Origin of the sequence: Massilia aquatica, from assembly GCF_011682045.1 — a bacterium.
Classification (GTDB): Bacteria; Pseudomonadota; Gammaproteobacteria; order Burkholderiales; family Burkholderiaceae_D; genus Telluria_A; species Telluria_A aquatica.
The window spans coordinates 170,136-225,737 of record NZ_VVIW01000008.1 but is presented as its reverse complement, the minus strand read 5'-3'; the positions used below and the strand labels follow the sequence as shown (position 1 = coordinate 225,737).

53 protein-coding genes and 1 pseudogene (1 of these 54 cut by a window edge) are annotated in these 55,602 nt (G+C 63.0%); 22 read left to right on the top strand and 32 right to left on the bottom strand.

Annotated features, from left to right (window positions below):
* Positions 1–19: 19 nt before the first annotated feature.
* Positions 20–589, bottom strand: coding sequence for a DUF302 domain-containing protein (locus F1609_RS16435; protein ID WP_167077509.1), 570 nt, complete (start codon positions 587–589; stop codon positions 20–22).
* 36 nt (positions 590–625) lie between these two features.
* Positions 626–1,291, bottom strand: coding sequence for an SEN1982 family lipoprotein (locus tag F1609_RS16430; protein ID WP_167077475.1), 666 nt, complete (start codon positions 1,289–1,291; stop codon positions 626–628).
* 172 nt (positions 1,292–1,463) lie between these two features.
* Here F1609_RS16430 and F1609_RS16425 point away from each other — a divergent pair, with 172 nt between their 5' ends.
* The 6 genes from F1609_RS16425 (at position 1,464) to F1609_RS34605 (ending at position 11,037) form a co-directional block, all read left to right on the top strand.
* Entirely contained in the window at positions 1,464–3,806 is a 2,343-nt protein-coding gene (locus F1609_RS16425) for a DNA polymerase II (protein ID WP_196785445.1), read from the top strand.
* Positions 3,807–3,914: 108 nt separating this feature from the next.
* Positions 3,915–6,017, top strand: a complete 2,103-nt coding sequence (locus tag F1609_RS16420; RefSeq protein ID WP_167077473.1) for a TonB-dependent receptor — start codon at positions 3,915–3,917, stop codon at positions 6,015–6,017.
* A 198-nt stretch (positions 6,018–6,215) separates the two neighbouring features.
* Positions 6,216–6,587: a hypothetical protein gene (locus F1609_RS16415; protein WP_167077472.1), complete on the top strand. Its 372-nt coding sequence runs from the start codon at positions 6,216–6,218 to the stop codon at positions 6,585–6,587.
* A 181-nt stretch (positions 6,588–6,768) separates the two neighbouring features.
* Positions 6,769–7,869 carry an HAF repeat-containing protein gene (locus F1609_RS16410; protein WP_167077471.1) on the top strand — a complete coding sequence of 367 codons (1,101 nt, stop codon included), beginning with the start codon at positions 6,769–6,771 and terminating at the stop codon, positions 7,867–7,869.
* A 91-nt stretch (positions 7,870–7,960) separates the two neighbouring features.
* Positions 7,961–9,115 (top strand): branched-chain amino acid ABC transporter substrate-binding protein, encoded by a 1,155-nt coding sequence (locus tag F1609_RS16405; protein WP_167077470.1) that lies wholly within the window; start codon positions 7,961–7,963, stop codon positions 9,113–9,115.
* A gap of 320 nt (positions 9,116–9,435) precedes the next feature.
* On the top strand, positions 9,436–11,037 hold the full coding sequence (locus tag F1609_RS34605) for a chitinase (protein ID WP_229421913.1): 1,602 nt from the start codon (positions 9,436–9,438) through the stop codon (positions 11,035–11,037).
* Between the two features lie 43 nt (positions 11,038–11,080).
* Here F1609_RS34605 and F1609_RS16390 read toward each other — a convergent pair whose 3' ends face one another.
* The 4 genes and pseudogenes from F1609_RS16390 to F1609_RS16375 all read right to left on the bottom strand — a co-directional run bounded on the left by F1609_RS16390 (position 11,081) and on the right by F1609_RS16375 (position 15,222).
* A complete protein-coding gene (locus F1609_RS16390; RefSeq protein WP_206752957.1) occupies positions 11,081–12,169 on the bottom strand; it encodes an energy transducer TonB in 1,089 nt (362 codons plus the stop codon).
* 116 nt (positions 12,170–12,285) lie between these two features.
* The gene (locus F1609_RS16385) at positions 12,286–13,083 is read right to left on the bottom strand and encodes a sulfite exporter TauE/SafE family protein (RefSeq protein WP_167077468.1); all 798 of its coding nucleotides are present in this window, start codon (positions 13,081–13,083) and stop codon (positions 12,286–12,288) included.
* Between the two features lie 10 nt (positions 13,084–13,093).
* Positions 13,094–14,320, bottom strand: a pseudogene (locus F1609_RS16380) (NAD(P)/FAD-dependent oxidoreductase); the annotation flags it as partial.
* A gap of 20 nt (positions 14,321–14,340) precedes the next feature.
* Positions 14,341–15,222, bottom strand: a complete 882-nt coding sequence (locus tag F1609_RS16375) for an MBL fold metallo-hydrolase (RefSeq protein ID WP_167077467.1) — start codon at positions 15,220–15,222, stop codon at positions 14,341–14,343.
* 210 nt (positions 15,223–15,432) lie between these two features.
* Between F1609_RS16375 and F1609_RS16370 the strand changes: the two genes are divergently transcribed.
* Both F1609_RS16370 and F1609_RS16365 read left to right on the top strand, forming a co-directional pair.
* Complete coding sequence (locus F1609_RS16370) at positions 15,433–16,731, top strand: sigma-54 interaction domain-containing protein (RefSeq protein ID WP_167077506.1); 1,299 nt, start codon at positions 15,433–15,435, stop codon at positions 16,729–16,731.
* Between the two features lie 101 nt (positions 16,732–16,832).
* Positions 16,833–17,285 (top strand): hypothetical protein, encoded by a 453-nt coding sequence (locus tag F1609_RS16365; protein ID WP_167077466.1) that lies wholly within the window; start codon positions 16,833–16,835, stop codon positions 17,283–17,285.
* 65 nt (positions 17,286–17,350) lie between these two features.
* On the opposite strand, the gene F1609_RS16360 is transcribed toward F1609_RS16365, so the two are convergent.
* Positions 17,351–19,204: a PAS domain-containing hybrid sensor histidine kinase/response regulator gene (locus F1609_RS16360; protein ID WP_167077465.1), complete on the bottom strand. Its 1,854-nt coding sequence runs from the start codon at positions 19,202–19,204 to the stop codon at positions 17,351–17,353.
* Between the two features lie 202 nt (positions 19,205–19,406).
* Here F1609_RS16360 and F1609_RS16355 point away from each other — a divergent pair, with 202 nt between their 5' ends.
* Positions 19,407–20,309 carry a LysR family transcriptional regulator gene (locus F1609_RS16355; protein ID WP_167077464.1) on the top strand — a complete coding sequence of 301 codons (903 nt, stop codon included), beginning with the start codon at positions 19,407–19,409 and terminating at the stop codon, positions 20,307–20,309.
* Here F1609_RS16355 and F1609_RS16350 read toward each other — a convergent pair.
* The 4 genes from F1609_RS16350 to F1609_RS16335 form a co-directional block, all read right to left on the bottom strand.
* Entirely contained in the window at positions 20,268–20,813 is a 546-nt protein-coding gene (locus F1609_RS16350) for an SRPBCC domain-containing protein (RefSeq protein WP_167077463.1), read from the bottom strand. The two genes, F1609_RS16355 and F1609_RS16350, sit on opposite strands and share 42 nt — an antisense overlap.
* Positions 20,814–20,983: 170 nt before the next feature.
* A complete protein-coding gene (locus F1609_RS16345; protein ID WP_167077462.1) occupies positions 20,984–21,325 on the bottom strand; it encodes a hypothetical protein in 342 nt (113 codons plus the stop codon).
* 9 nt (positions 21,326–21,334) lie between these two features.
* A complete protein-coding gene (gene rnk, locus F1609_RS16340; RefSeq protein ID WP_167077461.1) occupies positions 21,335–21,742 on the bottom strand; it encodes a nucleoside diphosphate kinase regulator in 408 nt (135 codons plus the stop codon).
* An 87-nt stretch (positions 21,743–21,829) separates the two neighbouring features.
* Positions 21,830–22,159: a hypothetical protein gene (locus tag F1609_RS16335; RefSeq protein WP_167077460.1), complete on the bottom strand. Its 330-nt coding sequence runs from the start codon at positions 22,157–22,159 to the stop codon at positions 21,830–21,832.
* Here F1609_RS16335 and F1609_RS16330 point away from each other — a divergent pair.
* On the top strand, positions 22,158–22,688 hold the full coding sequence (locus F1609_RS16330; protein WP_167077459.1) for a DUF6985 domain-containing protein: 531 nt from the start codon (positions 22,158–22,160) through the stop codon (positions 22,686–22,688). The two genes, F1609_RS16335 and F1609_RS16330, sit on opposite strands and share 2 nt — an antisense overlap.
* Positions 22,689–22,705: 17 nt before the next feature.
* Positions 22,706–23,017, top strand: a complete 312-nt coding sequence (locus tag F1609_RS16325; RefSeq protein WP_167077458.1) for a YdhR family protein — start codon at positions 22,706–22,708, stop codon at positions 23,015–23,017.
* A gap of 606 nt (positions 23,018–23,623) precedes the next feature.
* Here F1609_RS16325 and F1609_RS16320 read toward each other — a convergent pair.
* From F1609_RS16320 to F1609_RS16255, 14 genes are all read right to left on the bottom strand, one after another.
* A complete protein-coding gene (locus tag F1609_RS16320; protein ID WP_167077457.1) occupies positions 23,624–24,151 on the bottom strand; it encodes a hypothetical protein in 528 nt (175 codons plus the stop codon).
* A gap of 97 nt (positions 24,152–24,248) precedes the next feature.
* On the bottom strand, positions 24,249–24,977 hold the full coding sequence (locus tag F1609_RS16315; protein WP_167077456.1) for a hypothetical protein: 729 nt from the start codon (positions 24,975–24,977) through the stop codon (positions 24,249–24,251).
* An 878-nt stretch (positions 24,978–25,855) separates the two neighbouring features.
* Positions 25,856–26,233: a hypothetical protein gene (locus F1609_RS16310; RefSeq protein ID WP_167077455.1), complete on the bottom strand. Its 378-nt coding sequence runs from the start codon at positions 26,231–26,233 to the stop codon at positions 25,856–25,858.
* A 623-nt stretch (positions 26,234–26,856) separates the two neighbouring features.
* A complete protein-coding gene (locus tag F1609_RS16305; RefSeq protein ID WP_167077454.1) occupies positions 26,857–27,606 on the bottom strand; it encodes a class I SAM-dependent methyltransferase in 750 nt (249 codons plus the stop codon).
* Positions 27,607–27,767: 161 nt separating this feature from the next.
* A complete protein-coding gene (locus tag F1609_RS16300) occupies positions 27,768–30,854 on the bottom strand; it encodes a CHASE domain-containing protein (protein WP_167077453.1) in 3,087 nt (1,028 codons plus the stop codon).
* A 118-nt stretch (positions 30,855–30,972) separates the two neighbouring features.
* Positions 30,973–31,722, bottom strand: a complete 750-nt coding sequence (locus tag F1609_RS16295; protein ID WP_167077452.1) for a class I SAM-dependent methyltransferase — start codon at positions 31,720–31,722, stop codon at positions 30,973–30,975.
* 107 nt (positions 31,723–31,829) lie between these two features.
* A complete protein-coding gene (locus F1609_RS16290; protein WP_167077451.1) occupies positions 31,830–32,402 on the bottom strand; it encodes a hypothetical protein in 573 nt (190 codons plus the stop codon).
* 80 nt (positions 32,403–32,482) lie between these two features.
* A complete protein-coding gene (locus F1609_RS16285) occupies positions 32,483–33,439 on the bottom strand; it encodes a cupin-like domain-containing protein (RefSeq protein ID WP_167077450.1) in 957 nt (318 codons plus the stop codon).
* 138 nt (positions 33,440–33,577) lie between these two features.
* Positions 33,578–33,940, bottom strand: a complete 363-nt coding sequence (locus tag F1609_RS16280; RefSeq protein WP_167077449.1) for a hypothetical protein — start codon at positions 33,938–33,940, stop codon at positions 33,578–33,580.
* Positions 33,941–33,954: 14 nt separating this feature from the next.
* Positions 33,955–36,156, bottom strand: a complete 2,202-nt coding sequence (gene paoC, locus F1609_RS16275; RefSeq protein WP_167077448.1) for an aldehyde oxidoreductase molybdenum-binding subunit PaoC — start codon at positions 36,154–36,156, stop codon at positions 33,955–33,957.
* 2 nt (positions 36,157–36,158) lie between these two features.
* Positions 36,159–37,112, bottom strand: a complete 954-nt coding sequence (locus F1609_RS16270; protein WP_167077447.1) for an FAD binding domain-containing protein — start codon at positions 37,110–37,112, stop codon at positions 36,159–36,161.
* Positions 37,109–37,756 (bottom strand): aldehyde dehydrogenase iron-sulfur subunit PaoA, encoded by a 648-nt coding sequence (paoA, locus tag F1609_RS16265; RefSeq protein ID WP_167077446.1) that lies wholly within the window; start codon positions 37,754–37,756, stop codon positions 37,109–37,111. The genes F1609_RS16270 and paoA overlap by 4 nt, the downstream gene beginning before the upstream one ends.
* A gap of 292 nt (positions 37,757–38,048) precedes the next feature.
* A complete protein-coding gene (locus F1609_RS16260; protein ID WP_167077445.1) occupies positions 38,049–38,261 on the bottom strand; it encodes a hypothetical protein in 213 nt (70 codons plus the stop codon).
* A gap of 291 nt (positions 38,262–38,552) precedes the next feature.
* Positions 38,553–39,467 carry a M48 family metallopeptidase gene (locus tag F1609_RS16255; protein ID WP_196785444.1) on the bottom strand — a complete coding sequence of 305 codons (915 nt, stop codon included), beginning with the start codon at positions 39,465–39,467 and terminating at the stop codon, positions 38,553–38,555.
* Positions 39,468–39,783: 316 nt separating this feature from the next.
* On the opposite strand from F1609_RS16255, the gene F1609_RS16250 reads away from it, so the two are divergent.
* Both F1609_RS16250 and bcaP read left to right on the top strand, forming a co-directional pair.
* The gene (locus tag F1609_RS16250) at positions 39,784–41,136 is read left to right on the top strand and encodes a DUF4214 domain-containing protein (protein ID WP_167077444.1); all 1,353 of its coding nucleotides are present in this window, start codon (positions 39,784–39,786) and stop codon (positions 41,134–41,136) included.
* Between the two features lie 208 nt (positions 41,137–41,344).
* Positions 41,345–42,742: a branched-chain amino acid transporter BcaP gene (gene bcaP / locus F1609_RS16245; protein WP_167077443.1), complete on the top strand. Its 1,398-nt coding sequence runs from the start codon at positions 41,345–41,347 to the stop codon at positions 42,740–42,742.
* 790 nt (positions 42,743–43,532) lie between these two features.
* Here bcaP and F1609_RS16240 read toward each other — a convergent pair.
* On the bottom strand, positions 43,533–43,991 hold the full coding sequence (locus tag F1609_RS16240) for an acyl-CoA thioesterase (RefSeq protein WP_167077442.1): 459 nt from the start codon (positions 43,989–43,991) through the stop codon (positions 43,533–43,535).
* Positions 43,992–44,084: 93 nt separating this feature from the next.
* Here F1609_RS16240 and F1609_RS16235 point away from each other — a divergent pair, with 93 nt between their 5' ends.
* Both F1609_RS16235 and pstS read left to right on the top strand, forming a co-directional pair.
* Positions 44,085–45,203, top strand: a complete 1,119-nt coding sequence (locus F1609_RS16235) for an ATP-dependent DNA ligase (RefSeq protein ID WP_167077441.1) — start codon at positions 44,085–44,087, stop codon at positions 45,201–45,203.
* Between the two features lie 490 nt (positions 45,204–45,693).
* The gene (gene pstS, locus F1609_RS16230; protein WP_167077440.1) at positions 45,694–46,758 is read left to right on the top strand and encodes a phosphate ABC transporter substrate-binding protein PstS; all 1,065 of its coding nucleotides are present in this window, start codon (positions 45,694–45,696) and stop codon (positions 46,756–46,758) included.
* A gap of 11 nt (positions 46,759–46,769) precedes the next feature.
* Here the strand turns inward: pstS and uraH are convergent, their stop codons facing one another.
* Both uraH and F1609_RS16220 read right to left on the bottom strand, forming a co-directional pair.
* The gene (uraH, locus tag F1609_RS16225) at positions 46,770–47,174 is read right to left on the bottom strand and encodes a hydroxyisourate hydrolase (protein WP_167077439.1); all 405 of its coding nucleotides are present in this window, start codon (positions 47,172–47,174) and stop codon (positions 46,770–46,772) included.
* Positions 47,175–47,186: 12 nt separating this feature from the next.
* The gene (locus F1609_RS16220) at positions 47,187–47,687 is read right to left on the bottom strand and encodes a GlcG/HbpS family heme-binding protein (protein WP_167077438.1); all 501 of its coding nucleotides are present in this window, start codon (positions 47,685–47,687) and stop codon (positions 47,187–47,189) included.
* A gap of 138 nt (positions 47,688–47,825) precedes the next feature.
* Between F1609_RS16220 and F1609_RS16215 the strand changes: the two genes are divergently transcribed.
* Together F1609_RS16215 and F1609_RS16210 are read left to right on the top strand one after the other, a co-directional pair.
* Positions 47,826–48,497 (top strand): heavy metal response regulator transcription factor, encoded by a 672-nt coding sequence (locus F1609_RS16215; protein WP_167077437.1) that lies wholly within the window; start codon positions 47,826–47,828, stop codon positions 48,495–48,497.
* On the top strand, positions 48,497–49,876 hold the full coding sequence (locus tag F1609_RS16210; RefSeq protein WP_167077436.1) for a heavy metal sensor histidine kinase: 1,380 nt from the start codon (positions 48,497–48,499) through the stop codon (positions 49,874–49,876). Before F1609_RS16215 ends, F1609_RS16210 begins: the two co-directional genes overlap by 1 nt.
* 124 nt (positions 49,877–50,000) lie before the next feature.
* Here F1609_RS16210 and F1609_RS16205 read toward each other — a convergent pair whose 3' ends face one another.
* From F1609_RS16205 to F1609_RS16195, 3 genes are all read right to left on the bottom strand, one after another.
* Entirely contained in the window at positions 50,001–50,513 is a 513-nt protein-coding gene (locus F1609_RS16205; protein WP_167077435.1) for a hypothetical protein, read from the bottom strand.
* Between the two features lie 94 nt (positions 50,514–50,607).
* Positions 50,608–51,117: a hypothetical protein gene (locus F1609_RS16200; RefSeq protein WP_167077434.1), complete on the bottom strand. Its 510-nt coding sequence runs from the start codon at positions 51,115–51,117 to the stop codon at positions 50,608–50,610.
* A gap of 190 nt (positions 51,118–51,307) precedes the next feature.
* The gene (locus F1609_RS16195) at positions 51,308–52,108 is read right to left on the bottom strand and encodes a ferritin-like domain-containing protein (protein WP_167077433.1); all 801 of its coding nucleotides are present in this window, start codon (positions 52,106–52,108) and stop codon (positions 51,308–51,310) included.
* A gap of 479 nt (positions 52,109–52,587) precedes the next feature.
* On the opposite strand from F1609_RS16195, the gene F1609_RS16190 reads away from it, so the two are divergent.
* From F1609_RS16190 to F1609_RS16180, 3 genes are all read left to right on the top strand, one after another.
* On the top strand, positions 52,588–53,169 hold the full coding sequence (locus tag F1609_RS16190) for a peptidoglycan recognition protein family protein (RefSeq protein ID WP_167077432.1): 582 nt from the start codon (positions 52,588–52,590) through the stop codon (positions 53,167–53,169).
* A 74-nt stretch (positions 53,170–53,243) separates the two neighbouring features.
* Complete coding sequence (locus F1609_RS16185) at positions 53,244–53,594, top strand: hypothetical protein (RefSeq protein WP_167077431.1); 351 nt, start codon at positions 53,244–53,246, stop codon at positions 53,592–53,594.
* Positions 53,595–53,832: 238 nt separating this feature from the next.
* Entirely contained in the window at positions 53,833–54,030 is a 198-nt protein-coding gene (locus F1609_RS16180) for a hypothetical protein (protein WP_167077430.1), read from the top strand.
* 127 nt (positions 54,031–54,157) lie between these two features.
* On the opposite strand, the gene F1609_RS16175 is transcribed toward F1609_RS16180, so the two are convergent.
* Positions 54,158–54,898, bottom strand: coding sequence for a lipoprotein YafT (locus F1609_RS16175; RefSeq protein ID WP_167077429.1), 741 nt, complete (start codon positions 54,896–54,898; stop codon positions 54,158–54,160).
* A 270-nt stretch (positions 54,899–55,168) separates the two neighbouring features.
* Here F1609_RS16175 and F1609_RS16170 point away from each other — a divergent pair, with 270 nt between their 5' ends.
* Both F1609_RS16170 and F1609_RS16165 read left to right on the top strand, forming a co-directional pair.
* Positions 55,169–55,369 (top strand): hypothetical protein, encoded by a 201-nt coding sequence (locus F1609_RS16170; RefSeq protein WP_167077428.1) that lies wholly within the window; start codon positions 55,169–55,171, stop codon positions 55,367–55,369.
* Positions 55,370–55,495: 126 nt separating this feature from the next.
* Positions 55,496–55,602, top strand: the 5' portion of a protein-coding gene (locus F1609_RS16165) for a sensor histidine kinase (RefSeq protein ID WP_167077427.1). The gene runs 1,081 nt beyond the window's last position; only the first 107 of its 1,188 coding nucleotides appear in the window; it begins with the start codon at positions 55,496–55,498; its stop codon lies off the right edge, out of view.

Sequence of the window (55,602 nt, the reverse complement as noted above, 5' to 3'; positions counted from 1 at the left end):
GCGGCGTGGACCGCTTGCCTCAGAATTCGCCGCGTGCGCCGCGCTCGAGCATCTTCCAGATGGCGTCGCGCACACGCGTCACCCTTGGCTTGAGTTCGGGCGGCAGCTTGCGGCCCATTTTGGTCAGCATGTCCATGTTCATGGTGTAGATCCACAGGCCGTCGTCCTTTTCCAGCACCGTGATGCGGCACGGCAGGAAGGCCGCCATGTGCGGGCTGAAATCGACCATGGCGCGCGCGGTTTCGGGGTCGCAATAGGAGTACACCTTGAGGAACTTCTGCGGCTGGCTTGAGCGGGCCTGCAATTCCGCCGACAGCGGCAGGCTGCCGACCATCTTCAGGTTCTCTTCCGCCGCCACGCTGGCGAAGGCGTCTTCGATCTCGGCCACGGTGACGCCGGGCTGCACCTTGCGCTCCCAGGTGACGGCAACGGCAATGTCGCCGCCGGAGTCGGCCCAGCGGCCCCAGACATTGGCAAATTCGGCAGCGGCGCCTTGCTCCGCCTGCGCAGCCGCACCCAAGGTGCCGCAGGCGGACAGCAGCAAGGGCGCGGCCGCCATCAACAGGCGCAGCGGCAGGGCCGCCGACATCGTGCTCACCGCGTCGCCCGGCGCGGCACGCCCGGGTCAGTCGAACCCGAGGTCATACTCGTCCCAGCCCTCGTCGCTCAGTTTGAGGTAGACTTTCTGCTGCTTGCCCGCCAGGCGCAGGTTTTCCGCGATATCGGGAAATGCCTTTGAAAGTTTCGGATTCCTGGCCCAGGCGGCCACCGGGCCGACCTTGTACACATACGTCACGTGTATCCATTGGAAAAAGTCAGCCTGGACCGGCTTGGTCCAGGTGATGACTTTATCGAGCTTCTTTTGAGCGTAGCAAAGGTCGCCTTCCATGACCTGCTTCGTGGTTTTGCTACTGTAATCCTTGACGGTCACTTCCTTTTCCCGGTAAAGCTTCTTCCCGGCGTCGGTCAGCACGTAACGCTTGACCACCACATCCGGCTTGTACGGGTTGGTGTCGTTTGGGTCGTCTCCGCCAGGCGCCTCGGCAGTCAGTCCAAGCGCCGTCAACACCTCCATTTGTGTCACGATCGAATCCGGGAACTCGTCTTTCCTCTCCATGTTAATCGGCGAAATTAATATCGGCCACGTGGTCAAATCCAGGCAAAGTTCACCCTTCTGGTCGAGATAGTTGGCAACCGCCGTGCTGATCTCTTTTTTGTTCACCTGGGCCTTGCTGTCGCAGGCCATGAGGGAGAGAACGCCAGCGGCGACAAGGGCAAGGGTGCTTTTCATTGAGTAGGGGGTTGGTCAGGACGATGATGTTCGGGAGACCAATGATAGACGACCAACAAACATAACTCAACGCCGTTTCAACAGTTACAACATGTCATTCCAATCATCATGGCGCACATCGCTTAAAATACGCGGGCCGCACGTTTACTTACAGCGCTTCCGAGGTAGTCATTTGAATCAACCGCAGCAGGGGTTTATCCTGACCCGCCACTGGCGCGATACGCCCGCCGGCACAGAGGTCGACTTCTGGCTTGCCACCGACGACGGGCCGCGCCATATCCGCCTCGCCGGCCAGGTGTCGGTCGCCTTCATCCCCGAGGAATGGCGCACGCAGGTCGCGGCGCTGTTGAAGGGCGAACGCGGCTGCGAACTGCGCTCGCTCGATCTGCGCGACTTTCGCCAGCGGCCCGTGTTCGGCCTGTACTGCCAGCAGTACCGCCAGCTGACCCGCCAGGCCAAGCGCCTGCGCGAGTACGGCATCGACGTCTACGAGGCCGACATCCGCCCGCCCGAGCGCTACCTGATGGAGCGCTTCATCACCGCGCCGGTCCTGTTCCACGATGCGCCCGACAGCCCGTTAAAGCCGGCGCAAGGCTACCGCCCGCGCTTGAAACTCGCCTCGCTCGACATCGAAACCACCGCGCGCGGCGAGCTGTATTCGATCGCGCTCGAAGGTTGCGGCCAGCGCCAGGTGTACATGCTTGGGCCGCCCAACGGCACCGATGCGCCACGCGACTTCGCGCTCGATTACTGCGACAGCCACGCGCAGATGCTCGAACGCCTCAACACCTGGCTCGCCACCCACGACCCGGACGCCATCATCGGCTGGAACGTGGTGCAGTTCGACCTGCGCGTGCTGCAAAAGCATGCGGAGCGCTGCGGGGTGCCGCTGCGCCTCGGGCGCGACGGCAGCCCGATGGAGTGGCGCGAACACGGCTCGCAGCAGCACTTCTTCGCCGGCGCTTGCGGGCGCCTGATCATCGACGGCATCGACGCGCTCAAGTCGGCCACCTGGAGCTTTTCGTCGTTCAGTCTGGAAAACGTCAGCCGCACCTTGCTCGGCGAAGGCAAGGCGATCGACAATCCCTACCAGCGCATGGCCGAAATCGAGCGCCGCTTCAACGAAGACAAGCCGGCGCTGGCGCACTACAACCTGAAAGACTGCGAACTGGTCACCCGCATTTTCGGCAAGACCGAGGTGCTGCCCTTCCTGCTGGAGCGGGCCAGCGTGACCGGGCTGGCGGTGGACCGCAGCGGCGGCGGCTCGGTGGCCGCTTTTGAACACCTGTACCTGCCGCGCATGCACCGCCAGGGCTATGTGGCGCCCAACCAGGGCGACGTGGCCGGCGAAAACAGCCCTGGCGGCTACGTCATGGATTCGCGTTCGGGCCTGTACGATTCGGTGCTGGTACTCGATTACAAAAGCCTGTATCCGTCGATCATCCGCACCTTCCTGATCGACCCGGTCGGCCTGGTCGAAGGCTTGCAGGACGACAGCGGCGCCACGATAGCGGGCTTTCGCGGCGCGCGCTTCTCGCGCGAGAAGCACTGCCTGCCGGCCATCGTGAGCCAGATCGCCGAAGGCCGCGAGGCGGCCAAGCGCGAACAGAACAAGCCGCTGTCGCAGGCGCTCAAGATCATCATGAACTCCTTCTACGGCGTGCTGGGCGCGGACCACTGCCGCTTCTTCGACCCGCGCCTGGCGTCCTCGATCACCCTGCGCGGGCAGGAGATCATGCACCGCACGCGCGAACTGATCGAAGAACGCGGCCACCAGGTGATCTACGGCGACACCGATTCGACCTTTGTGTGGCTCGGAAGCGCGCACGGCGACGACGCGGCCGGCGAGATCGGCCGCGCCCTGGTGGCCCACGTCAACGCCTGGTGGAGCGAGCACCTGCGCCAGGAGTTCGGCCTGGCCAGCGCACTCGAACTCCAGTACGAAACGCACTACCGGCGTTTTTTGATGCCCAACATCCGCAATTCGGAAGAAGGCAGCAAGAAGCGCTACGCCGGCCTGACCGGCCTGGCCGGCGGCGGCGAAGAGATGATCTTCAAGGGCCTGGAAACGGTGCGCAGCGACTGGACCCCGCTGGCGCAGCAGTTCCAGCAGGCGCTGTACCTGCGCATCTTCAAGCGCGAACCGTACCGCGACTACGTGCGCGAGTACGTCGAGAGCACCGTGCGCGGCGACTTCGACGAGCTGCTGGTGTACCGCAAGCGCATCCGCCGTCCGCTGGCCGAGTACCAGGGCGCCGCGCCGCCGCCGGTGCGTGCGGCGCGCCTGGCCGACGACTTCAATCGCCTGCACGGCCGCCCCCTGCAATACCAGCGCGGAGGCTGGATCCGCTACGTCATGACCCTGTCTGGTCCGGAACCGCTGGAAACGCAGCGCTCGCGCATCGACTATGACCACTACGTCACGCGCCAGCTGCAACCGATCGCCGATGCCATCCTGCCCTTCCTGGGCGACGATTTCCACAGCCTGACGACCTTGCAGCAGACCCTGTTCTGACGCCAAGCTATGCGCTTCACATAAATTTGCCATATTTACGCTGCTCAGCAATAATATGAATGGGAATCATTATCATTCGCAGTAAAAGCACAAGAACAAGGACGTAACATGGCAATGCAACAGAAACACTTGGCGGTCATCATCGCGCTGGCCCTCCCCTATTTGTCCAGCCCCGCCCTCGCGCAGGCCCAGACCGAACTGAAAGAAATCACCGTCACCGCCACCCGCGACCAGGACGCCGGCTACAATCCGGCCACGTCGACCAGCGCCACCAAGATCGACGCCCCGCTGCGCGATATTCCGCAGACCGTGAACGTGGTGCCGCTGTCGGTGCTGCGCGACCAGGGCGCGCGTTCGCTGCAGGACGTGCTCAAGGCGGTGCCGGGGATCGGCCTGTCGCACGGCGACGGCCAGCGCGACCAGGTGACCATCCGCGGCTTTACCGCGATTGCCGACCAGTTCGTCGATGGCATGCGCGACGATGCGCTGTACTTCCGCGACCTGTCCAATACCGAGCAGGTGGAAATCATCAAGGGACCGGCCTCGGTGCTGTACGGGCGCGGCTCGTCCGGCGGGCTGATCAACCGGATCAGCAAGAAGCCCGGCATCAACAAGAATGAAGTCAGCCTGCAGGCCGGCAGCTGGAACCAGCGCCGCGCCGAAGTCGATGTGGCGCGCGCCGACGGCGCCAGCCCGGTGGCATTTCGCGTGACCGGCGCCATCGAACGCGCCGACAGCTACCGCGACCAGCAGTTCCTCGACCGCGAAGCGTTCGCGCCGTCGGTCGCGCTCAAGATCAGTGAGGCCACCAAACTGCTGTTGCAGGCCGAATACCTGAACGACAAGCGCGTGACCGATTTTGGCGTGCCCGCGTATCGCGGCAGGCCGGTCGATGTGCCGGCCGGGACCTACTACGGCGCCGCCAACGCCAGGCAGAACGATTATTCCGAAGCCGAAGTCAAAGCCTTCGGCTTTACCCTGGATCACCGTTTCAACGATGCGTTCACGCTGCGCAACGCTTTCCGTCACTACAACTACACCTTGGACCGCAACAACACGCTGGCCGGATCGGTCGACGACAAGGCGCTGACGGCGTCGCTCAACCGCAGCAATGTGCTGCGCGACGAGAGCGGCTACTTCAACCAGACCGAGCTCAAGCAAGTCGCCAACCTGGCCGGCATGCGCCACCAGTTGCTGTACGGCGTCGAGATCGGCAAGCAGGAAAAAGACCAGTTGTTCCGCACCCAGAACAATATCGCCAAGGTCAATCTGTTCAATCCGGTCGCCCCAAGCCTGCCGTTCACGGTGAGCGCCGCGCCGTCGACCGACAACCTGGGCGCGATGAAGGTGGCCAGCGCCTACGTGCAGGATATGGCCACCTTGTCGGCGCAGTGGAAGGCGCTGGCCGGGGTGCGCTTCGACCGCTTCGAGCAGAGCACGCTGGAACGGCGCGCCGGGCAGTCGAATCTGGCGCGCGTGGACCGCGCCTGGAGTCCGCGCGCCGGCCTGGTGTACCAGCCGGGCGAGACGCAGTCGTATTTCGGGTCATTCAGCAAGTCGTTCCAGCCATCGGGCGAATCGTTCGCGCTGGCCGCCAACAATGCCCAGATCGCGCCTGAGGAAACGACCAACAAGGAAGTCGGCGCCAAGTTCGACCTGTTCGACGGCAATGCGACCGCCTCGGTGTCGCTGTTCCGGCTGGAACGCACCAACATCAAGGCGACCGATCCGACCACCAACCGCCTCATTCCCATCGGGACCCAGCGCAGCGACGGCATCGAGCTGACCTTCGCCGGCAAGCTGGGCGACGGCTGGCAGTTGTGGTCCGGCTATGCGTACCTGGATGCGCGGGCGGTCTCGTCGGTCGCGATCGATGCGGGGCAGCCGGTGCAGGGCAAGCGTCCGACACTCACGCCGGTTCACAGCGGCAATGTGTGGCTGACCAAGGCGCTGGGCAATGGGTTTGGCGTGGGCGCCGGGGCGAATGCCGTGGGCCAGCGCTTTGCCAATCCCGGCAATACGGTGGCGCTGCCCGGATACGCGACGTTTGATGCCATGGCGTACTACCGCCAGGGCAAGGTCGATATCCAGGTCAATGCGATGAACCTGGCCGACCGCCAGTACACCGTTGCCGGGCACGGCAGTAACGGCAACCTGAACCTGCCAGGGGCGCCGCGCTCGGTGCAGGTGACGGCGCGTTACGCCTTCTGACAACACGGCGTTTCGCCGGCATGTCACCGTGCAGATCGACAAAAAACCCGCCGCGTGCGGGTTTTTTGTTGTGGATCATTGGGATGCCTGTCCGGGGGAACTCAGAGCTGTCAAAGCTGTCTTACCATGAGGAGCAAATGGTGCTCATTTGCGCGAAGCTCTCTACGATCCCTTGAATCGACAGGAAGGACCACGGATATGAGTGACGAATCACGTAGTCAGGACGGCATGGAAGCCCGGGTGGCAAATCTGGAGGCAAATGTCGCAGCCATGATGCTTGACGTATCGGTGCTAAAGACCGATGTGGCCGTATTGAGAACGGATGTTGGGGTGCTCAAGACCGATGTCGATGTGCTGAAGACAGATGTCGCAGTGCTGAAGACAGATGTCGCAGTGCTGAAGACAGATGTCGCAGCGCTGAAGCTGGACGTCGGGATATTGAAAAATACCAGCGCGACAAAAGGTGACGTTTCCGAGGCGAAGGCGGCAATCATCATGTGGGTGACCACTGCGGTTTTTCTCTCCCAGCTCATACCCGAACTCATTCGCTTGTCCCGCAGCTTGTTTTAGCCACGGCATCTACCCAATCATTCACAAGTGCAGCTAATCTTGCTTGCATTGCTAGAGCAAAATACCTGCCACTACATAGCAAAATATTTTTCTTGCAAGGCGCAATGATGGCGTATATTTATCGTTGACCGTTTCGCAACGGACAACGATCCTCCGCCCATCCCCGACAAAGGAATCCCGCATGCGCCCTGCCCTCCCAGCTTGCCTCGCCGTCCTGATCCTGCTGGGAGGCGAAGCCAGCGCCCGGCCCCTTTCGCTCGGGATCGCCGCCCTGCCGGGCGAATCGACCATCGCCTACGACATGAACGGGGCCGGCCAGGTCGCCGCCGTGCTGGAAGACGTTGACGGCAACACGCGCGGTGTCCTGTTCGAAAAAGGCAAAATCACCGACCTCGGCACCCGTGGCGGCAAACACAGCGACGCGCGCGGCATCAATGAGCGCGGCCAGATCATCGGCTCCGTGCGCAATAAGGACGGCACCTGGAACGCCTTTTTGTTCCACCGCGACAGCGGCATGCGCGTGATCGGCACCTTGGGTGGCCCCAGCAGTTACGGGATGGCCCTGAACCAGGATGGCGTCGCGGTCGGGTTTGCCGACATACCCGGCGGCGACTGGCACGCCTTCATCGACGATGGCGCCGGGCAGTTGCAGGATCTCGGCACGCTGGGCGGCAACATCAGCTATGCCAGCGCCGTCAACAAGCACCGCCATGTGGCCGGGACCGCCGCCAACGAGCACGGCCTGCGCCACGCTTTCCTGTACACGCCCGAGAACGGCATGGTCGACCTCGGCACCCTGGGCGGACGCCAGAGTTCGGCGTTGGCGGTCAACGACGCCGGCGTCGTCGTCGGCGCCTCCGAGACCGCCGACCGCCGCTGGCGCGCCTTCATGCACGATGGCAAGCGCATGGTCGACCTGGGCGCACTGATCGGCAACTACAACAGCTTCGCGACCGACATCAACAACGCCGGCCACGTGGTCGGGACGGTCTTGGTGGGCAGCGAGCGCATGTCCTTCGTGTGGCGCGACAACAAGATGACCTTGCACCGCGGCGGCCAGGGCTTGCACCTGACCAATTCGATCAACGACCGCGAGCTGGTCATCGGCGCCACCTACGACCGCAGCATGTCCGCCGCCACCATGGCCTCGAACGCCGCCCCGGTCGTCACGCGCGGCGGCAGCGAGCTGCTCACGCTGATCGGCGCCGTGCTGACCATGGCCGGGCTGGGCGTGCTGTACCGCCTGCGCAGCCGGGGCAGCGGGATCGGCAACGGCAACTGAGGGTGTGGACATCCACAGGCGCGCGTAACTTTCCTACATGGTATGCTGCCCGATCTGCGGCGCTCGGGCCGCGTCAACAACAAGGAAAGTTATGCAGTTCAGTTCAAAATTGGTTATTCAGGCGGCCGTGCTCGCTTGCGTGGTTGGCGGCGCGGCCCACGCGCAGGAGGTGATCCGGATCGGTCACGTGGCGGCCGTTTCCGGCGCTATTGCCCATCTGGGCAAAGACAATGAAAACGGCGCGCGCATGGCGGTCGACGCGTTGAATGCCAAGGGCGTGACCATCGCCGGCAAACGCTTTCGTGTCGAGTTGCTGGCCGAAGACGATGGCGGCGACCCTAAGCAAGGCACGACCGTGGCGCAAAAACTGGTCGACGCCAAGGTGCGCGGCGTGATCGGGCACCAGAACTCGGGCACCACCATCCCCGCCTCGAAAATTTATTACGATGCCGGCATCCCGCAGATTTCACCGGCGGCCAGCAACCCGAAATATACGCGCCAGGGTTTTAACACGGCGTTCCGGAATATCGCCAACGACGAGCAATTGGGCGCCGCCCTCGCCCGCTACGCGGTGCAGGACGGCAAGGCCAGGCAGATTGCCGTGATCGACGACCGCACCGCCTACGGCAAGGGCCTGGCGGACGAGTTCGTCAAGAACGTCAAGAAATCCGGCGCCGCCAGCGGCGCGCGCATCGTGGCGCAGCAGTTTACGACCGACAAGGCCACCGACTTCAACGCCATCCTCACCGCCATCAAGGCCACCAAGCCCGACCTGATTTTCTTCGGCGGCATGGACGCCGTGGCCGGGCCGATGCTGCGCCAGATGAAGCAACTCGGCATGCCGGTGCGCTTCATGGGCGGCGACGGCATGTGTTCCGATTCGGTGCCGAGGCTGGCCGGCGAAGGCATGGCCGACGGCCAGGTCATCTGCGCCGAAGCGGGCGGCGTCGAGCCGCAGCAGCAAAAAGGCCTGGACGATTTCCGCGCGGCCTACCGCAAACGCTTCGGCGTCGATGTGATGACCTACGCGCCGTACGCCTACGACGCCATGCTGGCCATGGTGGCGGCCATGCAAAAAGCCGGCTCTGCGGACCCGGCCGTGTACCTGCCGGTGCTGGCCAAGAACAGCTACCAGGGCATCACCGGCACCGTCGCCTTCGATGCGCGCGGCGACGTCAAGGATGGCAAGCTGACCTTGTACACCTTCAAAGGCGGCAAGCGCACGCGGATCGCCGTCATCAAGTAAGTCAAGTACGTCAAGTACGTCAAGTACGTCAAGTACGCGCCAGCGTATCCGGAACCGGCCCTCAGCGCCGGTTCCGGCGCGACACCTCCTTCAAGGCACCTCCATCAGCAGCCATCCCCGCGCGGTGCGTCCGCTATGCATTCTGCGATGTCAACGTAACTCGATGACCCGTGGCATCGACTCTTGCCGGAGGTAATAATTTGGTATTAATAATTTTCAATTTGGTATGCATATCTCCGATTACTGGTGTTATATTGGTATCTGTTTATTGCACATAAAACATCGTTAAGCCGCTCGACATCTCGACAAGGAGTTCCAAATTGAATAAGACACTCATCCATAGCCTCATCGTCAGCCTGCTGGGCGGTTCGCTCGCCGCTTGCGGCGGTGCCGACAGCAACCAGTCCACCGCCACGCAGTCGTCCCAGAGCAAAATGCTGGCCGCAACGTCCGTGTGCTTCGCCGAATGGAACAGCGCAGCCGTGTACGAAGGCGGCAAATCGGCCAGTGTCGCGGGCGTCAATTACACGGCGACGTACTGGACCCAGGGCACCAATCCGTTGACCAATAACGGGGCCGCCGGGAGCGGCAAGCCATGGACCGTAAGCGGCACATGTGGCACGAATCCGACACCAACGCCGACGCCGACGCCAACGCCGACACCAACCCCAACGCCTGTTCCGACGCCAACCCCAACCCCGACGCCGACGCCGGTCGCATGCGCACTGTGGGCTGAAGGCAATTCGTACACCGCCGGGCAAGTCGTCAGCTATCTTGGTGTGTCGTACAAGGCGCTCGTGACGCATACCGCCTACCCCGGCACCAACTGGAATCCGAAGGATTCGCCAACGTTGTGGGGCACCGGCGCAAGCTGCACAACGCCGACGCCGACGCCGACGCCGACGCCGACTCCGACTCCGACTCCGACGCCAACGCCGACTCCGACGCCGACGCCAACACCGACACCCACCCCAACCGGCCTGGCAAAACACGCCCTGGTCGGCTACTGGCACAATTTCGCCAACCCGAGCGGCAATACCTTCCCCATCAGCCAGGTCAGCAACGACTGGGACGTGATCGTGGTCTCGTTTGCCGATAACGCCGGCGGCGGCAATGTCAGCTTCACGGTCGACCCGAGCGCCGGCAGCGAAGCGCAGTTCATCGCCGACATCAAAGCCAAGCAAGCCCAGGGCAAAAAGGTCATTCTCTCGCTGGGCGGACAGAACGGCTCGGTCTCGGTCGGCTCGACCGCCGAAGCGGCCAACTTCACCAATTCCCTGCACGCGATCATCGTCAAATACGGCTTCGACGGCATCGACATCGACCTGGAAAACGGTGTTTCCCAAGGCGCGGCGATCCAGACCTACCTGCCGCTCGCGGTCAAGAACCTGAAGGCCAAGGTCGGCTCACGCTTCTACCTGTCGATGGCGCCGGAATGGGTGTATGTGGAAGGCGGCTTTACCAGCTACGGTTCGATCTGGGGCGCGTACATCCCGATCATCAATGCGCTGCGCAATGAACTGACGGTGCTCCACCCGCAGTATTACAACAACGGCGACATCTATACGCCGTATGCGACCGGTCCGATCAAGGCCGGCTCGACCGACCAGCTGGTGGCCACCGCCCGCATGCTGATCGAAGGCTTTACCTACGGCGGCAATACCTTTGCCGGCTTGCGTCCGGACCAGGTGGGCTTCGGCGTGCCGTCCGGCCGCAGTTCGGCCGGCTCGGGCTTTACCACCACGACCGATGTCAACAACGCGCTCAACTGCCTGACCCGCCTGCTCAACTGCGGCACCATCAAGCCGCTCAAGGCCTACCCGGATTTCCGGGGCGTGATGACCTGGTCGATCAACTGGGACCGCTACGACGGCTATAACTTCTCGGCGCCAGTCAAGGCGACGCTCAAAACGCTGCCCTGAGTCCTGACCTGAAGGGGCGCGCCAGGCGCCCCTTCAGGCAGCATCACTTCGCTACCGGCGGCGGCTGCTGGACCACGACCTCGCGTTCTTCGATCAGCTTGCGCTTCAGACTGGCCCTGACCTTCTCGTAGCCGGCTGTGGCCACCGGGCGCGTTTCCTCGATGTCGATCACGTGCCAGCGGCCGTTCTTCGCCTGCACCGGCTGCTGCAACAAGCCGGGCTCGCCCTGCGCCTCGATGGCCTCGGCAATCCCCTTCTCCATCTCCGCCACGCGCATCCAGCCAAGCTGGCCCGCGCGCCTGATCACTTCCGGCAGCTTGGTGCGCTTGCGGATGTAGTCGACGAATGTGGTGCCTCCGTTCAGCTCGCCGATGACCCGCGTCGCTTCCGTCTCGGTGGCAAAGTCAATCTGCGCCAGCTTGTAATCCTTCGGCCCCAGCTTCGGATCGGTCTGCAAGGTGTACAGCGCGCGCAGTTTGTCGTCGCTCACGCCGGCACTGTCGAAGGCCAGCGGCACCAGCACCGCGCCCGGCACCGCCACGCCGTCGAGCGTTGCGCGCCCGAAGCGGCATTGTGCAACCATCTCGAGCGCTTGCTGGTCGGCCAGCGGTTCGCCGCTCGACAGTTCGATCTTCGGCGCCGACGGCGCGCCGTCGGCATCCACCAGCACGCGCACGGTGATGTTCGGCGCCAGGCCATCGAGCTCGGGGAAGCGGATCAGTTTATTGCTGCGCGAGCAAAACTCGACAGCCAGCCGCGCCGGCGTGTACGCGCCTTTTTCGGCGGGCAGCTTCCACGGCACGGTCAGCACCCACGGCGTGCCGTCGGGACTGGTGGCCGGCACCGTGCAAGTGGTGGCCAGCGCCACCGAGGCGCTGTCGAGCACCGCGTAGCCGCTCTCGCCGACCACCCCGGCAACCCGCACCTTTTTGCCCGGCACCAGCTGGACCCGGCTCACGCCCTCCATGCGGTAGCGCAGGGCCTCGGCCGGATACACTTGCGCCGCGCAGGCCGACACGGCCAGGTCGGCCGCCGCAGCGCCGGACGGCAGCACGGCCAGCGCCAGCAACACGGCGGCGGTTCCGGATAACACGGGGAGTTTGCGGGCGCAACCGCTCAGCGTTTGGTACATGTCAGACCTCGGTGTGGGTAAAGGCGGAAATTTCCGGCTTGAAACTCTAGCTGAAAACCACGTCAACCCTCAAGATATTTTTATGACAACGCCGGGAACCGTGCAAAACAACCACACTAGGCCGTGGCGCGCACCAGCAGCGCGACCGCCACCAGCCCCGACACCAGCGCGAAACCCTGTTGCAGGCGAGCACCCGGCAAGCGCGCCGCCAGCAGCCGTCCGGCGCCCATGCCGGCCAGCGCGCCGAGCGCAAACGGCCAGGCCACCGCCCCTTGCAGATGCCCGGTGGCGGCGCTGGCCGCCACCCCCGCCATCGAGACCAGCGCAATGACCGCCAGCGAGGTCGCCAGCACCGATTGCGTGCCCAGGTCGGTGAAGCGCTGGAGCGCCGGCACCATCACAAACCCGCCGCCCACACCCAGTAAGCCCGACAAACCGCCCGCCACCAGCCCGGCACAGCACAGCGCCCGCGCGCACGGCGCCGTCCAGTTCAGTTTGCCGCGCGCGAGGTCGAGCCGGCACGGCGGCGGGGTGCGGCGTGGCGCCGCTGCGTCCATCGTGCAGCGCGAGCGCCGCCAGGCGCGCAGCGCCACGTACAGCAGCACGATGGCGAACAGCGCCGTCAACGGCCGGTTCGGCATGCGCTGCGCCAGCCACAGCCCGAGCGGCGAACACACCACCCCGGCGGCGGCCACCAGCAGCGCCGCCTTGTAGCGCACGGTGCCGCTGCGCAGCCCCATGCCCGCACCCAGGCTGGCCGCCAGCCCCACCGCCAGCAAACCGATCGGCCCCGCCTCGGCCATCGACAAGCCCGCGCCGAACACCAGCAGCGGCACGGCCAGGATGCCGCCGCCGGCGCCGGTCAGCGCCAGCACGATGCCGACCACGAAACCGAGCAGGGCGACGAGCGTCATGGCGCAGGCCTCACGCGTCCTCCAGGGCCGGCCTGGCCAGCCACTCGCGGCCTTTGAGCATGGCGTGCCAGTACAACGGCGGCAAAATCCGTTCCTTGAGCAGCCACGCCAGCCGCGACGGCCGCGTGCCATCGATCAGCCAGGACGGAAAACTCGGCGCCAGCTTGCCGCCGTAACTGAACTCGGCCAGCACCACCTTGCCCCGCTCCACCGTCAGCGGGCAGGCGCCATAGCCGTCGTAACGGGCCACGCCGGCCGCCTTGCCGAGCGCCGCCAGCACATTGTGCGCCACCACCGGGGCCTGCTTGCGCGCCGCTGCCGCCGTCTTGGCGTTACCGGAATTGATGGCGTCACCGAGCGCGTGGATGTTGGCCCATTGCTTGTGGCGCAGGGTGGCGGGGTCCACATCGATCCAGCCGGCTGTATCGGCCAGCGGGCTGACCCGCACGAAGTCCGGCGCCATCTGGGGCGGCACCACGTGCAGCAGGTCGAACGAGCGCGTGACCGTCTCCTTCGCCCCGTCGGCATTCGCGCGCGTAAACGTGGCGCGCCGCGCCGGGCCATCGACTGCGCTCAAGGTGTGACCCAGATGCAGGCCGATGCCGTAGCCGTTCACGTATTCCATCAGCGCCGGCACGTACGCGGGCACGCCAAACAGGACCGGCGCGGCGCTGCAAAAATCGACCCGCACCTGGCCGGCCACGCCGCTGCGTTTCCAGTGATCGGCCGACAGGTACAGCGCCTTTTGCGGCGCGCCCGCGCATTTGATGGGCGCCGGCGGCTGCGTAAAAATGGCCTGGCCCGCGCGCAGGCTGCGCACCAGTTGCCAGGTGTACGGCGCCAGGTGGACCAGGTAGTTCGAGGTCACGCCATTGCTGCCGAGCGTGGCCGGCAGGCCGTCGATGGCGTTCCAGTCGAGTTTGAGGCCCGGGCACAGCACCAGCTGCCCGTAGCACACCATGCGAAAGCCATCGAGAATGACGGCATTGCGCTCCGGCGCGAAGGCCGCCACCGCCGCCTTGATCCACTTGACCCCGCGCGGAATGACCGAGGCCATGGTGCGCGCCGTCTGGGCGCTATCGAACACGCCGGCGCCCACCAGGGTCCAGCCGGGCTGGTAGTAATGCACGTCGGCCGGGTCGACGATGGCGATGTCCAGGCCCGGCTCGCGCGCCAGCAGGCTGGCCGCCGTGGCAATGCCCGCCGCCCCGCCGCCGATGATGAGCACCTCGTGCCGGTCCATGCTGCCGTTCACGCTCACAGCGCGTTGAGCGGAATTTTCAGGTAGCGCTGGCCATTCGCTTCCGGTTCCGGAAACTGCCCCGCGCGCATATTGATCTGCACCGACGGCAGGATCAGGGCCGGCATGGCCAGGGTGGCGTCGCGCCGGGTGCGCATGGCCACGAAATCGGCTTCCGTGACGCCGCCGCCGACGTGGACGTTATGAAAGCGTTCCTCCGCCACCGTGCTGACAAAGCGCACCTCGCGCCCGCCCGGCTGGTAGTCGTGGCACATGTAGAGCAAGGTATCGTCGGGCAAGGCGAGCACCCTGGCGATCGAGCGGTACAAGGTACCCGCGTCACCGCCTGGAAAATCGCAGCGCGCGGTGCCGTAGTCGGGCATGAACAGGGTGTCGCCGACGAACGCGGCAAGGCGGGCGCCGTGGCCCACCACGTAGCTCAGGCAGGCCGGCGTGTGGCCGGGCGTGTGCATGGCACTGCATTCCACGCCGCCGATGCGGAACGTCTCGCCATCGGCGAACAGGTGGTCGAACTGGCTGCCGTCGCGCGCCATGCCGGCCCCGGTATTGAGCAAGGTGCCGAATACTTCCTGCACGGCGGCGATGTAGCGGCCGATGGCGGTCTTGCCGCCGAGGCGCTGTTGCAGGTATTGGGCGGCGGTCAGGTGGTCGGCGTGGACGTGGGTTTCCAGTATCCACTCGACCCTGGCGCCAAGCTCGCCCACCCGCGCAATCAGGCGGTCGGCCGAGGCAGTGCCGGTGCGGCCCGATTTCTGGTCGAAGTCGAGCACGCTGTCGATCAGGGCGCAGCTGTCGGTCGCCGGATCGAGCACCAGGTAGCTGACGGTGCTGGTGGCAGCGTCGAAGAAACCTTCGACCTGGAATGCGGCTGTGCTCATGCGTGGGGCTTTCCTGTGGATACCTGGCATATAAGGCAAAACGCATGCCAGAGCGTCCAGGTGCCAGAATCATGATCCAGGTCCTTGATTTGTTAAGGAATTTACATGCCACCCACGCCAGCCGGACTGCCACAAGCTGCCATCTGGCAGTGCCACTTGACAGTCGTGGCAGTGCTGCGCCACCATGCGCCCCTGACCAGGAGCCACCCCATGCCCACCGACCCGACCAACAAAGCGTCAACCGCCGCGCCCTCCGCACAGGTGCAGTCGCTGGTGTCGTTTCTCGAACACGAGGCGCAGCCGATGATCGTGCTCGACCCCGACTACAACATCCTGGCCGCCAACAGCGCCTACCGGCGCCAGTTCGGCGGCACCGGCAAGCCCTTCATCGGCCAGAAGTGCTACCGCGTCTCGCATCACTACGACCTGCCGTGCGACCAGGCGGGCGAGCATTGCCCCATGAAGAAGGCGCAGGAGCTGCGCGGGCCGGACCGCGTGCTGCACATTCACCATACGCCGCGCGGGCCGGAACACGTGGATGTGGAACTGCGTCCGATTTTCGATGAACACGGGGCGATTACAGCCTACGTCGAGCGCTTGTCGACGGTGCGCAGCGCGTCGGCGCAGCCGAGCGGCGATGGACTGGTGGGCCGCTCGCCCGCCTTCAACCAGGCGCTGGCCGCGCTGCAGCGGGTGGCGCCCTCGATGCTGCCGGTGCTGCTGCTGGGAGAATCGGGAACCGGAAAGGAACTGTTCGCGCGCGCCGTGCACGCCAGCAGCGCGCGCGCCGGCGGCCCGCTGGTCGTAGTCGACTGCTCGGGCTTGAGCGAGACCCTGTTCGAGAGCGAATTGTTCGGCCATGAAAAAGGCGCGTTCACCGGGGCGGCGGTGCGCAAGCCGGGGCTGGTCGACACGGCGCAGGACGGCACCATCTTCCTCGATGAAATTGGCGACGTGCCGCTGGCGATGCAGGTCAAGCTGCTGCGCCTGATCGAAACCGGCACCTACCGGCGGGTGGGCGGGGTGGAAACCCTGCACGCGAATTTTCGGCTGGTGGCGGCCACCCACAAACCGCTGGCCGAGATGGTCGCGCGCGGCGAGTTCCGCCAGGACCTGTATTACCGCATCAACGCCTTTCCGATCCGCCTGCCGCCGCTGCGTGAGCGCGCCGGCGATATCGCCCTGCTGGCCAATTCCTTCCTGGCGCGCCCAAGCGCCATGCGCACGGTGAGCATCGACGCGGAGGCGCTGGCGCAGTTGCAGCGGCGAGCGTGGCCGGGCAATATCCGCGAACTGCGCAACGTGCTCGAACGCGCCAGTCTGTTCGCTGACGATGGCGTGATCCGGGTTGCGCACCTGCCGCCGGCGCCGGCGCAGCCCGGCCCGGCCGCGCAGGCCGGCACCTCCCTGCCGGCCCACTTCGACGGCACCCGCAGCGAACTGGCCGCTCACCTGGGCATCAGCGAGCGCACGCTGTACCGGCGCCTCAAGCGACAGGGCCTGGCCTGAGCGGCACCAGGGAACCGGCGGGCGCGATCGTTGATAAAAAGCGCGTGACTCGCAAGCGCAACCCTAGGCTTGCGGTTGTCATTCATTACAGGGAGGTTTTAATGAGAAAAATTCTGTTCTTCACATTATTTTTTGTTTTGCCATCAGCATGTTCTTCTGAAATCAAGCGCAAGGCGAGCATGCGGAAAATTGCATCGATCACGCTACAGGACCTGCTCAAAAACCCGATCGCCTACGATGGGAAAAAAATTTCTGTGTATGGGCATTTGACGCTGGAAGCGGAGAATTACGCGCTCTCTACCGAGGGATGCCCAAAAAAAAATATGGAGCCTAATGGAATGATCTGGGTTGAGCTTGCCAAGCCAAAAAAAGTATACCGATCGGATGCGGACGGGAAAGAATTTTTATCGGCCTTAACGAAATATTATCGTTTTCACAACTCCTGCACTTGGATCACCGGCGTATACGACAGAACCGACACCAGCCATTGGGGCGATTTCATTGGCAGAATAAAACAGATCGTCGCTATCTCTGCCGGTTCAAACCCAAAATAGGGACAACAAGGCCGGAGACTGTAATGTCGTGATGACAATATCAACGCAAATGCCAATGTGGCTACTTAGACGACCTCGGCCAACACGTCCATCAGCCGGCCGGTATCGACCGGCTTGACCATGTGCTGGTCGAACCCGGCCGCCTGGCTGCGCTGGCGGTCGCTCTCCTGGCCGTAGCCGGTAATGGCCACCAGCAGCGCGTTGCGCGTGTGCGGATGGCTGCGCAGGCGCGCCGCCAGCGCGTTGCCGTCCATTTCGGGCAGGCCGATATCGAGCAGGCAGACGTCGAAGCGGGCCGTTTCGATGCGCGCCAGCGCATCCCTGGCCGAATGCTCGACCGTCATGCGGTGCCCCGACGCTTCGAGCAGCATGGCCAGCATGGCGGCGGCGTCGACGTTATCGTCGACCACCAGGATATCGAGCGTGCGCGCCTGTCCGGCCAGCCGCTCGGGAGCGTGCACCGCCAGTGGCGCCTCGCGGCCGTCGCGCAGACGCGGCAGCGATACGCTGAAGGTACTGCCGGCCCCGGTCCCGCCGCTGGCACAGGACACACTGCCGCCATGCATCTCGACCAGGCTTTTGACCAGCGCCAGCCCCAGGCCCAGGCCGCCGGCGGTGCGGTCGGACGTATGCTCGGCCTGGCTGAACAGGTCGAATACGCGGCACGCCAGCTGGTGCTCCATGCCGATGCCGTTGTCGGCCACGCTGAGCGTGACGCGCTCGTCATCGATGGCGATGCGCAGGTCGATCTTGCCGCCGTCCGGGGTGTACTTGGCGGCGTTGTTGAGCAGGTTGCCGACGATTTGCACCAGCCGCTTGGCGTCGCCCAGCACGGTGCCAGCGTCGGGCGGCAGATGGATGCACAGCTTGTGCCCGCGGCCGCGGATCAGCGGCCCGCTTTGCTCGACCGCGTCGGCGACGATGTCGCGCAGGTCGAGCGGCGCCGTGTCGAGCTTGACCACGCCGCCGGTCACGCGCGAGACGTCCAGCAGGTCGTTGACCAGGTGCGTCATGTGGCTGACCTGGCGGCTGATGATTTCGCTGGTCTTGCGCACCCGCGCCTCGTCGAACTTGCCCAGCTTGAGCAGTTCGGCGGCGGCGCCGATCGGGGCCAGCGGATTGCGCAGCTCATGCGCCAGCATGGCCAGGAATTCGTCCTTGCGGCGGTCGGCGTCGCGCAGCTTGTCTTCGGCCAGCTTGCGCGCGGTGATATCGGCGATGGTGCCCACCAAGGTCGTGCTCGGCTGGCCGTCGCTGTCCTGCGGCCGGCCGTACAGTTCGATCCAGCGCAGCGCGCCGTTCTTGTCGCGCATCCGGCCCTCGAACTGGAAGCGCAGGTCGCCCGCCACGCTGGCGGCAACCGCCTGCCCAAAGCGTTCGACATCGTCCGGATGCAAAAAATCGGCGGCAAAGCGCGCCGCGTTGACCGGCTGGGCCGACGGCGCCAAGCCGAGGATGTCGTAGGTGCGCTGGTTATCCCAGGTGACCTGGTCGGAAACCGGGTCCCAGGTCCACAGGCCCAGGTCGGCCGCCTCGGTGGCCAGTTCCAGCCGTTCGGCACTGTGCTGCAGCGCTTCGCCGGCCTGGCGCGCGCCGGTGACATCGCGCGAGATGGCGAGGATGCGCTCCGTCCGGCCATCGGCGCCAAGGATCGGAGCGACGATCACTTCCCACCATTTCGGCGTACCTTTAGCGGTCGGGCAAAACGCCTCGAAGCGCCCGCTGCCGCCGCTACGCGCGGCCGCGAGCGCCGTCAATACCGTGGCCACCATCTCCGCCGGCCACAGGCTGGCCCAGGGCAGGCCGACCAGCGGTGAGAAATCGTCGATCTCCATCGCGCACCGGCCGTTTCTGTTCATCGACAGAAGATTGCCGCCGTTGTCGAGCACCTTCACGCAATCGGGACTGCTTTCGTACATGGCCGGGCCAATGTCCGGGGCTGTGGGTGCAGGCGGGACGACACTGCTGGTAGGTGGGAAATCGGACATGGTGGTGAATCGGTTCTTTTCGACGAGCATACCCAAAGTGGCTATGCCTCGATTCTACTGACTTGATACCAAAATTCGGTACGGTAGCAAACATAACCGTCAGTAAACGCGGCGCTATGGCAAAATCGGCGCCATGCCCAATCTCCGCCAGCTGGACCTGAATCTGCTCAAGGCCCTCGATGCCCTGCTCGACGAGCGCAACGTGACGCGCGCGGCGGCGCGCCTGAACCTGACGCAGCCGGCTATGAGCGGCATGCTCACGCGCCTGCGCGAGAGTTTCGACGATCCGCTGCTGGTGCGCGTGCAGCGCGGCGTGGCCCCCACGCCGCGCGCGCTGGCGCTGGCGCAACCGGTCAAGCAGGTGCTGGCCGATATCGGCGCATTGCTGCAGGCGCCGGCATTCGATCCGGCCAGCGCGCAGATGACGCTCTCGCTTGCCGCCACCGATTACGCGCTGCGGGCGATCGCGGTGCCATTTCTGCTGGCGCTGCGCCCTCTCGCGCCGTCGATCCGGGTGGCGCTGCTGCCGCTGGTGAACCAGCAGTTACAGGGCCAGCTCGAACAGGGAACGGTCGACCTGGCCCTGAGCACGCCGGAATCGACCGCGCCCGACCTGCACGCGCGTACCCTGTTCGACGAGCGCTACGTGTGCGTGATGCGCAGCAGCCACCCGGCGGCGCAGCCGGCCCTGTCGCTCGACCAGTTCTGCGCGCTCGACCACGCGCTGGTGTCGTACGAGGGCGGCAGCTTCGAAGGCGTGACCGACGAGGCGCTGGCGCGGCTGGGCAGGCAGCGGCGGGTCATGCTGTCGGTAAAATCGTTCCTGCTGCTGCCCGATATCCTGCGCGCCAGCGACCTGGTGGCGGTGGCGCCGCGCCGGCTGGTCGAGGATCTCGACGGTCTGGTGCTGCTTGCACCGCCGCTCGACATTCCGGGATTTACCAAGGTGCTGGCCTGGCATGAGCGCACCCACCGCGATCCCGGCCACCGCTGGTTACGCGAGCTGCTGCTCCGCACTTGCGGAGCGGCTGCCTAGCGCGCGCAGTGCGGTGGCGGCCAGGCCATCGATCCAGGCCTGGTGGGCGTTGAGCATGGGGTTCGGCCGGGCCAGCGCCATCTCCCTGGCCGGCGCGCCGTTCTGGGTTTCTTGGGTCAGGATGCGCACGCGGCCACCGGGCAGGTCTTCGAACAGCCAGGCGTGGTGCGCGTCGAGGCGCGTGGCGGCGTCGCCCTCCACCCAGCCATGCCAGGCAACGCGGGCCGGCATGCCCGGCGCCGGCGGCTGGTATTCGGTCACTTCGGCGTGCACGGCGAAGCCGAAGGTGGTAAAGCGAAAGCGCGCACCCTGGCTCAAGCGCGGGCCGCTGCCGTCGTCGAAGCGGATGTCGGAGACGTTGCCGTAGTAAGCGGGCCAGGCCAGCGTGTTGTCGAGGTGGGGCCAGACCTCGGCCGCGCTCAGGCCGGCCACGATGATGTCGTTGGAAACGTAATTGTCGGTGGTGCCGGGCAGATAATTGGATGGCCAGAAAATGTCGCTCATTGGGTGAAACCTTTCGATGAAGTGGATTGCAAGGGCAACGCGTGACCGTACGATCTTGCGTTTGCCTCTTGTTCGGACCACTTCATGATGAGTTCACCGCCAATATAAGTCTAATCCTCGTTTTTTATCACGATCATCAGCATTGGCTATACTGGAACACCGCGACAGGACTATCCGATGATCACATTACCGTCGTCGCCGTAGGGCGACGCCAGTTCGATCGCATCGAGGATATTGCCCAGGCGTTCTTCCCAATGTGCTCTACTGTGTTCCTCGAGCAGATCCCACATGATGAGCACCTCGCGTTTCAATTCGGCCAGCTCGGCGCCATACAGGTCGAGCATGGGCTCATCGAGCAGGCGCGGAAAGAGCACCAGCCCGGCGCCGATAGCAACCTCGCTACCGTAGAAAGAATGGCGCGTAGTCTCCACGCCGGCCACGTGGTAAGCCAGAGGCAGTGTGTTCCAATCGCCGTTCCGATCGCGATAACGCGCGGTAACGCTCAGTGTCATGTTGATTCCTTATCGATGCAGCTCGCCGGCCCGCTCGGGCTGGTACAGCACGTCGAGCACGGTCAGCTGGAAACTGGCGCCGTCCGGCCGTTGCCAGTCGATGCTGTCGCCCACCGCCAGCCCGATCAGGGCGTTGCCGACCGGCGAGAGGATGGAAATGTGCTCGCCGTCGGCCTGCATGTCTTTCGGATAGGCCAGGGTCAGGTTGAATTCTTCGGCCGGCGCGTCGAGGGAAAAGTGCACGCGCGAATTCATGGTCACGACATTCGGCGGCATCTCGCCCGGCTCGACCAGTTCGGCGCGCGCCAGTTCGTCGAGCAGCACGTTTCTGACGTCGGCCTGCGCAGCCGGCAGCGCATCGAGCAGGGTTTCAAGGCGTTGCATGTCGACGGACGACACAATGATGTTCGGTCTCATGATGGTACTCCAAAGGTTGTTATAAACGGATGGTGCGGATGGAGGGTGGCTCGGGAGGACGGGAAACGGCTTGTTCCAGGATTGTCCTCACCGAGCGCATGAGAGCCGGGCGAGATGGCGCGCGAGCGAACGCATGCCGTCGCCACAAGGGGACGGCAAGGCAAACACTGGACGGAAGCGCAATGGGTTCATGGACGGTACGTTGACGCAATAGCCCGAGTATAGCGCTACTTGGGCAAGCGCGGCGACATCGGCGATGAATCTGTGCGCGACGAGGCCGCGCACTATGTCAAGGCCGATCGCCTGGTTGGCCCCTGTAACCAGGGCGTCGGGTTTATCATGCATGCTGTTCCTGCTGAAAGCGCGGGCAAGCGTGCGCTTTTTCGATCTGATCGACTCAAGGTAAAGGTAAAACATGAATATTCCAGGACTGGGCGAAATGACGCTCGACGAAGGCACCGACTGGCTGTGCAGCGAGCCGATAGCGGTAAGGATGCTCGATGACGCAATATGCGAGATCGTCCTCGAAGGCTATGAAGACGATCCGCATCAGGAAGATTTTCACACCGCCATCACCGCTTTTCTGTCGGGCGGCCCGGAAGTGCTCAAGGCGGCGCAAGCGCACATCTTCCAGTACTACCGCGACGTGAGCAGCCGCCAGAGCGCAGCGGACGAGGGCTTCGTTGCCATCGACACACCCGCCGACGTCTGGCGCCACATCCAGTTCGGCGCCGAGCCGATGGTGGAACGGGGCGATCCCGACGAGCGCGATGTTTACATCTCGATCACCTGCAACTGTGACTGGGAACGCGAACACGGACTGCAGATCGTCCTGCGCAATGGCGACACGGTCTGCAAGATCGGCCCTTTCGATGGACACGTGACCAATGCCGACGCTTTCGACGATGACAGCCTGAAGCAGGTTATCTATCGCAGTCTGGCCTGAAAGAAGGGAAGCGACAAATGATCATCGCCATTACCGCGTTTTCGCTACCGAAGCCCATCACCCACGCGGAAGCGCGCGCTATCTTCCTGAGCACCGCGCCGACTTACCAGGATGTGCCGGGGCTGCTGCAAAAGCACTATGCTCTCTCGGAAGACGGGGGCACGGCCGGCGGCGTCTACGTTTGGGCATCGCGCGCGCAGGCCGAAGCCATGTACACGGACAGCTGGCGCGCATTCGTGCGCGCCAAGTACGGCGCCGAGCCATCGGTCGCCTATTTCGACAGCCCGGTCATGGTCGACAATGTAGCGCAGAAGGTGTTTACTTACTAGTTGGCCAGATGCTGCCATTTGCCCACGCCGCCGAACTGATTCGTGACGTGTATGGTCTCGCTATTTCACCCGGTACGCTGGTGGCCTGGGCAGGCGAAGCGCGCATTCAAGCGGCTCTGCCAACCGGGAAATACGGTCCCAAGGTGGATCGTGGTTGAAGACGAAAGCAGCGGAGAAGTGTCCCATGCGTTCAATTACCTTTAGTTAAGAGCAGAAAATACGCGGCAGACTGGGGAGCGCTAACTTATTCTGGCCGGTGGAAACGCCACGTTCAGCCTGCCAGGCGCTTCACCCCAGCAAACTTTTTTGTCCGACAAGTCCGCCGACACGAATAAATCAGAGCGCCTCTCGTTTTCATGTGAGTAGTCTGAGGTCAATCGGCCCCGCCCGCGTTGGTCGCAGGCCGCAGGCCAATTTGCGCCTCAACGGCTGAATGACCGTTCCTGGCCGAGACCGCCCTGTCGCACCAAAATACCAGCTTGCCAACGAGAAAAATCCCCTCATTGTAACGACAGGCGGCTGTCGCCCCGAAGCGGACGTAGCGATTTGTTCTAACGTTCAAACTTAACCGGCGTCTAAGAAGTTAGCAATGCCTGTCGGGCTTGGCTAACACCCTGCCCCAACACCGGAGATATCCTGAAATGCAAGATTTATTTGCGAGTCATAAAAGAGCTTTCTCATGTACTCAGGATTTGACAACTGAATTTCGGTGACTTGCCGCTCTGTTTCGTGGTTGAAAATCTGAAGGGTTTTCAGCCCTTTCAGTTGAGCCGGAGAAATCTCAACTTCAAATTGCCGCAGAAATTCGCATTTTGTAGTGAACAGATAAAATCGTGATTTAGTGCTAACATGAAGCACACCGTGATGTTGTTCATCGACCGTAAGATAAGGACTAGAAAGAGACCCTGACGTATAAAAGTACGTTCGTACTACAAGGCGCAAGCTATCTGAATGCAACGACGCGTGCAAGAGTTCCTGCAATGGTTCTTTTTTCGCATCGAACGAATCGAGCGAGCCGCTCGAAGAAATCAAGCGTACAGGTGAACCGGACGAATACGCCAATAACTCATCGCCAAACCGACAGCCTCCAATAAGAAGAACAATGGCAGTCAAAGCTATATATCTTTTCTTCACACTAGTTCCTGTAAATTCAATGTCAAAAGTTCATGCTGCACCACTGGTCGATTAGCTTTTCTCGTCAGTCGGTCAACTGTTGCTTACGAAGCCACAGCTACCAGACTTTGGCCCAGTACAGCACCTCATGACGCTTCTCGCTGAAGGCGATACCCGATTCATGCCCATGGTTCCACTCTTCAGGCGGCGTAGTCTGAAGCACATACACATTGTAATCACACTCGGCAATTCCATCTGCGTCGGGTCTCTGCAGACGCGGCATAAGATCAGCAGAATTCCTCGTTTTTGCGCATGCGCGCCAGTGCTCCACCGCCTTTGCCTCATACTGTGCACGGAGCTCTCTTATTCTTATTGAGCTGGTGCCAATGCTAAGTTGAATCGTAGTGCCCCCTTGTAAAAAGCCTGGAAGATAGAAAAACCGAGTCTTAGCCCCTGCGGAAACGGCTATGGGGAAATGCTCAACGAGTCCTACGGGTAGCGATTCAAGTGCATTCTGGTAATCATCAATATTACTGCTTGGCTCCAGGCTCGAATTGAATTTCCAGGCCACGATAAAAAATGCGCCGACAAGAACGACACCAACAAACCCTAAAATCTTTATTGTTCGACGCAATTGGATTCCCTTTACGGAGCTGACGTGTGGCCGATCCCGGCCTTTCGGCACAGGATAGCAGATGGCCAGAGTGGAAACGTCGCCAAGTGTCACGACAGGCAGATCCCGCCTGCAAAGCCTGCCCCCAGCGAATTTCTTTGACCCAGTACCTCGGGGCGTGAAGCGGACGTTCACGCAAAGCGCATACCGCTTCAACCCTTCATCGACTTTCATACTTTCGAAAACCGGATTGTACTTAACGGCACGCCGGCGTGGCTGCTGCCCTGTAGCTGACGTTCGGGTCGAGGCTCATTAATCGTCGTTGCCCAGCAGGTAGCGATGCAGATTCCATGCACCATTAAAACAGTCTAAGCGCTGCTGCGCAGCCTTCTTGGCGATAAGACGGTGAAAGACCGTTTTGCGGATCGGCCGGTGCCGCGCCAGCGCTGACCTTCATGCACGGATCAGATGCTGCAACAACTCAAGCACGCTCCAATGTTCTGGCTAAGACCACGGCTGGCCAAAGGCTCATATGGCCACAACCGCCAACGTCGGGGTGCGGACCACGTAAAATGCCATATACTATCACTAGCTTGCCGTTTAGTCGCGAACATGCCTCCTGGTTAAAGCCCAAACAGCCGGTACCGACGTCGAGCCAAATTGATGAGCCGTATCCGCCTTGTCGTTCAATCTTTGGATGATGGTAAAGAGCGATGTCCTCGAATTCAAAATGCAATATTCCCCGAATATGTACATTCATTCCGTCGAGCGTAGGTAGCACGAGCAATGCCCCGTTGACTGATAGCGGTTCCGTCATCGTGTTTTTTTAAGATCCGTTAGGGGCATTCTTTGGGGCAGGAGCCAAACCTACGTGCCTTTGGGCACATCGGAATTGGAGAGGGTTGTCGGCAAGAGAATTGGCGCGGCGATGACATGCGGCTTCGGTCGCAGCCATCCAAGCATTTCAGAGCCTTGAATTACAGTGTCGATGCTGCCCCATCAGGCTCGGACAAACGAATGCCGTCACCAATTCGCAGAGTCGGGGCTCCATGCTCAACCACCGGGCCGGGGGATCAGAGTGCATCCGCGCCCAGCAGTTTAAAAATGCATCTTCAGGTTCGATTCATGTTCCGGAGGGATTTTCTCAGTGCTTCAGTATCATGCCGTTCCTTTTGAATTTCCTCAATCTTTAACCTGTTGTCAAAATTTCCGACTTTCCAACAGCCTTTTACCGCTTGAAGAATCGAATCGTCCTTGCTGCCATTGGCCGCGGAATCGTTCACGCAGCTAATCAAAAACCTTAGGTCGGATCGCCGAGGCGCAATATTGCCATCTTTGTGCATACTTTTTGCAATTGATTCGATCAAAGAGACCCGCTCTCCTGGTGACGCCTGGCCCCACTCTGCAAGGGAATCTTCCTTGACAATCGCGAACGCCGGTGGTGCGAGAATCAGATTCGAAATGACAAGAAGGGCTTTAAGAGTTTTCATAAAATATCGGGATATTTATATTGTCGCGTGCTAACCGATCGACCTCGTTTACATGGCCGTCCGCTCTTGGCCGGACGCGACCTGTTGGCAGGCAAAACTTGACATGAGATTGCCCGGTGCACTTTTCCCTTGGCAAGCTCCTCGCTACCGCTCCGGACCGACTTTATTGTTCACCGACCGACTTTGTTACTTCGGGTCACGCGCGCGCCGGTGACGCTTTGCCCAGCGAAACGGGACGACCCGGACGACTAGTAAGACAATAACAAAATACAAAGCAATGTCCAGGAACAAAGCGCCTGGGACCAGCTTGTCTTCGAGTCCGAGGTTACGCTCCACCGAGGTCCCAGATGAGTCAAACAAGTATGCTATCGGAAAGCCTCCCTTTAGTTGAGGTTCGTAGCAGAGATCATTATGACGGGGTCCACACAAGTTGCCATAGGGAGCGAGTGCGGGACCTTTGCGCTCCACGGAGACCGATAGCAGTGTCAGCGTGATCGCCGATATGAGTGCGAGGCCAGCCAGACCCAACTTACCGCGAGCTGACATATTTTCCCCATGTTTTAAGCTGAACTTCAACTGTCCGCTTCTGGCCGGAAGCTGCCGTTCAAAAGAGCAGGTCCGGTTCACCGCCGTGCCTCGATGAGGTGACGTGTCGAGTAGGTAACGAAGGGTTCGCCCTGGCGCATCCGGCGGTCCAAGGCAAGCAGTTCATCATGGTACTTGGCCACCGAGAAATCCGGCACCCACCAAACGCACTTGCGAAGTATCCAGACCACCGCGCCCACATCATGAAAAAGCATGCGGCAGCGTGCCGTGCGCAACGCCGTTACCGTCAGCCCTGCGGCTTTTGCCGCGGCCGCCTCGTCCTGCGGATCGCGACGCTGGCGTTCGACCGGCAGCGGTCCCAGGAAATGCTCGATCAAGTCGAAGGACGAAGCAGGCCCTACATGTTGCCCCAAGTAATGGCCGCCCGGCTGGAGAACGCGGTGGATTTCTGCCCAATCCGGGCGCACCGGATGGCGCGACGTGACAAGCGCGAACGACGCATCGGCAAAAGGGAGGGCAGCGCCCGCCGCTGTTTCCACCACCTGCACGCCGCGCGCGCCCAGGCGCGCTCGCGCCTTGTGCGCGTTGGGCCCCCAGGCTTCAGTGGCATACATACGGGGTGGAAAATGCGGTGCCTCGTCCACGACTTCGCCGCCACCCGTATCGAGATCGAGCGCCGATTCGACGCTGGCCAGCCGCTGCGCGAGCAAGCGGGCATAGCCCCAGGGTGGGCGTTCTTCGCTGGCCCGCCCATCGAGCCAGTCGAAACCCCAACCGCTCACATCCGCCGCTTCGGCTTCGGCCACATAGGCATCGAAGGGTTTCATTCAATTTTCCTCAATCTATGATTGAACCTGACGTCTCTCCCGCTCCGCACGGCGCAGTAAGCGGCAGTTCAGATTCATTGTTTTTCTTGACATCGATGTTCGCTTGCGGCCGGACGCCGACCTTGCCCGGCGCGCGATTGTACCGTACAGGCGCACGCGCGTCAGGCGTCCAGCATCCGGCTGGCCAGCGCGTCGCGCACATGCTGCGCCAGTTGCGCGCGCCGGTACGGTTTGCCGAGCAGCCGCACGCCGTCATCGAGCCTGCCGCCGGTGGTGAGCGCGTCGCGCGTGTAGCCGGACGTGTACAGCACCGCCACGCCAGGCAGCTGGCGCTGCGCCAGCATCGCCAGTTCGATGCTCGACACCGGCCCTGGCATCACCACATCGGTAAACAACAGGTCGACCCACGCTCCCTTGCGCAGCATGGCCAGGGCGCTGGCGCCGTCGTGCGCTTCCAGCACGCAGTAGCCAAGTTCGTTCAGGGTCGCCACCGTGGTTGCGCGCACTTCGGCATCGTCTTCCACCACCAGCACCGTTTCACCGCCGCCGACCACGTCCTGCTCGGCCACGCCCAGCTTGCTGATGGCGCGCTGGGCCGAACGCGGCAGGTAGATCGTCACGGTGGTGCCCTGGCCGATTTCGCTCTCAAGCACGATATGGCCGCCGCTCTGCTTCACAAAACCATACGCCATGCTCAATCCCAGGCCGGTCCCCTGCCCCACCGGCTTGGTGGTGAAAAACGGTTCGAAAGCGTGCGCGATCACCTCGGCACTCATGCCCTCGCCGCTGTCGGCAAAGCTGAAGCGGATATAGTCGCCGGGCACCAGGTCGAGCGCGCCGGCATGCCCGCCGTCGACCGTTTCGTTACCCAGGCCGATGGTCAGCACGCCGCCGCCGGGCATGGCGTCGCGCGCATTGATCGCCAGGTTCATGACCACGTTTTCCCACTGGCCCGGGTCGACCAGCGTATTCCACAGCCCCTCGTCGGCGCTGATGTGGATGCGCACCGATTCGCCCAGCGCGCGCTGCAGCAGGTCGTCCATGGCCTGCAAGGTCTGCAAGGGATTGAGCACCAGCGGTTGCAGCGGCTGGCGCCGGGCGAAGGCGAGCAGCTGCGAGGCCAGCTTGGCGCCGCGGTCGACCGCCGACTGGATGCTGTTCAGGCGCTTGTGCAGGCGCGCGTCGTCGCGGTTGGTCAGCTGGAGCAGTTGCACATTGCCGCCGATGACGTGCAGGACGTTGTTGAAGTCGTGCGCCACGCCGCCGGTCAGCTTGCCGACCGCTTCAAGCTTTTGCGAATGCTGCAGCGCGTGCCGCACTTCTTCCAGCGCCAGGCTGCGCTCGACTTCGAGCTGTTCGGCGAGCTTGCGTTCGGAAATGTCGCGCATGAAGGCGCTGACCACGAAACCGGATGCCTGCGGAAAGCCGGCAATGGCCAGTTCGACCGGCACGCGGCGCCCGTCGCGGTGCTGTGCGCTCGCTTCGAACACCTTGCGGATCATGGCGCCGGCGCCGCTGGCGACCAGGCGCGCGATGCCGGCGTTATGAAAGGCGCGCAGTTCTTCCGGAATGATCAGGGTGGCCAGGTCGCAGCCGATGGCGCTGGCCGCCGGCCAGCCGAACATCGCTTCGGCCTTGGCGTTCCAGTCGGTGATGCGCCCGTCCGCACTGACGGCGACGAACGCATCGTGCGAATGGTCGAGGATGACGCTGACCCGGTGCTGTTCGGCCGCCAGGCGCGTGTTGGCCTCCAACAGGGTTTGCTCGTCGGCCTTGGCGCGCGTGATGTCGGTATGGGTGCCGATGGTGCGCAGCGGATGGCCGCCGGCGTCGCGCGTGACCGCCATGCCGCGCGAGCGGATCCAGCGCCAGCTGCCGTTCCTGCAGCGCAGCCGGAACTGGCATTCGTAGCTTTGGCCGGTGCTGTCGACGTAGGCATTCAGGGTGGCCAGCACGCGCTCGCGGTCGTCCTCGTGAATCAGCGCCTGGAAGGCGGCGTCGGTGGGGGCGATCTCGTCAACGCCGTAGCCGAGCATTTCTTTCCAGCGGCGCGAATGGACGATGTCGCCATTGCCGCGGTTCCAGTCCCAGACGCCGTCGCCGGCGCCCTCGAGCGCGTACTTCCAGCGAAATTCGCTTTCGCTGAGCTGGCGCGTCATGTCGGCGGCAAGCGCCATGGCGCGTCCGCGCCCGGAGGCCAGCGTCCACACCAGCAGCGCCAGCAAGGCGCCGGCGGCGACGCCGACGATGGCGATGAACTGCGGCCGGTCCGAGTCCTGGCGCGTCTCGAACTGGGCGGCCGAGCGCATGTGCAGGGTCCATGCACGCCCGGCGACGACCACGCGCACCACGGCGGAAAAGCGCGCCGGGCGCTGCATCTCCGCCGTCGTTTCGCGCGCCGAGCGGTACAGCCGCGCGCTGTCGTCAATGGTGTTGCCATCGTAGATCGACAGCATGATGTCGCCCGAGCGTTCGCCGCCCAGGCCGGCCATCAGGTCGTCCATGCGAAACGGCGCGCCGACCCAGCCGATGATGTTGGCGCGCCGCTCGGCTACGGTGGAAGCCGGGGTATCGCGCCGGTACACGGGCAGGTACATCACCAGCCCGGCCTGTTCGTTGCGGCCGTTTTCCTGGATCAGGCGTACCTTGCCCGAGGCCGCCGACTGGCCGGTATCGCGCGCCCGTTCCATGGCGGCGCGCCGGGTCGGGTCGCTCAGCATGTCGAAGCCGAGCGCGCGCAGGTTGAGGCCGGAGAAAGGTTCGATCTGGGTAATGGCCGACAACATCGGCCGGTCGCCCAGCGGGTGGACCGTGTAGCCCGGGCTCTCGCGGCGGCGCGCGGCGGTATGTTTGTCGAGTTCGCTTGGTGCGACCAGTTCGACCAGCGCGATTCCCTGGATGCCGGGATAGGTCTCCTCCAGCCGGAGCGAGGCGATGTAGTCGCGGAAGTCCTTGCTGTCGACCTGCATCGAGCCGAGCAAAAAGGCCTGGGTGCCGCGCTGGACCTGCCCATAATTTCCCATGCGCTGTTCGATGCGGCGTTCAATCTGGCGCGCCTGGAAAGCAAATTCGGCTTGCTGGCTATCCTTGAGCTCGGCGCGGGCGAACCGCCAGGCGAAAGCGGTTGCGATAATGGCAATCAGAAAAATTGTCAGCGCCAGCAGCGAGGGGGCGTATTGACCGCGAATCGCAGTGACAAGCGCGCCACGCTGGCGCTTTTCTTCAGGCTGGACGACGCTGGTCGGCATAGGTATCTTCGGGAGGACAACTCGCATTATCAACCAAATGTGAGATTCCCAAAGGGAAAGTGTTGCAGTACACCTACTTTTTAGTGCTGTGCGTGTTGCGCTTGCGCCAGCGCAGCAATTATGCCGGACGCGTACCGATCAGGATCGGCTGGTAAAAAGCGTCGTCGATGCGGCGCACGTTCTCGAAGCCCGCTTCGCGCATCAGGGCGCCCATGTTGCCGGTCGAGATGGCGTAGTAGCGCGAGCGCATGGCGTGCGTCTGCACCGCCTGGGTCGCCAGGTCTTCTTCGATGAAGTAAAAGGTCAGGTCGTAGTGCTCGCCGGCGAAATCCCAGACCTGGAACAATACATAGCGCTTGCCGTCTTCGGTGCGCGCGCCGTACGGCTTGACCAGGTTGACGCCGCGCTCTTCGCGTTCGTAGTCGCGCATCGACATCAGGAAGCCGCCACCGGGAGCGAGGCAGGCGAACATCTGGCGCAGCGCGATGAGCAGGTCGGCGTCGGTGAGCAGGTGCGGCAGCGAGTTGTCGCAGGAGAGGACGATATCGAAACCGGCGCCGTGATGATCGTGGGCGCGGCGCATGTCGCATACCGACAAGTCGACGGCGGCGCCGGCGAGCGCCGCTTCGTGGCGGGCGCGTTCGATTTCCTTTTCGGACAGGTCGGAGGCGGTGACGGCAAAGCCGCGCTGGGCCAGGCCGATGGCCTGAGTGCCGATGCCGCAGGACACGTCGAGCAGTTTGCGCTTGCCGGGCCATTCGGCGTCGATCAGCGTGCGCAATTGCTCGCCTTGCAAGGCGACACTGGCGTGCCAGTCCTGGTGGATCAGGTGGTAGAACGGCGTCAGGCGGTCGTAAAAATCGGACATGGATTCCTCGTCAATGGCGGAGCGCAAGCTCGTTGATAGACGGGAATAATATCATTCAGGCAAAATTGATGTGCGACATGTTTCTGCCGCGCCGGACAGGTGCACAGCTACTTAGCGGCCTTCATGGATTTTTTGTAGCTGCGTTTCAGGCAATGGACGAGTCTTGACAACGCCATCTTCGAGCCATGAATGTCAATCGTGCTGTCGTCTCGCAGGTATACATCCACATCCTTTTCGGGCCAGTACGCCAGGTTAAGCTCGACCTTCTCGCGAGGATAAAAATGCAAGTGGCCAGGCTGACCGCACGCGGAAGATTCGTGGGTGTAGCCGTTATCCACCATTTCCCGAACGATATCGTCCAAAAACCCTTGCGCCGGCATGCGGGTATTGATCGTTACTGTCGCAGGTAGCTGATCGTACGGAAACATAACCGTAAAGATGACCAATGCAACAAAAAAACCAATTGGTTCAATGTCCCTACCCGAATAGAAATGGTCTAGTCCGACTGAAAGAGCTAACCAATATAGGAATGCGATACCGATCGTTCCCCATAGTTGCTTTATCGAGCTAAATGGCCAAAGATATCGCCACAACGGATGCGTACCCCTGGTCCGCGACACTGTGAACGGCGGCGGTTCGCGATGAAACCGGCCGCTGATGTTTTCGTAAGATGTTGGCATTGGCAACTCATCCGCTTGATGGCATATGACTCTGACCATGCGCACGTAACGAAAGTTCCCTGTCCAAGCGATTTTTTTCGCTAATCCTGTGTGCGCCGCAAGGATGGATCGCCATTCAAGGCAAACGGCATGGCCCTTGCCCAGCGGTTGGCCGACAGCGAAAACGTCAGCGCGCGCACCTGGTGATACCAGCCCGCCGGCACGTACAGCATGTCGCCGGGGTTGACGATGCACTCGATCATATTGGCCTGGCGCGCCAGCGGAAACTTCCCGAAATCGGGCGCCTCGGTGTCGACCGGGGAGCCATACAAAATGGCATTCGCCTGGCTGGGATAGAGGAATTCGTCATGGTGCGGCGGCACCAGGAAAATCCGCTTGCTGCCCCACACCTGCGCGAAGATATTGTCGTCGTAGTCGCAATGGAGCGGCGTGACCGTGCCCGCAGGCCCGAGCCAGAAGCGCGGCGGCCCCATTTTGCTGAAATACGCGGGCCAGTAACACATGTTGTTCAATTCGCGCAGTTCCAGGTTGCCCAGGTACGGCGGCAATCCCTGCGTGCCGGCGTCGACCAGGTCCAGATACGCCAGCATGGTCATATCCTGCATGGCGCGGTCGGGCGCGAACGCGGTATTGATATAGTCGCCCACGCGGGCGCGCACCGGCAGGTGGCAAAAGCGCTCGCGCAGACCTTGCGGGGTAAGGGCCGACAGCGGCCAGCGCGTGGCCACGCCGGTGAGCAAAAATGGCAGCCCTTGCGCGGCGCGCGCCCGAAACGCCGCCGCATCGAGCACGCCAATGCGTGGCACCTCGTCGATGACCGGCAGTTCGCGCGCGACCCGCTTGATCGCCTCGCGCATGGCGTCGATGGACGTGACGCCGCGCACGGCCGCATCGCGTTCCTCACGCGCGCGCTGTTTGGCGGCGGCGTCTCCGGACCATGCCGTCTCCGTCGCCAGCCGCGTTGGCGGCATCCGTGGCGCCACCCGCGCCTGTGGTGGTTCCTGTTGTGGAACCACCGGTTTGTTCTCACTTGACATACACCTTCACCATCTTCGCGTTAGACCTGGGACGCGGCGGCGAACCAACTACAACCGGGTTGCCGCCGTGGGGCGACAGCATAACGCATGCGCTGCTGCTGTTCCTATCTTTTACGGCACAGTCAAGCAGGCCGACGGTCAGGAAGCCTGCATGCCCGAGTGATCCAACAATCGCAAAAACTGTTCCCGGTCGGGCTCGGAAAAGGGGCAGGCGATGACCGTCTTCCGTATCACCGCCAGGACGGCCATGTGCAGCTGCGCATCGGTCCACAGGGGGTCCGCCCCGGCCAGCACCTGGAAATATTCATCGCGGTTCGGCACGATGGCAAAGTCGCCGGGGGGCCGGTCGTCGGTCAATCCGATCAGCAGCGCTGCATGAATCGGATTGATCATCCCGACCGCAGCGAATGCGTGGCAGAGCGGATCGAGCCTCGGCCTGACCCGGCGAAACGCCTTCGCAAACAGCCGGTCGCGTGCCGCCACGCTGATGACAAGGTCCATGGAACGTTACCCGGTCAGCTCATGGCCGGCATCTTGTCGAGCAGCTTGTCGAGCGTGACCGGATAGTCGCGCACGCGCACGCCGGTGGCGTTGTAGACCGCATTCGCAATCGCCGCCGCCACCCCGCAAATACCCAGTTCGCCCACGCCCTTGGCTTTCATGGGCGAGGACATCGGGTCGGTCTCGTCGAGGAACACCACGTCCTGGTGCGGCACGTCGGCGTGCACCGGCACTTCATACCCGGCCAGGTCGTGATTGACGAAAAACCCGCTGCGCTTGTCGACCACCAGTTCCTCCATCAGCGCCGCGCCCAGGCCCATCGTCATCGCGCCGATCACCTGGCTGCGCGCCGACTTCGGATTGAGGATGCGCCCCGCCGCGCACACGGCCAGCATGCGCCGCACCAGCGTCTCACCTGTGGCGGCATCGACCGCCACTTCGACAAAATGCGCGCCGAAGGTCGATTGCTGGAATTTCTTGTCCAGGTCGCCGTATTCCATCGCATCCTCGGCCACCAGTTCGCCGCCCTGCGCGGCCTGCGCCAGCGCCACGCTCTTGCCGCCCGCGCTGACGGCGCCGTCCGCAAACTGGGCATCCAGCGGATTCATGCCGAGCTTTTGCGCCACAGTCTCGCGCATCTTCATGCACGCCGCGTACACCCCGGCGGTGGAGCTGTTGGCGCCCCACTGCCCGCCCGAGCCGGCCGATACCGGAAAGCTCGAGTCGCCCAGCTTGACCACCACCTTGTCGATCGCCACGCCCATCATCTCCGCCGCGGTCTGGGCGATGATGGTGTAGCTGCCGGTGCCGATGTCGGTCATGTCGGTTTCCACCGTGACCACGCCTTTGGCATCGAGGCGAATCCGCGCGCCCGACTTCATCACCAGATTGTTACGGAAGGCGCTGGCCACGCCCATGCCGATCAGCCAGCGCCCTTCGCGCTTCTTGCCCGGTTCGGCGCTGCGTTCCTTCCAGCCGAAGCGCTCGGCGCCGCTGCGCAGGCAGTCGATCAGGCGGCGCTGCGAAAACGACCGGCTCGGTTTTTCCGGATCGACCTTGGTGTCGTTGAGGATGCGGAAGGTGACCGGGTCGATCTTGAGTTTGTCGGCCATTTCGTCCATGGCGATTTCGAGCGCCATCAGGCCCGGTGCTTCGCCTGGCGCGCGCATGGCGTTCCCTTCCGGCAGGTCGAGCACCGCCAGGCGCATCCTGGTCATGCGGTGCGGGCCAGCGTACAGCAGGCGCGTTTGCATCACCGCGGTCTCCGGCTGGCCCCCTGGCAGGTCGCCCGACCAGCTTTCATGGCCGATGGCGCTGATCTTGCCATCGCGCGTGGCGCCGATGCGGATGCGCTGGATGGTGGCCGGACGGTGCGTGGTGTTGTTGATCATCAGCGGGCGGCTCAGCGCCACCTTCACCGGGCGCTTGGCCGCGCGCGCGCCCAATGCCGCCAGCAGCGCTTCCGAGCGCAGGAACAGCTTGCCGCCGAAGCCGCCGCCGATGAACGGCGAAATCAGGCGCACGTTCTCTTTCGGGATGCCGAGCGTCTTGGCCAGGTCGCCGCGGCTCCAGTCGATCATCTGGTTCGAGGTCCATAGGGTCAGCTTGTCGCCTTCCCACGCGGCGATCGAGGCGTGCGGCTCCATCATCGCGTGCGACTGATCGGGCGTGTGATAGGTGGCGTCGAGCCGCACCGGCGCGCCGGCGAAGGCGCGTTCGAAGTCGCCGACCTTGGTGTCGGCGTTGTCGTCCCCCTTGGGCTGTTTGGCCGCGCCCTTGACCTTGTCGAGTTCATACGCGCCCTTCTCTTTCGCGTACGTCACCTTGACCAGGCCGGCAGCGGCGCGCGCCTGCTCGAACGTCTCGGCCACGACCAGGGCGATGGCCTGGTGGTAGTGCGCGATCTCGGGTCCGCCGAGCAGTTTGGCGGTATTGAACTTGCCCTTGCCGAGGGTGCCGGCATTCTCGGCGCTGATGACGGCAATGACGCCCGGCGCGCGCCGTGCCGCATCGACGTTCATCGAGGTGATGCGGCCCTTGGCGACGCCGGCGCCCACCACGTAGCCGTAGGCGGCGTTGGGTGCGGCGTCATTCTGTTCGTAGGCGTAGGGCGCGCTGCCGCCGGTCTTGGCCGGGCCGTCGACGCGGTCGAGCGGACGGCCGACGACCTTCAACTGGTCAATCGGATTGGTGGTGGCGGGTGTGGTGAACTTCATGGTCAGCCTTTCTTCGCATCCGCCAGCACCGCGTGAAGCGTGCGCTGGACCAGCGTGATTTTGAATGCGTTGTCGTGCGTCGTTTTTGCGCCTGCCAGCAACTGGTCGACGACCGCCCTGGCGCCGGCCGCCATTTTCTGTTCGGCCGCTTCGATGCGCCATGGCTTGTGGGCCACGCCGCCGAGCGCGACCCGGCCGCCGCCGCCCGGAATGATCACCGCCGCCACCGACACCAGCGCAAAGGCGTACGAGGAGCGGTCGCGCACCTTGCGGTACACATGGGTGCCGCCGAGCGGCTTGGGCAAGGTGACGCTGGTGATCAGTTCACCCGGTTCGAGCAGCGTTTCGATATGCGGCGTGTTGCCCGGCAGGCGGTGGAAGTCGGCGATCGGAATCGTGCGCGCGGCGCCGTTGGCGCGTACCGTTTCCACTTGCGCGTCGAGCAGGCGCATGGCCACCGCCATGTCGCTCGGATGAGTGGCGATGCAGGCGTCGCTGGCGCCGACAATGGCGTGCTGGCGGCTGAAGCCACCGATGGCCGAACAGCCGCTGCCCGGCTGGCGCTTGTTGCACGCCTGATTGGTGTCGTAAAAATACGGGCAGCGGGTACGTTGCAGCAGGTTGCCGGCGGTGGTTGCCTTGTTGCGCAACTGCTGGGACGCGCCCGACAGCAAGGCGCGCGAGAGCACGCCGTAGTCGCGCCGCACCCGTTCGTCGGAAGCCAGGTCGGTATTGCGCACCAGGGCGCCGATGCGCAGGCCGCCGTCAGCCGTGGCTTCGATCTTGTCGAGGCCGAAGCCGTTGACGTCGATCAGGTGCCCCGGCGTTTCGATTTCGAGCTTCATCAGGTCGAGCAGGTTGGTGCCCCCGGCGATGAATTTGGCGCCCGGCGAGCGCATGGCGGCGGCGGCGGCATCGGCGGCGCTGGTGGCGCGCTGGTAGGTGAAGACCTTCATGCGCGGCTCCCGGCAACGTCGGTAATCGCGTCGACGATATTCGAATAGGCGCCGCAGCGACAGATGTTGCCGCTCATGCGCTCGCGGATTTCTTCGGCCGACAGCAGCGGCTTGGCCATCAGGTCGGCGCTGACGTGGCTAGGAATGCCCTGCCGGATCTCGTCGATGACCGACACGGCCGAACAGATCTGGCCCGGGGTACAGTAGCCGCACTGGTAGCCGTCGTGCTTGACGAAGGCGGCCTGCATCGGGTGCAGCTTGTCCTTGTTGCCAAGGCCTTCGATGGTGGTGATCTTCGAGCCTTCGTGCATCACGGCCAGGCTCAGGCAGGAATTGATGCGGCGGCCGTCGACAATGACGGTGCAGGCGCCGCACTGGCCATGGTCGCAGCCCTTCTTGGTGCCGGTCAGGTGCAAGTTTTCGCGCAGTACATCGAGCAAGGTGGTTCGGGTGTCGACCTCGAGCGCGTGGCGCTTGCCGTTGACCTCGAAGGCGACCTTGTTGGTGACCGGTGCCGCCGGCGGCGCGCCGGCAACCGCGTCGGCCGCGCCGGCCGCACCCGGCACGCTGGCCGCCGTGACAGTAATGGCGCCTGCGATTAACAGTTCCCGCCTCGATAATGTGATGTCGCTGAACTCGTCCATGGGTTGGCATCCTTTGAAGGCGTTGAATGGTGTTTTGCGCGTACGCAAAACGTGCAATTTATCAAGAATGCCCGGTGTGCATAAATCCGTCTGTTAAAAGACGCACACTCGTGCGATAAAGCGCGCGCCGGGCACACGCACCGTACGAATAGAGCGGATTTACTTGCAGGACTTATCAGCGCGGCTACTGAATGCGCCAGTGATGACGTGCGCGCCTCATCGCCGCACATGAGCGAGAACGATCAGGGCGGCGCGGACGGCCTGCCGGTGTTTGCAGGGCTGGTGCGCCGGATCAGGCCTTGCGCGCCTTGATTTCCAGGGCCTTGGAATGCCACCACATGCCAACCCCGAAACCGAACAGCACAAGTGCGATCCCATAGGGACCGGTGAACGGGGGGATAGCCATCGCCAGGCCGACCGCCAGCACAGTGGAAGCGATCACCACCGTGGTCATGCGCCAGCTCGTCACTGCGAACCACACCAGGGTGGCGATAAAGTCTTCCATATGACAATCTGAAAATTTTCGACAGATCATTCTGCGCTTGCGTGCTGGCAACGTCAAGACCTCTGCGGACGTGATTCAGATGGTGGCCGGTGCGCCCGGCTTTCAGGGGAGTGGGATGAATGCGGTGATGATTCTGGCATGGCCGGGCGGGGGTGCCAGGGCAAGCCGGTGCGCCGGCATGCTGGCGACTTCATCGCCAGCAGCGGCGCTGACCTTGCGAGGCTGGCGCCGCTGCTGGCAACTGGACATTACGGCCATGCATGCACACGGCCTTCACTTGTGCCAACAAGCTTACTTGGACGACTTCTTCTTGCGCGACTTGGTTGCCGCCGCCGGCTTGCCCGACGCGGCGGCACTGGCCGACGCTTCCGCCTTGCTGCTGCCCGTATCCGCCTTGGCCGCTGCCTCATACAGCGGCACCACGCGCGGCTGCATCGCGGTCAGCGAAGCGATCCGGGTCGAGTCGGCCGGGTGGGTCGACAAGAACTCGGCATTGCCGGCGCCGCCACCTTCGGCCGCCATCTTTTCCCACACCGACATTGCCGCTTTCGGATTGTAGCCGGCGCGTGCCGCCAGTTCCAGGCCGATGGTGTCGGCTTCGGTTTCGTTCTGGCGCGAATTCGGCAGGGTGAACAGGTAGTGCGACGCTTCGCTGGCAACGGCGACCTGCAAGCCCTTGGTTGGCGCCAGCACGTTGGCCAGTGCGGCCAGGCCGCCGGTGGCCTTGGCCTGCGACATGCGCTCACGGCCGTGCTCGCGCAAGGCGTGGGCGATCTCGTGGCCCATGATCATCGCGATTTCATCGTCGGTCAGTTTGAGCTTGCGAATCAAGCCCGTGTAAAAGGTGATCTTGCCGCCCGGCGCGCAGGTGGCGTTGAGGATCGGCGCGTCGATCAGCGCCAGTTCCCATTTCCAGTCCTTGGTGTCGTCGCGGAACACCGGCACTTGCACCTGCAACGCTTTGGCGATGCGCGCAACGCGCGTGTACTCAGGCCCACTGGTCAGCAGGCGTCCCGCACTTTTTGCCTTCTGATTCTGGTTGCTGAAATCGCTCAGCGCCATTGCATCGACTTCCGACGCTGGCACGATCAACAACTGGGTACGGGTAACGCCGACAGCGCCCGGCTTGGTGCTAGTGGCGCAACCGGCCAGGGCGGCTACGGCGATGACGGCCAGGCACAGCTTGGTTTGCATGGTGTTCAACATTTGTGTTACTCCGAGTTACATAAAGAATTGCCTATGATAATAGTTTCTTATGCAGATGTCATGATTTTTATCAAGATCAATGATATATTTTATATTAATGTCGTTTTTATCAACACACTGATCGCAACTTGGTCTAAACCACCACGACATTGGCCCGAGAACATGCGCGCTTACGTGTGCTTACACTTGCTAACAGTCCGTTAACAAGAAAGACATATTTCTATCTAGAAATTTTACGGCTTTCGTGGAATACTGAGGCTCTGCCAGCGGTTTGCCAGGCATACCGCTTCCCCCGACGAACGACAAGGACCCTGCCATGGCCTACCCAACACTCGACTACCTGCCCTCGTTGACAGCGCAACAACTTGCCCTAGCCCATCCATTGGTGCTTGAAAAACCCGACCAGCCCAGCCCCAATGCCTCGTGGGAACTGACGGCCTTCGTTTACACCAGCGACCCTTACGCCTCCCTGGACGATCTGTACTCGTTCACGGTCGTCGAGAACGCCACCTATAGTTTCTACACCAGCAGCTTTTTCGACCCCTTCATGATCACGCTCTACGATGCCGCCGGCAGGGTGATCGCGGTCGACAGGGAAAGCGACTACGACTATGGCCACGACGTCCTGGGCCGCTTCGCGGCGCCCTATTCGGGCAAGATGTATGTCAACGCGGGCTGGCACCAGGGCTCGGTCAGTCCCCACTTCGGCGCGTCGCTGTCGATTTTCGCCGACCTCGACACCATCCCGCCACTGACCAACACCATGACCGGCACCAGCGGCGCCGACACGTTCATCGCCACCAAAAGCGCCGACCTGGTCGATGGCGCGGGCGGGATCGACACCATGGTCTACAAAGGCAAGCGCGTCGATTACGACATCGTCAAGAGCGGCGCCGAACTGACGGTCTACTCGCTGGTCAGCAACGATGGCGTGGACAAGCTGCGCAATGTGGAAGAGCTGCGCTTCAGCGACAGCGTGACCGACATCGCGCACAGCGATCTGGCCCAGGCACTGTACGTCAGCTACTTCGGACGCGCGGCCGACCCCGGCGGCCTGAAGAATTTCCAGGCGCGCCTGAGCCAGTTCAACGCACCATCGAGCGCGGCCGAACTGAGCGCCCGCTACAACACCGACGCGCGCATCAAAGGCCTGATCGACTCGTTCGCATCGAGCGCCGAGTCGAATGACCTGTATTCCGGCGACAACAAGGCCTTCGTACGGGCCATCTACAGCAACTTGCTGAGCCGCGAGCCGGACCAGGGCGGGCTCGATTTCTGGACCGGCGCCATCAACGCCGGCACACTCACGCGCGCCAACGCGTCGCTGTCGATCATGGCCGGCGCGCAGGGCAATAGCAGCAACCAGGGCAAGCTCGACGCCCTTCTGATCGGCAACAAGATCAGCGTGGCCTTGAATTTCACCTATGGCGTGGAAACCGAAGGCAAGGTGGGCGCCTATAACGGCCTGGGCGCGGCCGCAGTGTCGCGCGAACTGCTCAAGCAGGTCAACGCCAGCACCGATGCCTTCACCTTCCAGACCCAGGTGATGAAAGCGGTCGATTCCCTGCCGACCTCGGCCGGCGGCCTGGCCCCGCTCGCGCACCCGGACGCCCCGGCCATCCTGCTCGGCGGCGTGGACAGCCTGCCGTCCGCCTTCCTGTACGCCTGATTCTACCTCGTGCGCGCCGGCAACTTCCGGCGCGCGCGCCCCCGCCCGCCCCCTCTGTTGTTTTCTTTTCGCCATCTTTACTCCCCCAACTCGTCAATGCCCGCGCCCGGTACGTTACAATCCCCGGCGCAGTAGTCGTACACCTTTGCCGTAAAGAAGCGGCTGGGGTGGCATCTTAAAAACATAAGACTTTAAGCGAGACAATTGAATGAGCCTGTTCCGAACCAAAAATCTGGACGCCATGGTGGCGCAAAGCCGCGCCGCCGGCGGGTTGAAGAAAGTGCTGGGACCGCTTGACCTGGTCCTGATGGGCATCGGCGCCATCGTCGGCACCGGCATCTTCGTGCTGACCGGCACCGGCGCCGTGACGGCCGGCCCGGCCCTGACGCTATCTTTCGTGATCGCCGCGATGGCCTGCGGCTTTGCCGCCCTGTGCTACGCCGAATTCGCCTCCACCATTCCCGTGGCCGGCTCGATCTATACCTACAGCTACGCCACCATGGGCGAAGTGGTAGCCTGGATGATCGGCTGGGACTTGCTGCTCGAATACGGCTTGGCCACCTCGGCCGTGTCGGTCGGCTGGTCGGGCTACTTCCAGTCGCTGATCGGCGGTTTCGGGATCAAGCTGCCGGTTGCGCTCACGGCCGCGCCCGGATCGATTCCCGGTGTCGACACCCTGTTCAACCTGCCGGCCATGATCATCATGCTGCTGCTCACCGCCATGCTCTCGTTCGGCGTGCGTGAATCGGCTCGCATCAACAGCGTGATGGTGGTGATCAAGATCGGCGTGGTGCTGCTGTTCATCGTGGTCGGCGCGCGCTATGTCGAGCCGAGCAACTGGCAGCCATTCATGCCGTTTGGCATGAACGGCACGATGAGTGCGGCCGCGCTGGTGTTCTTCGCCTTCATCGGTTTCGACGCGGTGACCTCGGCGGCGGAAGAAGTCAAGCGCCCCGAGCGCGACCTGCCGATCGGCATTATCGGCTCGCTGGTGGTGTGCACCATCCTGTACGTGATCGTCTCGGCCATCATGACCGGCATCGTGCCGTACCAGCAGTTTGCCGGGGTCGATCACCCGGTCTCGCTGGCCCTGCAGTACGCCAAGCAGAACTGGGTCGCCGGCTTCGTCGACCTGGGCGCCATCCTGGGCATGACCACCGTGATTCTGGTGATGACCTACGGCCAGACCCGCGTGATTTTCGCCATGTCGCGCGACGGCCTGCTGCCGCAGCGCCTGGCCAAGATCCATCCGAAATACGGCACGCCATTCTTTGCAACGTGGATCGTCGGCATCCTGTTCGGCCTGATCGCCGCCGTGGTGCCGCTCGGCGTGCTGGCCGAGCTGATCAACATCGGCACCCTGGCCGCGTTCTGCCTGGTGTCGGTGGCGGTGATCGTGCTGCGCAAGACCCGTCCGGACCTGCCGCGCGCCTTCCGCTGCCCTGGCGTGCCGGTGGTGCCGGGACTGGCCATCATCTTCTGCATCGCCCTGATGACCTTCCTGAGCAAAACCACCTGGATCGCCTTCGGCATCTGGCTGGCGATCGGGCTGGTGGTGTACTTTGCGTATTCGCGCCGGCACTCGCTGCTCAACACACAGAAATAGACGCCACTGGCAACTAGTCAAGCTGCAAGAAAAAAGCCCCGAAGTCGGGGCTTTTTCTTTAGTGGCTGGCGGACCCGATGCGCGGGTCCAAGACGCCCGCAGAAACAAGAAGACCAGCAAAAACTGAAACAGGTGCAGCGTTTCTTCATCCGATCAAGATCGCGACATCATTTTTTCAGCAATCCACCCCAGACGAATTATCTTGCCCAGGTGGCCGACGATTTCATTGTTAAGGGCACCTGTAAGCGTCCGCCTGGGCAAAAGGCAAGCTCACTCCCCGCTCGACAACGACTGCGGTAGGAACATACGCATTGCCATTCAGACTTGCAACCTGGTTTCGAAGCTTGGCAAGCATGTCACGCTTCGCTTCTGCCAGACTACTGTAAAACATACCGCCACTTACCTCGACAACCTGGATGAATTTGCAAGTTGATGAATCATTCGCCTGAATTTGGCGAACTTGCATCCCCTCCTGGGATATCGGAGCGGCAGAACACCCAGCCAACATGATAAGAATCAACATCTTCGGAATTTTTTGCATATCGTGTGATAAACGGCTTCCGGCCGGCTGCGGGCGCACCGGGGCGCATTTTCCGTGAGCAAGAGCTCCGATTATTTACAAATCCATCGAACACTGTGCGAATACTTTTATCAGGCCAGGGCTAAACGGACGTGTTCCGTCGGTAGTTGCCGATCGCGCACGATCCCCCACCACCCGGATGAAAGGATGGGATCGGTCCAATTTTCTCAGCGCGAAAATTGCTGATAAGATATCGGAGCGACAGAAAGGCTACTTCGGCGGCAAGAACTTTTGTGGCGGCAGAAGCTTGCAGATCGCCGGCGGCAACGGCACCGATTTTTCGGCGGGAAAATTGACCCAAACGATCTTGGCGCCGCCCTCGGCGTGTAAAGTGCCCGGATTGCCGTCGGCGCCGACCATGCGGATCTGGTGGAACATCTCGAAGCTCGAGCGCCCCGGCGGACCGACGAAGGTGCTGATCTCGATCTCGCCCGGGTACTTGAGCTGTTTCAGGAATGAACAATGGGCGTTAACGATGACCGGTCCCTCGCCGACCGGGTCGGGGGTGCAGGCGATCTCGTCGAACCAGGAAATGCGCGCCTGTTCGATATAGCGAAAGTACACGGTATTGTTGACGTGGCCCATGGCATCCATGTCGCCCCAGCGGATCGGCATGCGCAGGGTATGGACCAGGGTCGGCTGGAGTGTGGTGGCAAGTGTATTTGTCATGCCCCGATCTTACCACCGGCGCCACCGGGCGTGCCAGCATGGCTGGCGCCGGCGCAACGTGGATCTTCTCATTTTATTTGTCAGGACAATCGCATGGAAAAAGAATCAGTCTCGCTGTACCAGACCAAGGGCTCGACCGACAAGGAATACCATTGCCACCTCGACCCGGTCGAGGGCGGCTGGATGGTGTACGGGCGTAATGGCCGGCGCGGCAGCGCGCTGACCCACCAGGCCAAGACCGCCACACCCCTGCCCCACGCCGAAGCCAAAGAGATCTACGACACCCTGGTGCGCAGCAAGCTCAAGGGCGGCTACAGCCCCGACGACGCGGGCGTGCCCTACCAGGGCACCGAGCTGGAATCGGCGTTTACCGGCGTGCTGCCGCAGTTGCTCAATCCCATCCCCGAAGAGCGCGCCCTCAAGCTGCTGCAAGACGATGCCTGGGTCATGCAGGAAAAAGACGACGGCCACCGGCGCATGGTGGCGGTCAAGGCGCCCGGCGAACTGGTCGGCAGCAAGCGCAACGGATTTCCGGTCCCGCTGCCGCTGGGCGTGGTGCAGGACTTGTCCAGCCTGCCGGCCGGCACCATCCTGGATGGCGAAGCGCTGCCCGGTCCGCGCCTCTCCATTTTCGACATCCTGGAGCTGGGCGACCGTAAGCTGCACGAGCTCGGCTTCGAGGAACGCCACGCCCTGCTCAGCGCGGCGGTAGGCGCGAGCGCCAACGTGTCGGTCTCGCCGCTGTACCGGGGCACGGCGGCCAAGACCGAGGCCTTCGAGCGGATCCGGCAAAAGCGCGGCGAAGGCGTGGTGTTCCGCAAGAAGGACGCCACCTACGCCCACGGCCGGCCGGCCTCGGGCGGCGACGCCCTCAAGCACGTGTTCTATGAAACCGGCACCTTCCTGGTCGAGCAGGTCGCCAAGGGCAAGCGCAGCGTGCACCTGGCCGTGTTCGACCCTGCCGGCGCCAAGGTCGACATGGGCAAGGTCACCATTTCGTCGAACTTCGAGATTCCGCCGGTCGGCGCCCTGGTCGACGTGCGCTACCTGTACGCCCATCCCGACGGCAAGCTGCATATCTCGACCTACAAGGGCGAGCGCGACGATCTGGACATCTCGGCCTGCAGCGTCGCCCAGCTTAAATACAAGGCCGACGCGGCCCTGGAAGAAGGCGAAGGCGACGATGAAGAGAGCGACGCCGCAGCCGCCTGAGGCGCGCCCCTTGCCACACAGCCACCGCCCAGGCGGTGGCGTTTTTACGGGCGCAGCCGCGCCTGGTCGACCGGCCCGACAAATATTATTTCGTCAACCGATTCCAGCCGCAGCATAGCAAAAAGGACAATCTTACGTATTTACAATTCTTCCTCGATACTAAGCCCTGTTCCTTAATCGCGCTAACAGCGCGCAATTCCGAGTATTTACTCTAATGACGGGTGCATAAGCTACACCCAAGATATTTCCGTGTAGAATGATTGTTCGTAAAAAGTTATCTATCAACAGGTCGCTGGCAGCTTAGCCGGCGACACTGCCAGCGTTCCAGCCTGCCGTGGCATTGCGCCGCGTTGCAGGCCTGCAAACTTGCCGCGCCAAGCCCGGCATAGCCTGAGATAAACGACACGCCCGCTCACGCTTGCGCCAGCCATGGCGCCGGAGACACGCGGTCGCCACACCCTGAACAATTATCGAACCCGGAAATACTGCCATGTCCTATTCTAAAAAGATCATTTTTGCCGCGATCGTCGCGGCTTCGCCTGCTTTGTATGCACAAACGTCCTTGACCGGCGCCGGTTCGTCGGCCGCCGAAATCCTGTACACCTCGATGGCCAGCGCCTACAGCAAATCGGCGAACGTGAATCTGAGTTACCAGTCCAACAGTTCCACCGAAGGCGTTGCGCAAGTCAAGAACCGCAAGGTCGACTTCGGTGCGACCGACGTTGCCCTGTCCGCCGACGAACGCAAGGCCGCCAAACTGCTGTGCTTCCCGACGGCCGTATCGGGCATCGTCCCGGTCATCAACCTGCCCGGCGTAAGCAGCGGCCAGCTCAAGTTGACGGGCGAACTGCTGGCCGACATCTTCAGCCGCAAAATCACGAAATGGAATGACCCGAAGCTGCAGGCCGTCAACCCTGACCTGGCCCTGCCCGCCCTGGCGATCACGGTCGTGACGCGCCAGGACGGCTCCGGCAGCACCTACAATTTCTCGGACTACCTGAGCAAGAGCAGCGCGCAGTGGAAAGCGGGCTACGGCAGCAATTACAGCATCACCTGGGCGGCCGGCACCACGCCCGTCAAGGGCAGTTCCGGCGCGGTGGCCGCGGTCAAGCAGACCGCGGGCGCGATTGGCTACGTGGACTTCCAGTATGTCGCCAAGAACAAGCTCAGCTTCGCCAGCCTGAAAAACCGCGATGGCAAATTTGTCTCGCCAACCGGCGCGGGTTTCTCGTCGGCCATGAACAACAGCGGCTGGGCCAGCAAAGGGGCGTATGAAGAAATGCTGACCGACAAACCGGGCGCGGCCAGCTGGCCGATCACCGCCAGCACCTACGCCATCGTGCCGCAGGTCAGCAGCACGCCCGACAAGACGGTCGCGGCAATCAAGTTCTTTACCTGGGGCTTCGTGCATGGCGACGACGCGGTCGGCAATACCGCCTTCGTGCGCCTGCCGGACAACGTCCAGGGCCGCATCTTCGGCGAACTGACCACCATCACCGACAGCGCCGGCGCACCACTGAAGTGGTCCCTCACCGACGCTCTGAAGATGCGCTGATTCGGCGACGCTTAATTGCCCCGATAGGTCGAGAAGCCGAAGGGGCTGATCAGCAAGGGAATGTGGTAATGCGCCACCTTGCCGTCGACCACGAACACCACCGGCACTTCCGGGAAGAAGCTGTCGGTCTTCCTGGCGGCGAACCAGGCGCCGGTCTTGAAGGTCACCCGGTAAATCCCTTTATCGAAGCGCTCGCCCTCGGGAAACAGCGCCGGGATGCGTCCGTCGGCATTGGTCGTGCCCGATGCGAGCGCAACCCACTGCTTGCCAGCCTGTTTTTCCAGGGTCACGTCGACCTGGGCCGACGGCAACCCATCCTGCAAATTGAGCACATGCACGCTGAGCGGATTGGCGGCGGCGGCCAGTTGCGCGATGCCCGACAGGATCAGGGCGGCGGCAAACGATTTCATTTTCATGGTCATACTCCTTTAGTTCGATTGAATGGACAGCTTCGATGCCAGCGCTGCGATGGCGCGCGCGGCGCAGGCTTCGTCCATCGCCGCCCCGCCGGCCCCGGCCACGCCAATCGCGCCGATGACCTCGTTGCCCGACACGAGCGGCAAGCCACCGCCGAGCAACAGCAATTCCGGCAAGGTGGCCAGGTTGGCGCTGTCGGGATCGCTGCGCGCCCGTTCGGCCAGCACCCGGGTCGGCGTTTTGGACGACAAGGCCGTGTACGCCTTGCGCTGGGCCGCAAGAGTGTTGTGCGGACCGACCCCGTCGGCGCGCTTGAGCGCCACCAGGTTGCCGCCGCGGTCGACCACGGCCACGGCCGCGCCGCGCCCCTGCGCCTGGCAGGCGGCCAGGGTGGCGTCGACCAGTTCGGCGGCCAGCGGCAAGGCGATATCGGGCCGCAGCAGCGGGGCGGCGGTGGCGCCGCCGCCGGCGAGCAGCAGCGGGAAAAACAGTGAAGCGAGGCGCAAAGCCATGTCGGACCTTCAAGTGGGCAGCAAAGACCCCATGCTAGCGCCCCCTCCCCCACGCCAGCATGACAGCCGCATGACGAATTTGTAACCCAGCCGCAGGCCCGGCTGGGGCATAATCGGGCCAGTGGCGAAGGAGCGGGCATGCGCATCTTATTGGTGGAAGACGAAAGCAAGACGGCGGACTACCTGCGCAAGGGCCTGGGCGAGTCCGGCTACATGGTGTCGGTCGCCTGCGACGGCCACGACGGGCGTCACCTGATCGAGGAAGAAACGTTCGACCTGATCATCCTCGACGTCATGCTGCCCGGCCTGGACGGCTGGCAACTGCTCAAAATCGCGCGCCAGCGCGGCGCCACCCCGGTGCTGTTCCTGACCGCGCGCGACGCCGTCGAAGACCGCGTCAAGGGGCTCGAACTGGGCGCCGACGATTACCTGGTCAAGCCCTTTTCCTACGCCGAACTGCTGGCGCGCGTGCGTACCCTGCTGCGGCGCGGTCCGCCGCGCGAGCTCGACACCCTGCAAGTGGCCGACCTGCACCTGGACCTGCTGCGCCGCAAAGTCACCCGCAATGGCGAACGCATCGTCCTCACCAACAAGGAATTCGCGCTGCTGCACCTGCTGCTCAGCCGCGAAGGCGAAGCGCTCTCGCGCAGCTTCATCGCCTCCCAGGTGTGGCAGATGAATTTCGACAGCGACACCAATGTGGTCGACGTCGCCATCCGGCGCCTGCGCGCCAAGGTCGACGACCCCTACCCCGTGAAACTGATCCACACCCTGCGCGGCACCGGCTACCTGCTGGAAGCGCCGCCCTGATGCGCGCCACGATGTTCCCCCTGCGCTCGCTGAGCCTGCGCCTGGCGCTGCAATTCGCACTGGCCGGCGCGCTCCTGACCGGCGCCATGGGCCTGTATCTGTACCAGTCACTGGCGCGCGAACTGGCCGGGCGCGACGACCAGGCGCTGGCCGGCCGGGTCGAGCGCATGGGCGCGCTGATCGACGACAGCGCCAGCATCGACGCCTTGCAGCGCCGCCCCCAGCTCTACGGGAACATGATGGGCAACCGCGACAGCATGCTGTGGATCGTCGACGACCAGGGCGCCGCGCGCATTTCGATCAATCCGGCGCACTTGCCGGTCCCACGCCTGCCGGGCCGCGCCGAGATCCAGTTCGGCGACCTGCCAGGGCCCACGCCGGCGCGCCTGGCCTGGCGCCGCCTGGAACACCGTGGCGCGGGCCTGACCCTGGTGGCCGGCAAGCTGCTGGCCGAGCGCGACCAGATGATGGCGTCCTACCGCGACAAGGTCCTGCTGGCGCTGGCCGCCAGCGCCCTGCTGATGTTCGCGCTGGGCTGGCAGGTGAGCCGGCACGGACTGGCCCCGGTGCGGCGCCTGGCTGCGCGCGCGGCCGCCATCGACAGCGCGCACCTGCACCTGCGCCTGGCCGGGCGCGACGACGTCACCGAACTGGCCGAACTGAGCGCGGCGCTCGACACCATGCTGGCGCGGCTGGAGCACGGCTTTGCGCAACTGTCGCGTTTTTCGGAAGACCTGGCGCACGAACTGCGCACCCCGCTCAATAACCTGATGGGCCACACCCAGCAGACCTTGTCGCGCGGTCGCAGCATCGAGCAATACCAGGAACTGCTGGCCTCGAACCAGGAAGAATACGAGCGCCTGGCGCGCATGATCGACAGCATGCTGTTCCTGGCCCGCAACGAACACGCGGACGCGCTGGTGCGCCGCGGCCAGGTCGACCTGGCGCCGCTGGTAGACCAATTATGCGAGTATTTCGAGGGCATGGCCGAGGAGCGCGGGATGCGCTTCGAGAACCGCGTGCAGGGCAGCGTAGCGGCCGACCCCGACCTGCTGCGGCGCGCGCTGGCTAACCTGCTGGCCAATGCGCTGCGCTACGGCACGCCCGGCAGCACGATCGGGGTGGCCAGCGCCGTCGTCGACGGCATGGTGGAAGTGAGCGTGCATAACGTCGGCCCGCAGATCGGCACCGCGCATTTGCCGCACCTGTTCGAGCGCTTTTACCGTGCCGATGCCGCGCGCAGCGGCCATGGCGACACCGGCGGGCTGGGCCTGGCGATTGTGGCGTCGATCATGCAGTTGCATGGCGGATCGGCGCGGGTGGAGAGCGGCGTCGATGGCAGCTGCTTCACGCTGCGCTTTCCGAACCCGACGACTTAAAAACCGGCAAAAACAGATGCGCTGCTGGTCATCGGCGCATCGTCCTGCATTACTGCTCCGGACGCTCTACGGGCCGTTCGCGTGCCCAAGGCCGGGAGGGAATCGTCGGATAGCCGCCAGTTCCTTACTCATATTTCGGCGGCGCCGGATTGTCATCGAATAACCAACCCAGATCCATGCTCGGCGACAGCACCGTGCGCGTCGGGATACCGTTCTTGATGACCCATTCAGCAACGTACGACCGGCCATTATCGCCAAATCGCCCACGGAATGCGCAATTGCGGCGATCGTAGCAATATCCGCCGATTCGCTTGATTCCTCCGTTACGCAAGGCAGCGCTGGTATTGAACATGCCTGAAGCGTCAAGCGCGTAGGTCAGGCCGTCAACGCTAATGGAAATCGACTTGATTTCGTCACGCGGTCGACCAGGTCCGACCAAGGGGGGCGCATGGTCGACTATGCAGGTTGGCCCTCTACCGCAACCGCGAATATGGTGTCCGGACGCCAGAAAAGGACCATCCACAACCGTGACAATCATCTCTCCCGGCATGACGTATCGGTAGGTCTCTGCTCGTATGTCGGATGTAACGAACGCCAGGAACGATAGTATAGGCAGTGCCAAGAAAGGTAAGTTCATCGCTGCTCTCCTCATACGGTCATTCCGGTCGCATTGCTTGACTATGACAGACGGCCAGACAACGGCGAAGGCGGTCCGAGGATCAGTTCGGCCATTAAAACGTGCGCGCTGGCAGCGAGCACTTTTCATCCCGCGGTGGCATGCGGTTCTCGGAAAACAGCGTCGAAATATCGATACTGGTAGAAAGTACCGTCCTTGTCGCAACGCCATTTCTGATAATCCATTCTGCCGCGTAGGCTCCCCCGGCTTCGGCAAATCTCGCCCGGAAGGCACAATTGAAACGGTTGGCGCAATAGCCCGCAAATCGCTCCAGTCCGCCAGATTGCGAACTCAGTCCAGGATTGAACATGCGTGACGAAGGAAGGGCATAAGTCATTCCACCGACGCTGACCGTGATCGACTTTATTTCGACGGTAGGAAGCCCGAGTGTCATCAGTGGCGGAAGGTGATCAACCAGGCAGGTATCGGCCTGATTGCAGTGATCAATATGATGGTCACCCTCGTGAAAGGGACCGTCTACAAGCGTCACCATGATTGCGCCCGGCAGATGGCGCTGGTAGGTGTCTGCATGGGCCTGCACGCAGAAACATGCCAGCGCCAGCATCGGTATATTTGTCGCTCTCATCATTGCCCCGGTTGCCGGAATCCCGCCTTTTTGCTTTGGATTTTGTTCCCGGCCCTTGGTTCCCGATTTGCGCGAATTTTTTGCGATCGAGTCCGCGGTCGGTCACATCATGGACAAGAAGCTGGGATCCGCAACCTGGCACTTCCCAGCAAAATCCAACGCCGGCAATTTACGAAAAATCGATCAGCTCGGCCTCGGTAAACCCCGCCCGCCGGCGCGCCTCGATATTGAACGGCCCCTTGAGCACCGGCGCTTCATAACGCAGCGCCAGAGCGGCGTACGCCGCCTGCGGATCGAGCCCGCGCTGGTCGCACAGATAGCGGTACCAGCGGTTGCCGATTTCCACATGCCCTACCTCCTCGCGCAGGATGATGTCGAGGATCGCAGCCGCCGCCATGTCGCCCGCCTGCGCGATCTTTGCGCGCAGCGGCGGAATCGCATCGAGCCCGCGCGCCTCCAAGGTGCGCGGCACCAGCGCCATGCGCGCCAGCACGTCGCCCTTGGTTTTCTCGACCATCTCCCACAGGCTGTCGTGCGCCGGGAAGTCGCCGTAGCCGTACCCCAGCACCCCGAGGTGCGCGGCCAGCATCGAAAAATGAACCGCCTCTTCCTTGGCCACGCGCAGCCAGTCGGTGTAGTACCCGTCCGGCAGGCTCGGGAAGCGCCACAGCGCATCGAGCGCCAGGTTCATGGCGTTAAATTCGATATGGGCCAGCGAATGGACCAGCATCGCGCGCCCCTCCACCGTCACCATCGAACGCCGCCCCACCAGGCGCGGCGGCACCAGCTGCGGGCGTTCCGGCCGGCCCGGTAGTGGACGGGCGACGTCGAACACGGCCCCATGATCGACGCGCCAGTCGCCGCCCAGCTGCGCTTGCGCCAGCATGGCAATGGCCGCCGTCTTGGTGGCCGGATCGGGTTCGAGTAAGCACTGCAACGCATGCGCGCGCAGTTCCAGCGGGTGGGCCATTGGCGTACCTTGTGCGTGAAAATGCGCGCAGTATACCAAGCCTTCATTTGAAACCGCAGCAATCTGTGCCGGCCTGCTGGCCGCACTGACCGGCCGGAGTGCCTCGCCACGGACGACGTTTGCCCAGACGCCGCTCACCGTTTTACCACCTTGCAATAGCACCGATGCGGCTGGCTGCGCCGGCAGCGGCAGCGATGGCTGGACCAGCATCCTCAAGCAACAGCTCAAGACCGCCGACCAGACGGACCTGTTACTTACGCCCAGTCGTCGAGCGGGCACGATGCCATGAACAACGTGGGCGACGGGATTGTGTTTTGCGGCCGCTCCCAAACCATTAAATTTAGTTGTTATTTAATAACTCAATTTTGTTTTGTTAGTTATAATGCATTTTCTACTATGCTTTGGCGGGCCGCATTTGACGCCTTCAAGGTGGGTATCTTGCCCATCTCAAAATAACTCTGACAGAAAGAGGTGACCTGATGCTTATTGTGGACAATCAAGGCTACATTATCAGTGACCGTGTGACACGGACACCGCGCCCGAACATCGAGCACGGCGTGTTAAGCCGGATTCGTGGCATCATCGTCCACCAGACCGGCGGCAATAGTGCTTCGTCGAGCTTGAGTAGCTACCTGCTGCAAAATGCCAACGGCGCGCATTTTTTGATCGACAAGGATGGCACGATGTATCAGGTCGCGTCCTTGCGCAAGCAGACCAGGCACGTGGGTAAGCTGAAGGCGCGCTGTCTGGTCGAGAACCGCTGCACCCCGACCGAGCTCACCGCGCTGAAAACCTTCAGTCCAACCGCCGAACACCGCCGGGAAAGCGCCAAGCAGGTGCCGCAGCGTTATCCGTCGAACGAGGACAGCGTGGGGATCGAGATTGTCGGCGCCTTGACCAGCGAAGGCGTCTATGAAACGGTCAATGCGCAGCAGAATGCGTCGCTTCACTGGCTCGTTGCCGAGCTGACCTCGACCTTGGGCGTACCGATGAGCGAGATCTTCAGGCACCCGGAAGTCTCCCGCAAAACCCCGTCCGAAGCGGCGAGCGCATCATGGTAGGCGCTAGCCTGCTGTTCGCGCTATTGGCCAGCGCGCCCGGGGCGACGGCCGCGGGTTCGGATACCGAACCGGCCATGCGCAATGCGCAGCTTCCGCGGATTACCGCAGTCACCATCCTGGAAAGTGGCGCGACGTCTCCCGCTTCCAAGGAGCCGGCCGAGCAGTGCGCCGGTTTCAAACTCAGCAACAAGGAAATCCGCCAGTACCTCGGCAAGGCCGGCGAAGTCGCCGAGCACGATTACCTGCACATGCTCGACTGGTCGCCCTGCTACGCGAGCGGAGAGGTCAGCTTCAAGAACGGCGTCAAGGGCACCTGGCAGATCCAGCAGTATCGCGCCGGATCGCTCAAGCTGAACAATGGGCGAACCGTTTATCTGTATTGCCCGAAATGCAAAGCGAAAGCCTTCCCGCCTGTTGAGAAATAGCGCCAGGCGTCGCCGTCAGCGACCTGCGCGACCCGTGCGCGGCCATCCGGCCGCGCACGCACTTCCCGATCATTCACGGTAACCGCTGCTTGAGCCACGTACCACTGTCGACACGCGCCGGCATTGCCGCGCGCCTTCGCGTCGGCCAGCTTGCCCTTGTCGTCGATTTAACGTCCGCCCGATGCGCATCGCAGCCCCCCCTTCCACAACGTCAAGTGGAACAATACGATCGGCGCGCATGGTCCACACGGCGCAGATCCGCAGCGCCCCCAGGGGTTTCTTCATCAGCGGGCCAATCTTCACGGCCGAGCGCGGATTCGAGGCCCTGCACGACAAGCGCTTCGGCATGGCCTTGCGCATCAAGGCGGCGCCAGGTGCCTACGCGATCGGCGTGCGCATCACCCCGGATTACCTGAGCTCGACCGACCTTCCCTAAAGACGCTTACTGACTGTCACCGGTTCCAGGCGGCCATGCGGAACCACGGGATTTGCTGGCGCCGCGCGTAGGTTTGGAATCGTCGGCATCTGATCACCACGGCGCGGCCGCGATCCCTGTCGAGTGGTCAGCTCGAAAACTTGTAAAACAACTGCATCACCGCCGCGCGATACGCTTTATCCTTCAGCAGTGCGACCTGGGCCTGGTCGGTGGCCGCGCGTGAGCCGCGCGAGCTGAAGTCGACATCTTCGAACGGCTCCGGCGAGAACATCTCCCACTGGCCGGTCTTGACATCGACCAGCGCCACTTTCAGGCGAATGCGCATGCGCTGGTTTTCATCGGGAACGAGCGCGCCCAGGATCGGCACCCACGACACCACCTTGGTCGACAGGTTTTCACGGCCCGATTCCAAGAGGCCCCAATACACCATGATCTTCTCGGTGCCGCTGCGGGCGGCCGCCATGCGCAGGTGGCCGGCGTAATTGGTCTTGCCCTCGGTCCGTTCGGGGCGGCCGCTGAACGCGATCGGCTGGTAGTACTGCGAAAAGGCCTTGACCATCGCCTCGTCGGGAATCATGGCGCCCGATTGCACCAGCATCACCGGACTGTTTTTGGCAACGGTCATTTTCTGGCGCGATTCGAGCGCGGCGCGAATCGCCTCGTCCGTCACCGGGACGGTGGTGTCGATTCCCAGTACATTGAATTCGGTCAGCTCGCCCTGGTATGCCGTGTTGTGACTGCGCCCGTAGCGTCCGGAGTCGCCCTGGTAACCGGAATCGGAAATCGAACGGGTGGCGCATCCGCTCACGAGCAACAACAGACACAGGCCGGCGGCGGCGCGCACGGCATTAACTTGCGGAAGACGCATGTTTAACTTTCTATTAATAATGTGAGCGGATCATACGGGAATCGACCTGCCTTGCTAAGCAAAGAATGCTGCCTTTTCCGTTTACTTTGTTACGAAAAGTATCGCGTTCAAAGAGCCGGCGCCGGTCTTGCGCGTCTGCGCGCCGATCGCCTGTCAACCGAACCGTGGCGCCATGCGCTATGGGTAGATATGCCGGCCGCGGCGCCACGCAGTAACGACGCGATTAGCCGGCCGCCCGTTTTCATGTTCGACCATTCGAAAGGAATTGCCATGCCCGCACGCCGACACCTGGTCCCGCCCGAGGGCACCTTCATCATCATGCAGCAGCGTGGACACGATCGCATCCTGTTCGAAGTCAACGCGGGGAAAATGATCTCGATCCGGGTCGAACCGGAGCCGGATGAGGCGTCCGACGGCGAAAACGCACACCAGACCGCCTTATCGCACATGGATACCAAGGGTAACTGCTAGCGAAGCGTTTCAAGTGTCAGCCCCGAATCCCGAAAATACAGTACGCTTGTAAACCTGAAAAAATTGTCATGCCGGGGCAGCGCGCCGAGCCGGCGATGGCGATGCAAGCAGACTGAGAGGGATGAGATGACTCTGGCGACCGATCAGAACAGCGGCGCCCGGCCATTGTCCGGCGTCTCGAAGGCACTCGAGGCACTGCGCGAACCGGTGCTGGCGCATTGGGCCATGCTGGT

Excerpts from the sequence above, each read along its gene's own strand:
- F1609_RS16435 (WP_167077509.1), bottom strand. The coding sequence starts at position 589 with ATGTCGGCGGCCCTGCCGCTGCGCCTGTTGATGGCGGCCGCGCCCTTG.
- F1609_RS16430 (WP_167077475.1), bottom strand. The coding sequence starts at position 1,291 with ATGAAAAGCACCCTTGCCCTTGTCGCCGCTGGCGTTCTCTCCCTCATG.
- F1609_RS16420 (WP_167077473.1), top strand. The coding sequence starts at position 3,915 with ATGGCAATGCAACAGAAACACTTGGCGGTCATCATCGCGCTGGCCCTC.
- F1609_RS16415 (WP_167077472.1), top strand. The coding sequence starts at position 6,216 with ATGAGTGACGAATCACGTAGTCAGGACGGCATGGAAGCCCGGGTGGCA.
- F1609_RS16410 (WP_167077471.1), top strand. The coding sequence starts at position 6,769 with ATGCGCCCTGCCCTCCCAGCTTGCCTCGCCGTCCTGATCCTGCTGGGA.
- F1609_RS16405 (WP_167077470.1), top strand. The coding sequence starts at position 7,961 with ATGCAGTTCAGTTCAAAATTGGTTATTCAGGCGGCCGTGCTCGCTTGC.
- F1609_RS16390 (WP_206752957.1), bottom strand. The coding sequence starts at position 12,169 with ATGTACCAAACGCTGAGCGGTTGCGCCCGCAAACTCCCCGTGTTATCC.
- F1609_RS16385 (WP_167077468.1), bottom strand. The coding sequence starts at position 13,083 with ATGACGCTCGTCGCCCTGCTCGGTTTCGTGGTCGGCATCGTGCTGGCG.
- F1609_RS16375 (WP_167077467.1), bottom strand. The coding sequence starts at position 15,222 with ATGAGCACAGCCGCATTCCAGGTCGAAGGTTTCTTCGACGCTGCCACC.
- F1609_RS16370 (WP_167077506.1), top strand. The coding sequence starts at position 15,433 with ATGCCCACCGACCCGACCAACAAAGCGTCAACCGCCGCGCCCTCCGCA.
- F1609_RS16365 (WP_167077466.1), top strand. The coding sequence starts at position 16,833 with ATGAGAAAAATTCTGTTCTTCACATTATTTTTTGTTTTGCCATCAGCA.
- F1609_RS16360 (WP_167077465.1), bottom strand. The coding sequence starts at position 19,204 with ATGTACGAAAGCAGTCCCGATTGCGTGAAGGTGCTCGACAACGGCGGC.
- F1609_RS16355 (WP_167077464.1), top strand. The coding sequence starts at position 19,407 with ATGCCCAATCTCCGCCAGCTGGACCTGAATCTGCTCAAGGCCCTCGAT.
- F1609_RS16350 (WP_167077463.1), bottom strand. The coding sequence starts at position 20,813 with ATGAGCGACATTTTCTGGCCATCCAATTATCTGCCCGGCACCACCGAC.
- F1609_RS16345 (WP_167077462.1), bottom strand. The coding sequence starts at position 21,325 with ATGACACTGAGCGTTACCGCGCGTTATCGCGATCGGAACGGCGATTGG.
- rnk (WP_167077461.1), bottom strand. The coding sequence starts at position 21,742 with ATGAGACCGAACATCATTGTGTCGTCCGTCGACATGCAACGCCTTGAA.
- F1609_RS16330 (WP_167077459.1), top strand. The coding sequence starts at position 22,158 with ATGAATATTCCAGGACTGGGCGAAATGACGCTCGACGAAGGCACCGAC.
- F1609_RS16335 (WP_167077460.1), bottom strand. The coding sequence starts at position 22,159 with ATGTTTTACCTTTACCTTGAGTCGATCAGATCGAAAAAGCGCACGCTT.
- F1609_RS16325 (WP_167077458.1), top strand. The coding sequence starts at position 22,706 with ATGATCATCGCCATTACCGCGTTTTCGCTACCGAAGCCCATCACCCAC.
- F1609_RS16315 (WP_167077456.1), bottom strand. The coding sequence starts at position 24,977 with ATGAAAGTCGATGAAGGGTTGAAGCGGTATGCGCTTTGCGTGAACGTC.
- F1609_RS16310 (WP_167077455.1), bottom strand. The coding sequence starts at position 26,233 with ATGAAAACTCTTAAAGCCCTTCTTGTCATTTCGAATCTGATTCTCGCA.
- F1609_RS16305 (WP_167077454.1), bottom strand. The coding sequence starts at position 27,606 with ATGAAACCCTTCGATGCCTATGTGGCCGAAGCCGAAGCGGCGGATGTG.
- F1609_RS16300 (WP_167077453.1), bottom strand. The coding sequence starts at position 30,854 with ATGCCGACCAGCGTCGTCCAGCCTGAAGAAAAGCGCCAGCGTGGCGCG.
- F1609_RS16295 (WP_167077452.1), bottom strand. The coding sequence starts at position 31,722 with ATGTCCGATTTTTACGACCGCCTGACGCCGTTCTACCACCTGATCCAC.
- F1609_RS16290 (WP_167077451.1), bottom strand. The coding sequence starts at position 32,402 with ATGCCAACATCTTACGAAAACATCAGCGGCCGGTTTCATCGCGAACCG.
- F1609_RS16285 (WP_167077450.1), bottom strand. The coding sequence starts at position 33,439 with ATGTCAAGTGAGAACAAACCGGTGGTTCCACAACAGGAACCACCACAG.
- F1609_RS16280 (WP_167077449.1), bottom strand. The coding sequence starts at position 33,940 with ATGGACCTTGTCATCAGCGTGGCGGCACGCGACCGGCTGTTTGCGAAG.
- paoC (WP_167077448.1), bottom strand. The coding sequence starts at position 36,156 with ATGAAGTTCACCACACCCGCCACCACCAATCCGATTGACCAGTTGAAG.
- F1609_RS16270 (WP_167077447.1), bottom strand. The coding sequence starts at position 37,112 with ATGAAGGTCTTCACCTACCAGCGCGCCACCAGCGCCGCCGATGCCGCC.
- paoA (WP_167077446.1), bottom strand. The coding sequence starts at position 37,756 with ATGGACGAGTTCAGCGACATCACATTATCGAGGCGGGAACTGTTAATC.
- F1609_RS16260 (WP_167077445.1), bottom strand. The coding sequence starts at position 38,261 with ATGGAAGACTTTATCGCCACCCTGGTGTGGTTCGCAGTGACGAGCTGG.
- F1609_RS16255 (WP_196785444.1), bottom strand. The coding sequence starts at position 39,467 with ATGTTGAACACCATGCAAACCAAGCTGTGCCTGGCCGTCATCGCCGTA.
- F1609_RS16250 (WP_167077444.1), top strand. The coding sequence starts at position 39,784 with ATGGCCTACCCAACACTCGACTACCTGCCCTCGTTGACAGCGCAACAA.
- bcaP (WP_167077443.1), top strand. The coding sequence starts at position 41,345 with ATGAGCCTGTTCCGAACCAAAAATCTGGACGCCATGGTGGCGCAAAGC.
- F1609_RS16240 (WP_167077442.1), bottom strand. The coding sequence starts at position 43,991 with ATGACAAATACACTTGCCACCACACTCCAGCCGACCCTGGTCCATACC.
- F1609_RS16235 (WP_167077441.1), top strand. The coding sequence starts at position 44,085 with ATGGAAAAAGAATCAGTCTCGCTGTACCAGACCAAGGGCTCGACCGAC.
- pstS (WP_167077440.1), top strand. The coding sequence starts at position 45,694 with ATGTCCTATTCTAAAAAGATCATTTTTGCCGCGATCGTCGCGGCTTCG.
- uraH (WP_167077439.1), bottom strand. The coding sequence starts at position 47,174 with ATGAAAATGAAATCGTTTGCCGCCGCCCTGATCCTGTCGGGCATCGCG.
- F1609_RS16220 (WP_167077438.1), bottom strand. The coding sequence starts at position 47,687 with ATGGCTTTGCGCCTCGCTTCACTGTTTTTCCCGCTGCTGCTCGCCGGC.
- F1609_RS16215 (WP_167077437.1), top strand. The coding sequence starts at position 47,826 with ATGCGCATCTTATTGGTGGAAGACGAAAGCAAGACGGCGGACTACCTG.
- F1609_RS16210 (WP_167077436.1), top strand. The coding sequence starts at position 48,497 with ATGCGCGCCACGATGTTCCCCCTGCGCTCGCTGAGCCTGCGCCTGGCG.
- F1609_RS16205 (WP_167077435.1), bottom strand. The coding sequence starts at position 50,513 with ATGAACTTACCTTTCTTGGCACTGCCTATACTATCGTTCCTGGCGTTC.
- F1609_RS16200 (WP_167077434.1), bottom strand. The coding sequence starts at position 51,117 with ATGCTGGCGCTGGCATGTTTCTGCGTGCAGGCCCATGCAGACACCTAC.
- F1609_RS16195 (WP_167077433.1), bottom strand. The coding sequence starts at position 52,108 with ATGGCCCACCCGCTGGAACTGCGCGCGCATGCGTTGCAGTGCTTACTC.
- F1609_RS16190 (WP_167077432.1), top strand. The coding sequence starts at position 52,588 with ATGCTTATTGTGGACAATCAAGGCTACATTATCAGTGACCGTGTGACA.
- F1609_RS16185 (WP_167077431.1), top strand. The coding sequence starts at position 53,244 with ATGCGCAATGCGCAGCTTCCGCGGATTACCGCAGTCACCATCCTGGAA.
- F1609_RS16180 (WP_167077430.1), top strand. The coding sequence starts at position 53,833 with ATGGTCCACACGGCGCAGATCCGCAGCGCCCCCAGGGGTTTCTTCATC.
- F1609_RS16175 (WP_167077429.1), bottom strand. The coding sequence starts at position 54,898 with ATGCGTCTTCCGCAAGTTAATGCCGTGCGCGCCGCCGCCGGCCTGTGT.
- F1609_RS16170 (WP_167077428.1), top strand. The coding sequence starts at position 55,169 with ATGCCCGCACGCCGACACCTGGTCCCGCCCGAGGGCACCTTCATCATC.